Source organism: Sedimentitalea todarodis (assembly GCF_032595355.1).
Classification (GTDB): Bacteria; Pseudomonadota; Alphaproteobacteria; order Rhodobacterales; family Rhodobacteraceae; genus Sedimentitalea; species Sedimentitalea todarodis.
The window spans coordinates 55,372-112,843 of the sequence record NZ_JASMWN010000002.1; the positions used below are offsets into that span (position 1 = coordinate 55,372).

At 60.2% G+C, this 57,472-nt stretch carries 53 protein-coding genes and 1 other RNA gene (2 of these 54 running past the window's edge); 17 read left to right on the forward strand and 37 right to left on the reverse strand.

Going from position 1 to position 57,472, the window contains the following annotated elements; all coding sequences use genetic code 11:
* Positions 1-44: the 3' end of a PRC-barrel domain-containing protein gene (locus QO231_RS02995; protein WP_316773222.1), read on the forward strand. Its footprint begins 571 nt before the window's first position; 44 of the gene's 615 nt are visible here — the last part of the coding sequence; the start codon falls outside the window, past its left edge; its stop codon occupies positions 42-44.
* 164 nt (positions 45-208) lie between these two features.
* Here QO231_RS02995 and smc read toward each other — a convergent pair whose 3' ends face one another.
* The gene (gene smc, locus QO231_RS03000) at positions 209-3,664 is read right to left on the reverse strand and encodes a chromosome segregation protein SMC (RefSeq protein WP_316773224.1); all 3,456 of its coding nucleotides are present in this window, start codon (positions 3,662-3,664) and stop codon (positions 209-211) included.
* Between the two features lie 140 nt (positions 3,665-3,804).
* Positions 3,805-4,212 carry a hypothetical protein gene (locus QO231_RS03005; RefSeq protein ID WP_316773225.1) on the reverse strand — a complete coding sequence of 136 codons (408 nt, stop codon included), beginning with the start codon at positions 4,210-4,212 and terminating at the stop codon, positions 3,805-3,807.
* A gap of 160 nt (positions 4,213-4,372) precedes the next feature.
* Here QO231_RS03005 and QO231_RS03010 point away from each other — a divergent pair, with 160 nt between their 5' ends.
* Positions 4,373-5,140 carry a FadR/GntR family transcriptional regulator gene (locus QO231_RS03010; protein WP_316773227.1) on the forward strand — a complete coding sequence of 256 codons (768 nt, stop codon included), beginning with the start codon at positions 4,373-4,375 and terminating at the stop codon, positions 5,138-5,140.
* A 72-nt stretch (positions 5,141-5,212) separates the two neighbouring features.
* Here QO231_RS03010 and QO231_RS03015 read toward each other — a convergent pair whose 3' ends face one another.
* From QO231_RS03015 to QO231_RS03045, 7 genes are all read right to left on the reverse strand, one after another.
* Complete coding sequence (locus tag QO231_RS03015; RefSeq protein ID WP_316773228.1) at positions 5,213-6,748, reverse strand: FkbM family methyltransferase; 1,536 nt, start codon at positions 6,746-6,748, stop codon at positions 5,213-5,215.
* Positions 6,749-6,844: 96 nt separating this feature from the next.
* Positions 6,845-7,699: a DUF5672 family protein gene (locus QO231_RS03020; RefSeq protein ID WP_316773229.1), complete on the reverse strand. Its 855-nt coding sequence runs from the start codon at positions 7,697-7,699 to the stop codon at positions 6,845-6,847.
* A gap of 125 nt (positions 7,700-7,824) precedes the next feature.
* Positions 7,825-8,385 carry a F0F1 ATP synthase subunit B gene (locus tag QO231_RS03025; protein WP_316773231.1) on the reverse strand — a complete coding sequence of 187 codons (561 nt, stop codon included), beginning with the start codon at positions 8,383-8,385 and terminating at the stop codon, positions 7,825-7,827.
* Between the two features lie 5 nt (positions 8,386-8,390).
* Positions 8,391-8,966 (reverse strand): F0F1 ATP synthase subunit B', encoded by a 576-nt coding sequence (locus tag QO231_RS03030; RefSeq protein ID WP_316773233.1) that lies wholly within the window; start codon positions 8,964-8,966, stop codon positions 8,391-8,393.
* 83 nt (positions 8,967-9,049) lie between these two features.
* On the reverse strand, positions 9,050-9,286 hold the full coding sequence (locus tag QO231_RS03035; protein WP_085799500.1) for a F0F1 ATP synthase subunit C: 237 nt from the start codon (positions 9,284-9,286) through the stop codon (positions 9,050-9,052).
* Positions 9,287-9,350: 64 nt separating this feature from the next.
* On the reverse strand, positions 9,351-10,058 hold the full coding sequence (locus tag QO231_RS03040; protein ID WP_316773844.1) for a F0F1 ATP synthase subunit A: 708 nt from the start codon (positions 10,056-10,058) through the stop codon (positions 9,351-9,353).
* Positions 10,059-10,124: 66 nt separating this feature from the next.
* Positions 10,125-10,469: an AtpZ/AtpI family protein gene (locus QO231_RS03045; protein ID WP_316773238.1), complete on the reverse strand. Its 345-nt coding sequence runs from the start codon at positions 10,467-10,469 to the stop codon at positions 10,125-10,127.
* 370 nt (positions 10,470-10,839) lie between these two features.
* On the opposite strand from QO231_RS03045, the gene QO231_RS03050 reads away from it, so the two are divergent.
* Positions 10,840-12,105, forward strand: coding sequence for an MFS transporter (locus tag QO231_RS03050; RefSeq protein WP_316773239.1), 1,266 nt, complete (start codon positions 10,840-10,842; stop codon positions 12,103-12,105).
* 31 nt (positions 12,106-12,136) lie between these two features.
* Here the strand turns inward: QO231_RS03050 and QO231_RS03055 are convergent, their stop codons facing one another.
* From QO231_RS03055 to QO231_RS03065, 3 genes are all read right to left on the reverse strand, one after another.
* Positions 12,137-13,369 (reverse strand): HlyD family secretion protein, encoded by a 1,233-nt coding sequence (locus tag QO231_RS03055; protein WP_316773241.1) that lies wholly within the window; start codon positions 13,367-13,369, stop codon positions 12,137-12,139.
* A 3-nt stretch (positions 13,370-13,372) separates the two neighbouring features.
* On the reverse strand, positions 13,373-13,792 hold the full coding sequence (locus QO231_RS03060; protein WP_316773242.1) for a hypothetical protein: 420 nt from the start codon (positions 13,790-13,792) through the stop codon (positions 13,373-13,375).
* Between the two features lie 83 nt (positions 13,793-13,875).
* Complete coding sequence (locus QO231_RS03065; RefSeq protein ID WP_316773244.1) at positions 13,876-14,364, reverse strand: hypothetical protein; 489 nt, start codon at positions 14,362-14,364, stop codon at positions 13,876-13,878.
* 24 nt (positions 14,365-14,388) lie between these two features.
* On the opposite strand from QO231_RS03065, the gene QO231_RS03070 reads away from it, so the two are divergent.
* The 5 genes from QO231_RS03070 (at position 14,389) to QO231_RS03090 (ending at position 17,519) form a co-directional block, all read left to right on the forward strand.
* Complete coding sequence (locus QO231_RS03070; protein WP_316773246.1) at positions 14,389-14,805, forward strand: hypothetical protein; 417 nt, start codon at positions 14,389-14,391, stop codon at positions 14,803-14,805.
* Entirely contained in the window at positions 14,802-15,458 is a 657-nt protein-coding gene (locus QO231_RS03075; protein WP_316773247.1) for a DUF938 domain-containing protein, read from the forward strand. Before QO231_RS03070 ends, QO231_RS03075 begins: the two co-directional genes overlap by 4 nt.
* Positions 15,459-15,535: 77 nt before the next feature.
* A complete protein-coding gene (locus QO231_RS03080) occupies positions 15,536-15,874 on the forward strand; it encodes a carboxymuconolactone decarboxylase family protein (protein WP_316773248.1) in 339 nt (112 codons plus the stop codon).
* Positions 15,875-16,094: 220 nt separating this feature from the next.
* Positions 16,095-17,057, forward strand: coding sequence for a hypothetical protein (locus QO231_RS03085; protein ID WP_316773250.1), 963 nt, complete (start codon positions 16,095-16,097; stop codon positions 17,055-17,057).
* A gap of 45 nt (positions 17,058-17,102) precedes the next feature.
* Positions 17,103-17,519 carry a hypothetical protein gene (locus QO231_RS03090; protein WP_316773252.1) on the forward strand — a complete coding sequence of 139 codons (417 nt, stop codon included), beginning with the start codon at positions 17,103-17,105 and terminating at the stop codon, positions 17,517-17,519.
* Here QO231_RS03090 and QO231_RS03095 read toward each other — a convergent pair.
* From QO231_RS03095 to QO231_RS03120, 6 genes are all read right to left on the reverse strand, one after another.
* The gene (locus QO231_RS03095) at positions 17,480-19,969 is read right to left on the reverse strand and encodes a GcvT family protein (protein ID WP_316773253.1); all 2,490 of its coding nucleotides are present in this window, start codon (positions 19,967-19,969) and stop codon (positions 17,480-17,482) included. The genes QO231_RS03090 and QO231_RS03095 overlap by 40 nt on opposite strands.
* Before the next feature lie 181 nt (positions 19,970-20,150).
* Complete coding sequence (ccoS, locus tag QO231_RS03100; RefSeq protein ID WP_316773254.1) at positions 20,151-20,309, reverse strand: cbb3-type cytochrome oxidase assembly protein CcoS; 159 nt, start codon at positions 20,307-20,309, stop codon at positions 20,151-20,153.
* Between the two features lie 4 nt (positions 20,310-20,313).
* Positions 20,314-22,494 (reverse strand): heavy metal translocating P-type ATPase, encoded by a 2,181-nt coding sequence (locus QO231_RS03105; RefSeq protein WP_316773256.1) that lies wholly within the window; start codon positions 22,492-22,494, stop codon positions 20,314-20,316.
* 6 nt (positions 22,495-22,500) lie between these two features.
* Complete coding sequence (locus QO231_RS03110) at positions 22,501-22,959, reverse strand: FixH family protein (RefSeq protein WP_316773257.1); 459 nt, start codon at positions 22,957-22,959, stop codon at positions 22,501-22,503.
* 3 nt (positions 22,960-22,962) lie between these two features.
* Positions 22,963-24,393, reverse strand: a complete 1,431-nt coding sequence (ccoG, locus tag QO231_RS03115; protein WP_316773258.1) for a cytochrome c oxidase accessory protein CcoG — start codon at positions 24,391-24,393, stop codon at positions 22,963-22,965.
* Positions 24,394-24,594: 201 nt separating this feature from the next.
* Positions 24,595-25,461, reverse strand: a complete 867-nt coding sequence (locus tag QO231_RS03120; protein ID WP_316773260.1) for a LysR family transcriptional regulator — start codon at positions 25,459-25,461, stop codon at positions 24,595-24,597.
* 101 nt (positions 25,462-25,562) lie between these two features.
* Here QO231_RS03120 and QO231_RS03125 point away from each other — a divergent pair, with 101 nt between their 5' ends.
* Positions 25,563-25,721, forward strand: coding sequence for a hypothetical protein (locus QO231_RS03125; RefSeq protein WP_316773261.1), 159 nt, complete (start codon positions 25,563-25,565; stop codon positions 25,719-25,721).
* Between the two features lie 436 nt (positions 25,722-26,157).
* On the opposite strand, the gene QO231_RS03130 is transcribed toward QO231_RS03125, so the two are convergent.
* The 5 genes from QO231_RS03130 to ccoN form a co-directional block, all read right to left on the reverse strand.
* Positions 26,158-27,201, reverse strand: coding sequence for a fatty acid desaturase (locus QO231_RS03130; RefSeq protein WP_316773263.1), 1,044 nt, complete (start codon positions 27,199-27,201; stop codon positions 26,158-26,160).
* A gap of 255 nt (positions 27,202-27,456) precedes the next feature.
* Positions 27,457-28,326: a cytochrome-c oxidase, cbb3-type subunit III gene (ccoP, locus tag QO231_RS03135; RefSeq protein WP_316773265.1), complete on the reverse strand. Its 870-nt coding sequence runs from the start codon at positions 28,324-28,326 to the stop codon at positions 27,457-27,459.
* The gene (locus QO231_RS03140; RefSeq protein ID WP_316773267.1) at positions 28,323-28,508 is read right to left on the reverse strand and encodes a cbb3-type cytochrome c oxidase subunit 3; all 186 of its coding nucleotides are present in this window, start codon (positions 28,506-28,508) and stop codon (positions 28,323-28,325) included. Before QO231_RS03140 ends, ccoP begins: the two co-directional genes overlap by 4 nt.
* A 9-nt stretch (positions 28,509-28,517) precedes the next feature.
* Complete coding sequence (gene ccoO, locus QO231_RS03145; RefSeq protein ID WP_316773268.1) at positions 28,518-29,243, reverse strand: cytochrome-c oxidase, cbb3-type subunit II; 726 nt, start codon at positions 29,241-29,243, stop codon at positions 28,518-28,520.
* Between the two features lie 13 nt (positions 29,244-29,256).
* Entirely contained in the window at positions 29,257-30,864 is a 1,608-nt protein-coding gene (ccoN, locus tag QO231_RS03150) for a cytochrome-c oxidase, cbb3-type subunit I (protein ID WP_316773270.1), read from the reverse strand.
* Positions 30,865-31,058: 194 nt separating this feature from the next.
* On the opposite strand from ccoN, the gene QO231_RS03155 reads away from it, so the two are divergent.
* Positions 31,059-31,898 (forward strand): universal stress protein, encoded by an 840-nt coding sequence (locus QO231_RS03155; protein WP_316773272.1) that lies wholly within the window; start codon positions 31,059-31,061, stop codon positions 31,896-31,898.
* 90 nt (positions 31,899-31,988) lie between these two features.
* On the opposite strand, the gene QO231_RS03160 is transcribed toward QO231_RS03155, so the two are convergent.
* The 3 genes from QO231_RS03160 to fnrL form a co-directional block, all read right to left on the reverse strand.
* On the reverse strand, positions 31,989-32,243 hold the full coding sequence (locus QO231_RS03160) for a GlsB/YeaQ/YmgE family stress response membrane protein (RefSeq protein WP_316773274.1): 255 nt from the start codon (positions 32,241-32,243) through the stop codon (positions 31,989-31,991).
* Positions 32,244-32,314: 71 nt separating this feature from the next.
* Entirely contained in the window at positions 32,315-33,637 is a 1,323-nt protein-coding gene (locus QO231_RS03165; protein WP_316773276.1) for a serine hydroxymethyltransferase, read from the reverse strand.
* Between the two features lie 231 nt (positions 33,638-33,868).
* Positions 33,869-34,612: a transcriptional regulator FnrL gene (gene fnrL, locus QO231_RS03170; RefSeq protein ID WP_316773278.1), complete on the reverse strand. Its 744-nt coding sequence runs from the start codon at positions 34,610-34,612 to the stop codon at positions 33,869-33,871.
* Positions 34,613-34,694: 82 nt separating this feature from the next.
* Here fnrL and hemN point away from each other — a divergent pair, with 82 nt between their 5' ends.
* The gene (gene hemN / locus QO231_RS03175) at positions 34,695-36,050 is read left to right on the forward strand and encodes an oxygen-independent coproporphyrinogen III oxidase (RefSeq protein WP_316773280.1); all 1,356 of its coding nucleotides are present in this window, start codon (positions 34,695-34,697) and stop codon (positions 36,048-36,050) included.
* Positions 36,051-36,068: 18 nt separating this feature from the next.
* Here the strand turns inward: hemN and QO231_RS03180 are convergent, their stop codons facing one another.
* The 6 genes from QO231_RS03180 to QO231_RS03205 all read right to left on the reverse strand — a co-directional run bounded on the left by QO231_RS03180 (position 36,069) and on the right by QO231_RS03205 (position 44,739).
* On the reverse strand, positions 36,069-37,625 hold the full coding sequence (locus QO231_RS03180; protein ID WP_316773282.1) for a trypsin-like peptidase domain-containing protein: 1,557 nt from the start codon (positions 37,623-37,625) through the stop codon (positions 36,069-36,071).
* Between the two features lie 90 nt (positions 37,626-37,715).
* The gene (locus tag QO231_RS03185; RefSeq protein ID WP_316773283.1) at positions 37,716-39,293 is read right to left on the reverse strand and encodes an ABC transporter ATP-binding protein; all 1,578 of its coding nucleotides are present in this window, start codon (positions 39,291-39,293) and stop codon (positions 37,716-37,718) included.
* Positions 39,290-40,396, reverse strand: coding sequence for an ABC transporter permease (locus QO231_RS03190; RefSeq protein WP_316773285.1), 1,107 nt, complete (start codon positions 40,394-40,396; stop codon positions 39,290-39,292). Before QO231_RS03190 ends, QO231_RS03185 begins: the two co-directional genes overlap by 4 nt.
* Complete coding sequence (locus QO231_RS03195; RefSeq protein WP_316773286.1) at positions 40,397-41,482, reverse strand: microcin C ABC transporter permease YejB; 1,086 nt, start codon at positions 41,480-41,482, stop codon at positions 40,397-40,399. It abuts the gene before it with no gap.
* A gap of 9 nt (positions 41,483-41,491) precedes the next feature.
* A complete protein-coding gene (locus QO231_RS03200; RefSeq protein ID WP_316773288.1) occupies positions 41,492-43,396 on the reverse strand; it encodes an extracellular solute-binding protein in 1,905 nt (634 codons plus the stop codon).
* A gap of 221 nt (positions 43,397-43,617) precedes the next feature.
* Positions 43,618-44,739, reverse strand: coding sequence for a c-type cytochrome (locus tag QO231_RS03205; protein ID WP_316773290.1), 1,122 nt, complete (start codon positions 44,737-44,739; stop codon positions 43,618-43,620).
* A 117-nt stretch (positions 44,740-44,856) separates the two neighbouring features.
* On the opposite strand from QO231_RS03205, the gene QO231_RS03210 reads away from it, so the two are divergent.
* The gene (locus tag QO231_RS03210) at positions 44,857-45,690 is read left to right on the forward strand and encodes a prephenate dehydratase (RefSeq protein ID WP_316773292.1); all 834 of its coding nucleotides are present in this window, start codon (positions 44,857-44,859) and stop codon (positions 45,688-45,690) included.
* 99 nt (positions 45,691-45,789) lie between these two features.
* Here the strand turns inward: QO231_RS03210 and QO231_RS03215 are convergent, their stop codons facing one another.
* Positions 45,790-46,257, reverse strand: a complete 468-nt coding sequence (locus tag QO231_RS03215; RefSeq protein WP_316773293.1) for an SRPBCC family protein — start codon at positions 46,255-46,257, stop codon at positions 45,790-45,792.
* 38 nt (positions 46,258-46,295) lie between these two features.
* Positions 46,296-47,279, reverse strand: a complete 984-nt coding sequence (nudC, locus tag QO231_RS03220; protein ID WP_316773295.1) for an NAD(+) diphosphatase — start codon at positions 47,277-47,279, stop codon at positions 46,296-46,298.
* Between the two features lie 250 nt (positions 47,280-47,529).
* On the opposite strand from nudC, the gene QO231_RS03225 reads away from it, so the two are divergent.
* The 3 genes from QO231_RS03225 to QO231_RS03235 all read left to right on the forward strand — a co-directional run bounded on the left by QO231_RS03225 (position 47,530) and on the right by QO231_RS03235 (position 51,242).
* Positions 47,530-49,425 (forward strand): bifunctional 2',3'-cyclic-nucleotide 2'-phosphodiesterase/3'-nucleotidase, encoded by a 1,896-nt coding sequence (locus QO231_RS03225; protein ID WP_316773297.1) that lies wholly within the window; start codon positions 47,530-47,532, stop codon positions 49,423-49,425.
* A 50-nt stretch (positions 49,426-49,475) separates the two neighbouring features.
* An RNA gene (gene ffs / locus QO231_RS03230) (signal recognition particle sRNA small type) lies at positions 49,476-49,574 on the forward strand.
* Positions 49,575-49,730: 156 nt separating this feature from the next.
* Positions 49,731-51,242, forward strand: coding sequence for a YifB family Mg chelatase-like AAA ATPase (locus QO231_RS03235; protein ID WP_316773846.1), 1,512 nt, complete (start codon positions 49,731-49,733; stop codon positions 51,240-51,242).
* A gap of 3 nt (positions 51,243-51,245) precedes the next feature.
* Here QO231_RS03235 and gshB read toward each other — a convergent pair whose 3' ends face one another.
* The 3 genes from gshB to rsmI all read right to left on the reverse strand — a co-directional run bounded on the left by gshB (position 51,246) and on the right by rsmI (position 53,480).
* Positions 51,246-52,181 (reverse strand): glutathione synthase, encoded by a 936-nt coding sequence (gene gshB / locus QO231_RS03240; protein ID WP_316773299.1) that lies wholly within the window; start codon positions 52,179-52,181, stop codon positions 51,246-51,248.
* Positions 52,182-52,242: 61 nt separating this feature from the next.
* A complete protein-coding gene (locus QO231_RS03245) occupies positions 52,243-52,611 on the reverse strand; it encodes a YraN family protein (RefSeq protein ID WP_316773300.1) in 369 nt (122 codons plus the stop codon).
* Between the two features lie 11 nt (positions 52,612-52,622).
* A complete protein-coding gene (rsmI, locus tag QO231_RS03250) occupies positions 52,623-53,480 on the reverse strand; it encodes a 16S rRNA (cytidine(1402)-2'-O)-methyltransferase (protein WP_316773302.1) in 858 nt (285 codons plus the stop codon).
* Between the two features lie 85 nt (positions 53,481-53,565).
* Between rsmI and QO231_RS03255 the strand changes: the two genes are divergently transcribed.
* Together QO231_RS03255 and QO231_RS03260 are read left to right on the forward strand one after the other, a co-directional pair.
* The gene (locus QO231_RS03255) at positions 53,566-54,735 is read left to right on the forward strand and encodes a penicillin-binding protein activator (protein ID WP_316773303.1); all 1,170 of its coding nucleotides are present in this window, start codon (positions 53,566-53,568) and stop codon (positions 54,733-54,735) included.
* Positions 54,722-57,472: the 5' portion of a [protein-PII] uridylyltransferase gene (locus QO231_RS03260; protein WP_316773848.1), read on the forward strand. The gene runs 51 nt beyond the window's last position; 2,751 of the gene's 2,802 nt are visible here — the first part of the coding sequence; its start codon is at positions 54,722-54,724; its stop codon lies beyond the right edge, outside the window. The genes QO231_RS03255 and QO231_RS03260 overlap by 14 nt, the downstream gene beginning before the upstream one ends.

Sequence of the window (57,472 nt, forward strand, 5' to 3'; positions counted from 1 at the left end):
CAAGCAAGGAAGAACTTGAGCAGCTGCCGGAATACGACAGCTAAAGCGTTTCGCGTCAAACCTGAATCACCTAACGCTGCCCGAAATCTCAGATTTCAACGCGTTAGGTGATACCAGACGACCCAAGTTAAACGCGAAACGCTCCAAGAGCGACAACACCAAAGGTGCAAAAGGGCCCAACGGGGCCCTTTTCGCGTTTTCGGGTGGTTCAGGCCACCATGGATTCCGCCTTTTTCAGATCGACAGATACCAACTGCGACACGCCTTGTTCGGCCATCGTAACACCGAACAGGCGGTCCATCCTGCTCATGGTGACGGCGTGGTGCGTGATGATCAGGAACCTGGTATCGGTCTGGCGGCACATCTCGTCCAGCAGATCGCAGAACCGCGTCACGTTCGCATCATCCAGCGGCGCGTCCACTTCATCCAGAACACAGATCGGTGCCGGGTTGGCGAGGAACACCGCAAAGATCAGCGCCATAGCGGTCAGGGTCTGCTCGCCACCTGACAACAGCGACAAGGTGCTCAGCTTCTTGCCCGGCGGTTGGCACATGATTTCGAGCCCGGCCTCCAGCGGATCATCGCTTTCCACCATCACAAGATTGGCCTCGCCACCGCCGAACAAATGCTTGAATAGCAGTGAAAAATTGCTGTTCACCTGTTCAAACGCCGTCAGCAGCCGTTCGCGACCTTCACGGTTGAGACCGGCAATACCGCTGCGCAGCGTCTTGATCGCCTCTTCCAGATCGGCCTTTTCGCTCTGCAGGGTGTCGTGCTCTTGCTGCACCTCCTTGGCGTCTTCCTCGGCCCGCAGGTTCACCGCACCCAAGGCGTCGCGCTGCCGCTTGTGGCGGCTCACCTCAGCCTCGAGCGTTTCCGCATCCGGCATCTGGTCAGGGGTCACATCAAGCTGATTGAGCAACTGGCTGGGCGTCAGTTGCTGATCGTCGGCAATCCGCTCGGCCGCATGGCTCACGCTTTCGCGGGCGGCTTCCATCCGGGCCTCGGCACGGGCCCGCGCCTCGCGCGTTTCGGAGGCTGTCCGTTCGGCTTCACGTTCGGCCTGCACCGCATTTCGTTGCGCGCTTTCGCCGGTCGACAGGGCATCTGCGGCGTCAGTGCGCCGCACCTCGGCCTTGGTGATCTCAATAGAGAGTTCATCACGCTTGGCGGCGATTTCGGCAGGCACGGCGCTGGCTTCGTCCAGTTCCTGCTCTGAAACGGCCTTGCGCTCGGCCAGTTCGGAAATCCGCTTCTCCGCCGTCTCAAGCCGATGACGCCAGCCGCTCAACTCCTTGGTCACGTCCTGGCTACGGCGCGTGCGCGCATCGCCTTCACGGCGCAGCTCATCGTGGGCAGACCGGCGCGACATCATCGTGATCCGGCTGGCCTCGACGGTCATCTTGATATCATCCGCCGCCGCCCGTGCCGCATCCAGATCGCCAAGATCGTCCAGAGCCCGTTCGGCCTCGCGAAGTTGCGCGCGCGCGGACATCGCCTCTTCCTCGTGCCGGGTTACCGCGAGACCCAGCGATTCGAGCCTCCCCTTTGCAAGATTTCGATCCGCTTCGGCACGGCTCAGCGCGCGACCGGCATCTGTCACCGCCCGGTCGGCATCACGGCGTGCGATCCGTGCGCGTTGATCGGCTTCGGCCAGATCGCTCAGGGTTCTGGTCAGTGCCTCATGCGCCTGCGCGGCCCCTTCTGCCCGCGCGGTCGCTTGCACCAGGGATTGCTTGAGTTCTTCCAACCGGTTCAGTTGCTGCAATCGCAGGGCCGCCGCACTCGGCGCGTCCTCGGCCCAGGCCCGAAAACCGTCCCACCGCCACAAATCGCCGTCGAGCGACACCAGCCGCTGCCCCGGTTTCAAGTCCCCCTGCAGACGCGGCCCGTCGTCGGCTGCCACCAGACCGATTTGGCTCATGCGGCGCTGCAAGACGTCCGGGACCGACACATGGTTCGACAGCGGCGTGATCCCGCCCGGCAATCCCTGCGTTTGCGCATACGCCGACAGTACCGTCCAGCCGGATGGCCCGTCGCCTTCAACCTCTGGTGCCCGCAGATCATCGGCCAACGCCGCCCCAAGCGCCTTTTCGAATCCCTGCTCGACCTGCAACCGGTCGAGCACCTGGCCACCCTCGGCCGTGTCTCGCTCAAGAAGTTTGCTCAGCGCGGTGACTTCTGCCTGCAAGGCATTCAATTCGCCGGTTGCTTCTGACCGTTCTGCCCGCGCATCGGCCTCGCGCTCATGCGCCTCTGCCCGGTCTGCCTCGGTCTGGCTCAATGCGTCCTCGGCGTTTGCAGCCGACTCGACCGCAGCCTCTTCGGCGGCGGTCGCCATCTCCAGATCCTGCCCCGCCTTGTCCAGCGCCGCCCGTGATGCAGCCATCGCCTCGCGTGCTTTTGCCGCCTCCGCCTCGGATTTGGCTTGTGTCTTGCGGCTGTCTTCCAACAGGCGCTGCGCCGACTGATAGCGAGCGGCAAGGCGCGCAACGTCCTCGGTCTGCTGTGCCAGATCGGTTTCCCGCGCCTGCAATACAGACGCCGCCTCCGTCGCCATTTCCGCAGCTTCAACAAGCCGATCTTCGTGCCCCTCACCGGCCTTGGCAAGCTCGCACAATTCCCAGTCCAGCCGTTCGATCGTGTCATCCGCATCCCGGTTCAGACCGGTCTCCCGGTCGATGTCGCGGCCCAACTGCTCGATCCTGCCCGTCAGCGTGTCGATCGTCTGCTTGGCGCGGTTCTCCTGGTCGGTGAGCGTATCGCGCTGCACCTGCAAGCGTTGCAAGACGGCGGCGGCAATCGCCTCTTCTTCGCGCAACGGCGGCAACGCCTCTTCCAGTTCCGTCCGCAGCTTGCCTGCCTGCCGCGCCGCTGCTTCGGCCTGTGCCGCCTCGGTGGTGCGTCCGCGCAAGACGTCCTCGGCTGCGGCACGCGCGGCGTCGGCTTCCTTCCAGCGGCTATAGAGCAACATGCCCTCGGCCTGACGCAAGTGTTCGCCGATTTGACGATACCGCGCCGCCTGCCGGGCCTGCCGGGCCAGTTGCGCCAGGTGTGTCGCCAACTGTTCGATCACGTCATCCACGCGCAGGAGATTGCTTTCGGCGCCCTTGAGTTTCAGTTCCGCCTCGTGCCGTCGCTGATAGAGCCCCGAGATCCCTGCCGCCTCTTCAAGAATACGCCGCCGCGCCTTGGGTTTGGCGTTGATCAGTTCCGCGATTTGCCCCTGACGGACAAGCGCGGGTGAATGTGCGCCCGTAGAGGCATCCGCGAACAGCATCTGAACGTCTCGGGCGCGCACATCCTTGGTGTTCGCCTTGTAGGCGCTGCCCACGTCCCGCGTGATGCGCCGCACGATATCCACCGTGTCGGCCTCGTTGAAACCCGTGGGTGCCAGTCGGTCCGAATTGTCGATATGAAGGCAGACCTCGGCAAAGTTGCGTGCGGGCCGGGTTGCGGCTCCGGCAAAGATCACGTCCTCCATGCCACCGCCCCGCATCGCCGTGGGCCGGTTTTCCCCCATCACCCAACGCAATGCTTCAAGCAGGTTCGACTTGCCACAGCCATTCGGACCCACCACGCCCGTCAGACCATCCGCGATGATCAGATCGGTTGGATCAACAAAGCTCTTGAAGCCGGTCAGTCGGAGTTTGGTAAAGCGCACTGTCGGACCTGTCCTGATTCCTGCATGAGTCCGAAATGTGCCGCCTAGCCCCCCACCGAGTCAACGCGTTTACGCTCTATCTGGTCAAATAGGCGGATTTTTCCACAATATATTGATCGTTGCCATAGATTTTCCGCCGATCAATAGGGATCACAATCATAGTCATAGTACGGCGCACCCGGTTCATCATCCAACCAGGTGCTGAGTTGGACGCAGCTGTAGGACGCCCGAACCGGCTGCCGGGACCAGTCTGGCGGCCGCCCACCGCAAGAAAGTTCACCTGTCATCTGCGCCTGATCACCCAACACCCGTACAACCTCGCACCCGCTGACCTGCGCCATTGCGAAACGCGCACGCACGGGCAATGGCCCGAGCCGGGGCGCGTATTGCGGATTGACCCGAAGCGCCTCGGCCAGCTCCCCACGAACACGCACATCGAAAGCGCTGCCAGCAACGGTGACGCGGGTCGCCGGAAGATCGCGAAAATACGGCCCCGGAGTGCTACAGGCACCAAGCCATACCAGCAGGAGCAAGATCAGTCGAACCATAGGCCGCACAGTGCGCCAATGACGGTAAATGAATCGTTATGATCTGCGGGCTCACCGCGCACGTTGAAAGCCGATTTTCTACGCCATCAGCCGCCAAAAAACCGGGTTGAATCCCGCCGTTCTCTGGTCATATCATTTTACCAATCAGCGGAGCCAAGAGATGCCGTTCCAGAAAATCCAGACAGAAAAGCTGTCAACCTCGGTCGTTCGTCAGATTGAACAATTGATACTGCGTGGGATTCTTCGCCCCGGCGAACGCCTGCCTTCGGAGCGGGAACTGTCGGACCGGCTCGGCGTCTCCCGCCCCAGCCTTCGTGATGCAGTGGCAGAGCTGCAGGCCAAGGGATTGCTGTCCACGCGCGCCGGCGCTGGTGTATTTGTGGCCGAAGTGCTGGGCTCTGCCTTCTCTCCGGCCTTGACCGAATTGTTCGCGCGGCACGACGAGGCCGTGTTTGACTATCTCTCCTTCCGCCGCGACGTTGAAGCACTCGCCGCGGAACGGGCCGCGCGCCTCGGCACCGATAGTGATCTCGCGGTTGTCCAGGCCACCTTTGACCAAATGGCCAACGCCAAGCGGCGCAATGCCGAGGACGATGCGGAACTGGATGCGCAATTTCACAGTGCCATAATCGACGCCAGCCACAATGTCGTCATGCTGCACATGATGCGGTCAATGTTCGATCTGCTGCGCAGTGGCGTGTTCTATAATCGCCAGATCATCTTTGAGCAGCGCACCAGCCGTGACGCGCTGCTAGACCAGCATCGCAGCATCAACGACGCAATCCAGGCCCGAAACCCGGATGCCGCCCGCACCGCCGTAATTGCCCATCTGAACTTTGTCGAGCAGGCGCTCCGGGACCAGCACCGGTCTGAAACGAACGAGGCCATCGCGAGACAGAAACTGAGCCAGACCCACGGGCAAAAATAGCAGCCAATGGTTCTCGCAAAGGCTACAGGTGCGATAGGCGATGTTAGAGTCGTAACGCTCCAATCATGCTATTCACGCCGTCGGTTTGCGACTGGCGGCGATGACCGTGGCGTCATTTGCGCGCACTTCGAACCCGGCGTGATCCAGATTGCGAAGGAAGGAAGAGATCGTCTCTCCCTGCGCATAGAACGCGTTGGGATGAAGTTTGACGACCATCAACTGGCACTGTTTCAAACCTTCCGGATCATCTGAAATCAGATCGAACTCCGCCCCGTTGATGTCACAGATCAACGCATACGGCGCAACCATGTCTTTGCTGGCGAGCAACTGTGACAGGGTCGTCGTCGGGACCAGGATCGCGTTCGCTTGTTGCTGCGCGCGCCGATCAGCCACAACACCACCAGCACGTGCATCCGCAGGCACGTCAAATGGCACTCTGTCCACGCCGGAATAGTCGATGGCTAGATTGAGCACACACAATTCCCGATCCGCACCGCCACGCAAGGCATTGTCGCGGCAAAGGTCGAAGAGCTGCGGATTGGCCTCAACAATGACCTGCCGCTGATCTTTCCCTAGCCTGCGATTGACGAGACCCGAAATCACACCGTAGCCGCCACCCAGAACCACAACCGGCAAATCCGTTGGCATTTCGTCCCTGATCAGCCTCCACATGGGCTTCTCGTAGTACCCTTTGCGCATCGCATTATACGTCAGGTAAGGAATGTCGCCGGGATGTTCGAACCGAATGCCTTCGACATCCAGCATGTTTTTTGCGGCTCGTGTTCGAATGACCTTCTTTAACCTCTTGCTGGGTCGCACAAATTCCTGACCACCCCGCTCAACGAAGGTTTGCCGATGTCTCCGGGCGTCGCCCCGTGCGTTGCCGATGTCCAGTCGCGTGCATGTCGTAGTCACCGAACGCTCGGCAAGGGCCTTTACGTACTTCTTTTCGAACCGGTTGCAGGCGTCATAAAACACCTGATCAATCGTTCCTTTCCCAAGGTGCTCAACGCGAAAGTCAACGGCATAGGAGGAAAACCCTCGCAGCTTCGCCTGTGTGACCAGATCTGTGGCATAGAGGTGAAACCCCTCAAGATCGCAGGAAAAGCCAAGCCGCGCATCCTGTCGCAACAGGATGAAGTTCTCATCAAGAGATTCAACCTGTTCTGGTCGTTCTCGCTGGGGTGCCGCGAAAACCACTGCCTGTTCATTCAGGAACATGAACTGCTCATTCCCACGCAGCCCCGCGTTACCCAGAACCGCCCAGTGCGGATCCGCTTCGGACAGTTCACGGATAATCTCGCGAAGCCGTTCCGGCCCGTCGAGCGCGAGAACATCCTGATGACAGAACACGACGAACTCACCCCGCGCATGGTTTGCAAGCCTGTTCAGCCCACCATAGCCATCGCCCTGATTGCTGGCCGAATTGTCGATATACAGAAACTCGGCACAGCTCTCGTCAAATCCCCTATCGACCATCGACTGCACCATGGCCTGATATTGGGCGTTCTTCGTCACCAGCGAGCAAAAGGAAAACTCGATGTCATAGGTCGGATGGCCGTCAATCGCGACGGGCTTGACGGTGTTGGGGCGGTCATCCGAATTCATAAGGTGCCTCGCATGCAGATTGCTGGTCCAACGATCTTGAGGGCGACGCAGGATCATCCATGTTTGATCCGGATGTGTCAAAATCAATCAAGGGGATCAATCCTTATCGGCGTTGGCTGGCGTCAGCGCCCTGACAAGACGCACAACTTCGCTCGGTGCGTGGGCAAGCCAGAAATCCGGATCATAGCGTTCGAAAGCATGGCAGCCAAACGGCAATTGCCTCCCCGTTCGCGCGAACAGATCCGCCGGGCAGACCTCGAAGGCGAACGATGCCGCAATCTCGGGCGATGGGATCCTGTACATGGGAAAGGCGGCAGCGATGTCTCTGGTCCACAAGACATCCTCGTTCAGAACCTTGCGTCGCACGACCACCCTTTGAGTTCCGATGAGGGAAAGGGCCCAATTCACAGCAGAGATGATACCGACCTTGCCTGCCACACGGATCCCGAGAGACCGCGGCAGAAACACCGCATTTCTGAATACCGACAGGGTCGATGGAATATGGCGCAACGACAGGCCGCCATTCAGGGTCTGCAAGAATTGCAGTGGCCGCCTCGGTTCACCATATCCCTCGAACATCGGTGATCCAACAAATGCATAGCCCTTGCCCAACCACTCCCGCAGCGTGGGTTTGAGGATAATCGCATCATGCTGACAAATCAGTATGTAGTCGCTCGAAACGAACCGTTCATAGAAGTCGGGTTCAGACAGGAGACTGTTATATCCGGATACATCGCGAAAGCAGCGGTCCTCGAAGGTCTCGACAGTGATCTCGGCATCGTCGGCGGCACCGAGTGCATCGCGGAGTTCAGAGAGCAGCGCAAATTGCCCATGTCCCCCGATCAGGACCGCGGGGAAGCCCCGCAACATTCGCAGATTGTGACGTACAAGATCGAACTCTGCCGGACTGAGTGGGCGGTAGATCGGGATGATGATGCTGCAACTCGACATTCAACCGCACCCCCGGCATGGCCCGAACGGTTTGAACCCGACGCAGCGCTGACAAACAACAAAGCCCCGGCCGCCATCGGCGCCCGGGACTCGGTAGAAAAAAGTAGGGCAATGGGCGGACACGCCTAGTGCAGTTTTGCGTCCACCTCGGCAATGGCGCTCTCGATCAGCTTGTTGCCATCCGTCGCGGTCATCTGCTTGCCAATCACTTCACGCGAAGCGGCAATGGCGATCAAGATCGCCTGATCGCGCACTTCTTTCACGGCCGAGGCTTGGGCCGATGAGATCTGGTCTTCTGCGGCAGCAAGACGACGCACGATCGAAAGCTGCAGGTCTTCCTTGGCTTTCTCCGCAGCTTGCGCCGCTTCTTCGCGGGCCGTCGACACGATGCGATCTGCCTGTTCCTGAACTTCCTTCTGCTTGCGCTCGTAGGACGCCAGGATGGTCTGTGCTTCTTCGCGCAGCGCACGGGCTTCGTCGAGTTCGGACTTGATGCCCTCGGCGCGGCTATCCAGCATTCCACCCAACTTGCCGGGTACTTTCAGGTAAACCAGCACGCCGATGAACAGAAGAAACGCCAGCAGAACGATAAAGTTCGTGTTGTGCAGCGAGAAAAACGGACCGCCAGCGGCCAGCGCGGGACTGGCTGCGCCAAAGGTCAGGACAAGGGCGATGATGTTGCGCATATCTCTTATCCTTTCACACGGCTTGCAACTGCGGCTTGAACCGCATCTGCATCTGCCTTGCCGCCCAGTGCCGCAACGATCTCTGCTGCGGTGTCGGTTGCAACGGCCTTGACGCTCTCCAACGCACCAGCGCGGATTTCCGAAATGGCCTTTTCGGATTCGGCTGACTTGGCCGCAATCTCGGCATCCGCCTTTTCGATTGCGACGTCCAGATCTGCCTGAATCTCCGCCCTCGCCTTGGTGACGATGGTCTGTGCCTCGGCGCGGGCATCCGCCAGCGCCTTGTTGTACGCCTCTTCCGCCTCGACGGCCTTGGCCTTCAGATCCTCGGCAGCGGCAAGATCGCTGGTGATCGTGCCCTGACGCTCCGCAAGGATCGCGGCGATGCGCGGCAAAGCCACGCGCGACAGCACGAGAAAGATCACGACCAGCGTGACGGCCAACCAGAACATCTGATTGGGGAACCAGTCAAAACACAGCTGCGGCATGCCAATGGCACCGCCATGCGCATCCACGCATGTTCCGGCCTCTTCGAGGCTAACCGGGCTGACGTGTTCGACTGCTGTGGTTTCGGTTGCCATGTCGTTCTCCTTGGGAACTTAGCTTACGCTAGGCGGCGCATCACGTGCACCGCCCAGCCGTAAGGAATCGGGTTCCGAAGGGCTTAGACGGCAAACATCAGCAGAAGCGCGACGAGGAACGAGAAGATCCCCAGCGCTTCCGAGAATGCGATACCGATGAACATGGTCGCTGTCTGACCGCCAGCGGCCGACGGGTTGCGCAGCGCACCGGACAGGAAATTCCCGACCACGTGGCCCACACCGACAGCGGCTCCGCCCATACCGGTACAAGCCAGACCTGCGCCGATATATGCGCCCATTTGTACGACGTCACCTTCCATGATTTTTCTCCTTACGATGGAATAGGTTGAGTTCTCAGGCGACGGGAGCGTCCCGCCACACAACTTAGTGATGCGGGTGCAATGCGTCCTTGAGATACACACAAGTCAGGATTGCAAAAACGTAGGCCTGGATGAAGGACACCAGCACTTCGAGAGCATAGATCGCGGTGATCGCCAAAACCGAGACCGGCGCGATGGCGGCAACCGCGGCAAAGCCCGCGAACACTTTCATCACTGCGTGGCCGGCCATCATGTTGCCCATCAGACGAATGGAGTGGCTGACCGGGCGAACAAAGTAGGAGATGACCTCGATCAGGGCGAGGATCGGTCGCAACGGCAAAGGCGCGGCGCTGATCCAGAACAGCTTGATAAAGCTGACACCATGCAACACGAACCCCAGGATCGTCACGGTCAGGAACACGGCCATCGCCATCACAACGGTCACCGCCAGATGGCTGGTCGTGGTGAAGGACCCCGGAATCAGCCCGAGGAAGTTGGCGCAGACGATGAACATGAACAAAGTCATGATATATGGGAAATACTTGATCCCGTCCTTGCCCGTCACGTCTTCGACCATCTTGTAGACAAAGCCATAGGCCAGTTCGGCAATGGACTGGCCGCGCGACGGCACAATCGCGCGCTTGCTGGTGCTCAGCACCAGGAGGGCGATGATCGCAAGAATCGTGAGTCCCAGCCACAGGGTGACGTTGGTCGGGGTGTACCAGGCGACAGCACCATCGCCAAACAGCGGCTTGACGATGAACTGGTCCATCGGGTGGAAGACCAGCCCGCTTTCCTCAGAGACGTGTTCTACACCCAACGATTCGCTTGCCAAGGTTCAGTCCCTCTCGTTCTTTTCGGCCTCTTCGGCCATTTTCGTATTCTGGATCTCTCGCGCGCTGCGCAGCATCGTTTTGATACCTGCGGCGAGGCCCAGCAATGTAAACAGGATTAGGAAGATCGGGAGTGTCCCGAACAGGCTGTCCAGCCCGTATCCCATCCCAAAGCCGATCCCGAGACCGACCACCAATTCAATCACCATCCGCCAGGCCAGATGCGCCTGAGAGTAGTGTTCATCATTATGGGATTTCCCCGGTTCGACCTGCTTGGCCGCTTCGATCTTGGCCTCAAGCTGCGCCAAACGCCGCTTTTGGTCCTCGTCGATCACCGGGATATCCCTCATGCGTTGTCTGTTTAGGTGCTACGGAACGGGCGGGTCAGAGTCAATTGCGAGATTGTCGCGCCGAAAACGCTCTTAAGATACTGATTAAAATAAATTAAATTGAGCCTCTTGCGAGGCGCAACAAACCGTCGCAGCCGTCAACCTTTGGTTCCTGGCTTTTTCTCATATTCAACCTCTTGGTTGACTATGCCATTCTGCCGGCCTCACCCGCTGGCTGACAGTGGACAATAGCAACCTGTCGTTAGCAACCTGTCGTTATCACTGATTTCGGTCGGGCAAGACCCAAGGGCTTGAGTTGAAGCACACCCTCCACATAGACTGAACAGGACGGACGGGAACGCACCTGTCAGAACAACGCACAGGGTCTCCTATGTTCCGCCATATTCTCCCGATCAGTGCGTTGTTGCTTGGCTCCGCCCTTCTCGTGCTCGCCGGCGGCATCAATACCTTGATCCTGCCGGTCCGCGGCTCGCATGAAGGGTTCAGTTCCTTTTCCCTCGGTCTGCTGGGCACCGGATGGGCGGTTGGCTACATCGCAGGCTGCCTCCTGACTCCGAAACTGGTGGCCAAAGTCGGTCACATCCGCGCGTTTGGCGCGCTATGTTCGCTTTGCGCGGTGGCTGTTCTTGGCTCGTTGATTCTCATGTCACCCTGGACCTGGATACCGCTCCGGGGTCTGTCCGGCTTCTGCTTCGCTGGCACCGCGATGATCGTCGAAAGCTGGCTGGGCGAGCGGGCAACGGCGGCGAACCGTGGCAAGGTTTTCGGGTTTTATACGATGATCAACCTGGGTGCGACAACGGCAGGACAAATGATGCTGACGCTGGGCGACACCACCGGCTACCTGTTCTTTGTGGTTGCCGCGATGGTCTACAGCTTTGCCCTGATCCCGACCGCGATATCCTCTACAACCACGCCCAAACCACTGGTTTCCGTGCGGCTGGATATTCGTGGCCTTTGGCGCAATTCGCCGGTGGCCGTCGTTGCAGTAATGATGATCGGCGTGTCCAACAGCGCCTTTGGCACGCTGGCGGCTGTTTATGCGGATCGCATCGGATTGGTGCTTGCCACCATCGCCCTGTTCACCAGCCTTCCGATTCTGGCAGGCGCTGCGGCGCAAATTCCGGTCGGGGCGCTGTCTGACCGCATGGACCGGCGCAAAGTCCTGGTAGGAATCTCGGTCGTCGCAATCTGTGCGGATCTGGCCTTTGTCCTGCTGCACCCACAGGATGCAACGACCAACCTGATCATTGCGGCGGTACTGGGTGCCGCCATCTATGCGATGTATCCGGTGATCGTCGCCCATGCCAACGACCATGCCGCCCCGGACAGCTACATCCAGACCAGCGGCGGCTTGCTTCTCCTATACGGCGTCGGCGGGATCGTTGGGCCTTTGGTTGCTGGCTTTGGCATGACCAATCTGAATGTCAGCGCCCTCTTCATGACCACCATGCTCGCCCATACGCTGATCATCGTCTTTACGCTCTGGCGCATGACCCAGCGGCCCGAGGTGGCCATAGCCGACAAGGTGGATTTCGCCATGTCGCCTTTGGCCCGGTCCAGTACGCCGGAAACGGCAGCATTCGCCAAACCCGATGACGAAGAACGGCCCGTCACTCCCGAGTTGGGACAATAAGCCCGCAAAGTTCCTGCACGGCTGAACGCGATCAATGCCCCGAGAACACCAGCGTCGTGACCGGCAAGAGCAACATCTGAAACCGCAACATGGCTGCATGCACGACGCCAATTCCGTCGATGATGTGCAACCCGATCCGCTTGGCGGTGCTCATTTCTTCATGCTCCATCCGCTCGTGATTGCTCGTATAGGCGTTCGCAATGCAGGTGCTGCCGGGCGGCAGTGGGTCGATGCCGCCCTGATACAGCGGTTCCATAAAGGTCGTGATCGTGCCAGGGCGTTCATTGTCCTGCGGGTCGTACAACCGATCGCTTGGGCGAAACTGGCCCGAGGGGATCACATCCTGCACCGCCACGATCACCATTGGCACCACGGTAAATGGTTTGGTCAGACAGCCGATTTCCGCGATCATCCCCGGCTTGAGAACCTGCGCCGCAAGCTGGTTGAACCCCGCCTGAAACCGGATATGTCCGGACTCGGTCGGGACCAACAGCCCCGCTGGCCGCAGGAGCGGATTGACGACATCGCCGACTTCAAGTGCAAACTGTTCGATCCGACCCGATATTCCGGCAACCACCAGCGTCTTTTCCAACTGTGTCTGTGCCTGCTCAAGCGCCGCAACTGCACTGGCTTTCTGTGCCGGCAGCAATATCTCCATGTTCTGCTTGACGGCCTCCAGGTTCGCTTCGGCCGCGTGCACCTGCCCTTCGCGCTCCTTCAGACGGCTCGCCTGACGGTCGACCTCTGCCCGATTGGCCGCCGGTGATCCTTCGTCCAGCAACTTCTTGTTGCGCAAATAGTCGGCCTCGACCAGTTCATAGGCCGCCTTTGCCTGATCCAATGACGCCTGAGCCGCAGCGATTTCTGTCGGAGCAACTTCAAGCGCGGCAGTCACCTGGTCTACCTGGGTTTCTGCCGTGGCCGCTGCTGCCTCCTGGCTTGCTGAGTCAAGCCGGAACAACGGATCACCCGCCTTCACCGCCTGATTGTTGACGACATAGATTTCGGCCACGCGGCCGCCAGCCTCGGGCAGGATCGTGACAGTTCTAAAATAGGACGAAACCGCGCTGGTCGAGGGGTGAAAATAGAACAACAGCGTGATCACGGTCGTCGTCGCCATAAAGCAGGTGACCAGCCCCCACCGCAATTCATACCAGACCGAAAAGAAGTTGATTTCATGCCCGATCCGCTTGCCCTGAACATAGCGGCGAAACAGGAAGTCGGGCAGAATGGTGAACATTGCGCAGATCAGCGTTTCAAGCATGGCTCACTCCTCGCCGATGCGTTGGGGCAGTGCTTCGTTCACCGGTTCTGGCGCTGGCGCTGGTGGTTCCGGCTCCTGCCGGCGGGTCGCGGCCTCAAGCGAAGCGGCGATCGAATTGAGCGGGGTCAGGAAATCGGGCATGCGGAACGTTGCCACCAGAATGGCCACGACCCAGAACAGGTTGTTATGAGTGAAGAGCGCCAAGAGCGCGAGAATTCCCACCACCTGCATCTGCGAATGATTGCTCTCATGTGCCATCCGTTCCGGCATCGCGTGCAAAGTCAGGTAAAGAACACCAATCATCAAAACGAGTCCGATGGCAAAAACCGTCATGAAGGTAAAAAGCGGATCGCTCCCATCTGGGCCGGCTATGAAAGGTGGCAGATATGCGGGAGCCATCGGGTTCAGATCAGGAGTCGCCACGGGATAAGCTCATGTTCAGTTTCAATGCGTGCACTATGATCCACCACACTGCGCGCGGCAATATCGGAAACCACCGGCGCGGGTCAGAACGCACCTGCCGGGTCCGGAATACCTGAATGGGCCCGGTGGTGACGGGATGCTATGGTTTCAGAGCTGCCGATATTGGGCGGCATGGACTTGTTTCTTTGTGATAATTCAAAGGAGACGGACTGATGACACGTTGTGTGTTTGATACCGCTGACCTCGACGCCGAGCTGCAGGCGCTTCTCCAGATTACGGTTCTGAGCGGTTTCGCCGAAAATGGCTTTAATGACCCTAGCGTAACCCGGAGTTCCCGCAATCGGGATGATTGCGCGCGATATGCGGAAGTGAATCCGGTCGTTGATGGCGATGAGTGGGTCGGGCGCGGCCCTCGCCCAATCAGGTAGAACGCCCGGTTCTGACAAATTCTGCCCTTGCGGACGTTGCTCAAGGGGTGGTCTGCCGCGCCCGGGCCGAACGCAGGTGCCCGCCGCTGTGAAAGTGATCCAGACCGAGGATGCGTCGGCATCGCCGGCGGTGATCAATTGCACACCAACCTGCTATGGGCGGGCATCATGGCACTAGGTTGGCCAAGGCAGATGAACGCCCGCGAAAGCCGGTACGCCAGACCAGACGCGATCCTGCGGCTGGCCTGTCCCGCTGATCAGGATGCAACGCAGCCGCATGACGTCGTTGGCAACGACATAGCGCTTGCCGAGAGGCTCGTCCGTTCTGTAAAGATGGTCACCGAACTGGTTATGCGGGTCAAAATCAATCGGGCCGGGCTGCGCATCTTGTTTCGCCGATCGGGTGCTGATCTCTGGCCCCGACGCGAGGTGGCTCGATTTGATCTGGTCTGCCGGTCGGGGTGGCAATGGGAGTCTAACCGTGTCGCCACCTTGCTATTGCTCGCCAATCCGCTGACCGGCGCAGCAACCAAACCGGACGCCGATATCGTCACCAGACTAACCCCAGAAAGGCATCGCCGATGATCCGCACTGTGCCAGAAACCGCCAGCGTTGCCACACCCACCGAAGGCGGGCGGCTGTGTGCTCCGTCGGCTGAGCGGAACTGCCAGCCCCTTTGCAATCTGCTGACAAAGGTCGCGCCAGAACAGGGTGCTGCGCTGGAAATCGCCAGCGGCACCGGCCAGCACATCTTTGCATTTGCCGCCTGCCTGCCCGGTCTGACATGGCAGCCAACCGAGCCTGACCCGACCCGGCGTGCCAGCATAGATACCTATGTCGCCGAGGCCGGGCTTTCCAACCTGTCGCCAGCCCGTGATCTTGATGCCGCCGTACCCGGTTGGGGGGCCGCGCATCGCGGACAATCGCTGATCGTGCTGGTCAACTTGCTGCACCTGATCAGTACAGCCGAAGTACAAACATTGATCGACGAGGCGGCCCAGGCCCTCGGCCCCGGCGGCCGGTTCGTGATCTATGGCCCCTTCATGCGCGCGGGAGAGCTGACCAGCGAAGGCGACGAACGGTTTCATGCCAGCCTGCGCGCAATGGATCCGGAGATCGGCTATAAGGACGATTTCGATGTGCTCGATATCGCGCTCGCCGCCGGGCTGACGCCGGTGGATGTGGTCGAGATGCCCGCCAACAATCTTGCGCTGGTGCTGGAAAAGCCACCCGGCTGATTCAGATCAAGGAACGCGCCGGCCCTCTCACGCACAACGTATTCGTAAATCAATATACGATTAGCAGGAGCACGATCATGGCGTGGCAGGAAAAACTCGACAAGACCCGTGCAGGACTACGCAATCTGAACGCCGCGGTCCCCGAGACGGCACGCGGGTTTGGCGCACTCAGCAAGGCTGTGAAGCAGGATGGCACGCTGGACTACAAGACCAAGGAATTTGTCGCCCTCGGCATTTCGGTCGCGGATCGCTGTGAACCTTGCATCTCGTTGCACATCGAGACGCTGACAAAGCTGGGCGTCACCCGCGAAGAGGTTGCCGAAGTTCTGGGCATGTGCATCCAGATGGGTGGTGGCCCGTCGATGATGTACGCCGCAAAGGCGCTGGAATGCTATGACGAGCTCTGCGCGACCTGAAAAACCGCCGGCTCTCCTCGCCACCAGGATCGCTTGTAGTTCCGCATCGTTTTGGTGCGGCTGGCCCGGCGCGATCCTCTAGAGAGTTGGAATTTTCCTTTTAACAACAGCTCACTCCGCAACTGGTAGGGAAAACCTGCATCACGCCATCGCTGAATCCAGGCTAAACTGTTCGCATTCATTTTGAGTACATTATTGATTTACCGGATTGGAGACCAGCATGGGACGCAGTTGCCGTGAGGTTCAAGAAAGGATTGAAGAAGATATCGAAAAGCCCATCGAGGAGTGGGAAGAACGCCAGGAGGAACGCTGCCGCGAAGAGGAATGTAACTGGTGGCTGCTTTGTCTGAACAAGCTGTTCTGCTGGTTGGTCGTCGTTCTGGTCAAAGTCGTGCGGATCGTGATTGTCACCGTGGTCAAATGGGTGACGCGGGTTGTCTGCACAATCGTGAACGTCATCCTTGACGTGATAGGGTTTCTGATCGGCCTGATCCTGTCGATCCCCATCATCGGCGGCATCATCCGGGCGGTGCTGAACTGGGTGCTCGAGATTTTCTGGCGAATCGTCGGCGTGTTCGAGTTTCTTGGCAGCCTCGCGGGGCTGCGTCTGCGCAAGAAAATGTATTTTGGCGTCATCATCCCGGTGCGCAACGGCACGCCCCTGATGACAGAGGCCGACATTCAGCCCTGGGTCGATACAGCCATCGAAATCTATGACCGGACCTGCAATATCGACCTGCGTTTTACCGGATTTTGCCGCACCCGCATCGCCACGCCCAGCGTGCCGTTTACGGTTGATTGCGGCGCGGGTGGCTTTTTCGCCGATTTCTGGGTGGACGGATCATGGTTCGAATTCACGTCGCGCCTGTGCAAGTTCGAGAGCAACTGGCGCCGGTTCTTTGGCAAGGGCAGCGAAATCATCGTCTTCATCATCGACGGATTCACCGGCAATTCGGTTGGATGCTCGATGTCTGCCACCCATGACTATGTCACCGTGCAGGCGGCCCCCGGACCGTTCCCCGACACCGTGGCGCATGAAATAGGTCATGCCTGCCTGCTCTGGCACATGAGCACCGGTGGCACCAACCTGATGGACACGGGAGGGCGCACGACACCGCAACCGGTCCTGGACCGTCTGCAAATCGCCATGGTCCGCTCCAGCCGCCATTGCACCTATATCTAGCGAGATGCACAGACCATCCGAAACCCGAGCCATGAGGCCAAGATCATGCAGAAAGCCCGCAAACTGACCACCATCGATCACGTCCACCGTTTTCGCAGCTGGCCCTTTTCCGCCAGCAGCGTGAGGCTCGACCTGCCCGACATAGATCCGGGGTTGCAGCAAGCGGTCACCAACCGGATCAATACGCGTCTGGGCGATTGCGGCTGTGGCATTTCCGGGCTTTGCGTGCTGATCAGCCTGATCACGGTCGCCCCGCCCATGGTCTGGGCGGGTGTTGCGGGACGGATCGGCGTACTGCCAATCGCAATCACGCTCCTGGGCATCGCGGTTTTTGCCGCGTTTATCGGCAAGATGCTGGCGGCGCTGCGCCTCTGGCGATCCATCCGCCGGGATCTGGATCGCCTGACCAAGCCGTCTTCGCCTCAGCCGTCTATGCGGATGACTTCGTTGGTCGGATCATAGGGGCTGTCCTGTACAATCTCGGCATCCCAAAGCTGGTTCAACATTCTGACCTTCAGCCTGGTTCCAGGCACTGCAAGTTCGGGCTTTACGTAGCCCATGCCGATGCTCCTGCCAAAACTCACGGAATAGCCCCCCGATGTCAGCCGCCCGACCCGTGTCTCGCCATGGTACAGCGCCTCGCGCCCCCACGGATCAGCATCCGGGGGTCCGTCGATCAGGAGCGTCACGCATTTGCTGCGTATCCCCTTGGCTTCCATCGCCGCCTTGCCGTTGAACGCCTTGTTCAGATCCACAAACCGCGGCAGGTCGGCTTCAAGCGGCGTCGCATCGCGGCCCAGTTCAGTACCGAACGCACGATAGGATTTCTCTTGCCGCAACCAGTTCTGTGCACGCGCACCGACCGGCTTCAGGCCATGTTTCTCTCCGGCCGTCATCAACTGGTCCCACAGGTAGTTCTGCATTTCGATCGGGTGATGCAACTCCCAACCCAACTCACCGGTATAGGCCACCCGGATTGCCCGCACCGGGCACATGCCCAGCTCGATGTTGCGCATCGTCAGCCACGGGAACCGCTTGTTTGACAGAACCGAGACGGGATCCGCATCCTTGACGATCTCGTTCAGCACATCGCGCGTTTTGGGACCGGCAATCGCGAACACGCCCCATTGGGTCGTCACGTCCTGAATCTCGATATAGCCGAATTCTCCGGCCTTCTCAGCCGCCGATTTGCGCAGGAAATCCGCGTCGTAGGCTGTCCAGGCCCCGGCAGAGACCAGATAGTATTCATCCGGCCCCAAACGCACGATGGTGTACTCAGTGCGCGTTGTGCCATGATCGGTCAGCGCATAGGTCAGGTTGATCCGCCCCACCGCAGGCAGCTTGTTACAGGTGAACCAATCTAGAAACGCTGTCGCGCCCGGCCCCTTGACCACATGCTTGGTAAACGCGGTCGCATCGATCAGCCCGACACCTTCGCGGATCGCCTTGGCTTCCTCGACCGCATATTGCCACCAGCCGCCGCGCCGGAAGCTGCGGCTGTCATGGTCGTTGAATCCGTCGGGCGCATAGTAGTTCGGCCGCTCCCAACCGTTCACAAACCCGAATTGTGCACCCAGTGCCTTTTGCCGGTCATAGGCCGGGGCCGTTCGCAGCGGGCGGCAGGCCGGGCGTTCCTCGTCGGGATGGTGCAGGACATAGACGTGGTCGTAGCATTCCTCGTTCTTGCGCGCGGCAAACTCGGTCGTCATCCAGTCGCCGTACCGCTTTGGGTCAAGGCTTGCCATGTCGATCTCGGCCTCGCCATCGACCATCATCTGCGCCAGATAGTAGCCCGTGCCGCCCGCCGCCGTGATGCCAAAACTGAACCCTTCCGCCAGCCACATGTTGTGCAGACCCGGCGCAGGCCCCACCAGGGGGTTGCCGTCGGGCGTGTAACAGATCGGCCCGTTGAAGTCGTCCTTCAGCCCACTTTCTTCGCAGGACGGAACCCGGTGGATCATCGCCATATACTGCTCTTCGATCCGCTCCAGATCGAGCTGGAACAGATCGGCGCGGAAACTGTCGGGCACGCCATGTTCAAACCGCGCAGGGGAGTTCTTTTCGTACACCCCGAGGATCCAGCCGCCCCGCTCTTCGCGGACATAGCTTTGCGCATCGGCGTCGCGGATAACGGGGTGTTCCGGATGATCCTTGCGAAACTCCACGAGCGCCGGATCCTGCTCCATCACAATAAATTGGTGCTCCACCGGGATCGCAGGCATCTTGATGCCCAGCATTTTTGCAGTGCGCTGCGCGTGGTTGCCAGAGGCGGTCACGACATGTTCCGCCGTAATCACGACCTGCTCGTCACTCGGCACCAGGTTGCCACCCTTTTCGACCATCTTGGTCGCGGTCACTTCCCAGGCGTCCCCGGTCCAGTGAAACGCATCCGCCTGCCACTTGCGTTCGATCATCACGCCGCGCTGCCGCGCCCCCTTGGCCATCGCCATCGTCACGTCGGCCGGGTTAATGTAACCGTCGGTGTCGTGATACAGCGCACCCTTCAGATCCTCGGTGCGGATCAGGGGCCAGCGTGCCTTGATCTCGTCGGGCGTCAGGAACACGTAGGGCACACCACAGGTCTCGGCGGTACTGGCATAGAGCATGTATTCATCCATACGCTCCTGCGTCTGTGCCATCCGCAGGTTGCCGACCACGGCAAAGCCTGCGTTCAAACCGGTCTCGGCCTCAAGCGTCTTGTAGAACTCGACCGAGTACTGGTGAATATGGGTCGTGGCGAATGACATGTTGAAGAGCGGCAGCAACCCAGCCGCATGCCAGGTCGATCCGGACGTCAGCTCATCCCGCTCCAACAGCATGACATTGTCCCACCCGGCCCTTGCCAGATGATAGGCGATCGAGGTTCCGACGGCTCCGCCGCCCACGACCAAAGCTTTGACATGCGTCTTCATCGGACCTCTCCCCGGATCGAGTCTTGTTCTGATCGGTTTATGCATGTCCGCCGCGTGCCGCGCCAAGTCCATCCGACGCAAATCCGCGCAAAACCGACCTCACCCCAAAGAACCGCGTTGCAGCATGTCCATGGCAACACGCCCGGGCGGGGTTCGATGCCCCGCCCGGGCGTTTCCCCATTCAGGGTTTCGGGTGATCGTCCCATTCATCAGACAGGATTCGGCGGCTGTCTCCCTCCGGGTCGTCATACTGATTTGACCGCACCGTATAGACAAAGCCAACGAGGCCAATGGCACCCAGCGTCAGGGAAATCGGGATCAGATATGTCAGAATGGTCATCCCGTCACCTCAGCCGCAGCGCGTTCAACGACACGGTGATCGAACTGGCCGACATGGCCAGGGCCGCGATCAGCGGTGTCGCCAGCCCCGCCACCGCCAGCGGTACGGCAATCACGTTGTAGACCGTCGCAATGCGGAAATTCTCGCGGATGCGCTTCGTCGCCTTCTCTGCGACCTCACAAGCCTCCGCAATCGGTGCGAGGTCCCGCCCCAACAACACGATATCCGACGCCACCCGCGCCGCATCCAGCGCACTGGCGGGTGAGATTGACACATCCGCCGCCGCCAGAGCCGCCGTATCATTCAATCCGTCACCGACCATCAGGACCTTGTGGCCCGCCTTGCCCAGGGCCGCAATCCGGGCCGCCTTGTCCTCTGGGAGGGCCTCGGCCTCCCACGTTCCGATATGCAACGTCTCGGCCAGCCGCCTCACAGCCCCGGTCGCATCGCCGGAGATCAGCAGCACGTCCTTGCCCGCCTCCTGAAGTGCGCGCACCGCATCGGCGGCACCCGGGCGCAACGCATCTGTGAACAGGAATGCCCGCGGCACAGACGCACCGACCGACAACCAGACCGCCGTTTGTTCCCCCTGGTCTGCGCCAACCCAGCCCGCACGCCCCAACCGCACAGCTTGTCCGTGCCAGTTCCCCTCGATGCCGTATCCCGGCACCTCGGTCACATCCTGAACCTCGGCGGGTATGATCCCCGCCTCCTGCCCCGCACCTGCCAAAGAAACAGACAGCGGATGCGCCGATGCGCCCGCAAGGGCCAGTGCAATCTCCAGTTCACGACGAGAGAATTCACCGAGATTGGTCAGTTCCGGCGTGCCGGCCGTCAGTGTGCCGGTCTTGTCGAACATCACCGTATCGATCTGCGCCAGCCGCTCCAGCGCGGTCGCGTGTTTGATCAGCATACCTTTCTTGAACAACCGTCCCGACGCCGCCGTCGTCACCGCAGGAACCGCCAGTCCCAGCGCGCAAGGGCATGTGATGATCAGCACCGCAGCCGCGATGTTCAACGCCACCCGCAAATCACCGGACCAAAGATACCAGCCCACGAAGCTGAGACCCGCAAGAATATGCACGCCCGGCGCATAGAGCTTGGCCGCCGCATCCGCCAGCGACGTATAGCGTGACCGGCCCGATTCCGCGATCGCCAGGAGATCCGCCATGCGATGCAGCGACGTATCCTCACCCACCGCACTGGCGCGGATGGTCAATGGCCCGGTCAGGTTTACCTCGCCTGCACTCACCGCCAGCCCCGGTTCCGCAAAAACCGGCAAGGTCTCGCCTGTCAGCAACGATCGGTCCAGTTCGGACCGCCCGTCAACCACCGCGCCATCCGCCGGCATCCGACCGCCTGGACGTACCAGAACGAGATCGCCAACCGCCAGGTCCGCGACCGCGACTTCCTGCTCAACCCCATCGATCACCCGGACCGCGCGCGGCACTTCCAGCGCGGCAAGTTCCTGCGCCGCAGATCTCGCGATGGCCCGGGTTCGGTAGTCCAGATAGCGCCCCGCCAGCAGGAAAAACGTCAACGCCAAGGCGGCATCAAAATAGGCATGTTCACCCGACAGCGTGGTTTCCCAAAGCGACGTTGCCAGCGCCAGCACAATCGCCAGCACAATCGGCACATCCATGTTCAGGCGCCGAACCGACAGTGCCTCCCACGCATTGCGGAAAAACGGCTGTGCAGAATAGGCAATCGCCGGCAAGGTGATGACCGCCGAAATCCAGTGGAACAGGTCCCGCGTCGCATCTGTCGCCCCGGACCAGACCGAAACCGACAGAAGCATCACGTTCATCGAGGCGAAACCGGCGACCGCCAGACGGATCAGCAGGTCGCGCCCCGCCTTGTCCGATTGGGTCGCGCTCAGCGCGCCCGGATCCAGTTCGTGCGCCTCATACCCGAGGCCCGCCAGAACCGGGATCAGATCGTCCGCACTCAACCCGGCATCCGCGTCGATCATTGCGCGCTTCAGGGTCAGGTTGACCCGCGCATCTTTCACTCCGGGATGGGCGTTCAGCCCGCGCTCCACCGCCGAGATACAGGCCTGGCAATGAATGGTCGGCAACGATAACGCGATCCGCGCATCCTTTGGTCCCTCGCGCACGGCCTCTGCCGGGGCGGCAAGGCAGCCGGGGCAGGCTGCTGCGGTGGGAGGGCGCGCCTGGGCCGTCATCTCGCGCTACCCCTGAACGTGCAGGATCACACGCTGCGTGAATTCTGTTCCGTTTGCCGCCCGCGCCACCAGCCGTATGTTCCAGTTGCCCCTGGCCAGATCAACCGGTGCGACATAGGATGTCCCATCAAATTCGAACGCTGGCTCGATGTCGTCCTTGATCTGTGTCGCGCGCCCCACGATCGCCGACAGTTTTGCAACTTCGACCGGTGCGCCGTCTTCGTCTGTGATCGACAGAAACACCTGCCCGTCGCGCGCGTCCGCATAGACCGACCAACCCAGGGCCTGCTGCGCCGCCAGCCGGTTGTTGAACTGCTGGCTGGCAACATAGGAATTGCTGACTTCGAGCCCCGGAAAGGTCCGCACCGCATTCCAGGCCAGCGCCAGGTTCACGCCAATGATCACCGCAAATGCCCCGACGAACAATACGGCGGCGTGTTTTCCGGTGAACTCCCTCTGCGCCATCGCTCAGTTCTCCTTGCCGTTAAACGTGCTGTCGCGATAGGCGCGATCCCCGTTGCTCATGTCCTCGATCCAGAACCGGATGTCCGTGTGCTCGCTGTTGGACGGGCCGGACGCCTCTGGCGACACCACGTATACACGCTGAAGGAAGGCCGTGTCAGCCGGAACCAGAACCGTTTCGGTCGGTGTTCCCTCAAGTTGAACACGCAGCGTCGGATCACCGGTCACGGACACCCGGAACTCACGATCCTCGCCATTCTTGTTGCGCAGACGCACGTCATAGGTATTGCGGATCGATCCATCCGACATGGTCACATAGGTCGGGTTGCGGATTGGCGCCACTGTCATCTCGATATCCTGCCGGATGAACAACGCGAACATCAGCCCGAACCCGACCAGAGACCACAGCGCGGTGTACAAGATGGTTCGGGGCCGCAGAATGTGCTTCCAGATGTTCTTGGGCGGCTCGCCACTGCGTTCTGCCACTTCGTCCGACACAGCCATATAGTCAATCAGCCCGCGCGGTTTGCCAATCTTGGCCATGATGTCATCGCAGGCATCGATACACAGAGCGCAGGTGATGCACTCCATCTGCTGTCCGTCGCGAATATCGATGCCGACCGGACACACGTTCACGCAGGCCATACAGTCAATACAATCGCCTTGTGGTGCACCCGCCTTGGCCTCGTCCGAATTCTTGCGCGGTTCGCCCCGCCATTCCCGATAGCCGACCACCAGCGTGTCTTCGTCCATCATCGCCGCCTGAATCCGGGGCCACGGGCAGGCATAGATACAGATCTGCTCGCGGGCGAATCCTCCGAAAAAGAATGTCGTCACGGTCAGGATCCCCACGGTCGTATAGGCCACCGGATGCGCATTCAGTGTCACGAGATCGCGCAGCAGCGTTGGCGCGTCGGCAAAATAGAACACCCAGGCCCCGCCGGTCGCCAACCCGATCAGCAGCCAGACGGTCCACTTGGTCAAGCGCAGCCGGACCTTGCGAAAATCCATCTTTTTCTGGCGATGCAGCCGCAGACGGGCGTTGCGATCACCTTCAATCCATCGCTCTACCAATATGAAAAGGTCGGTCCAGACCGTTTGAGGACAGGCATACCCGCACCAGACCCGCCCCAGAGCGGACGTAAACAGGAACAGCCCCAGCCCGGCCATGATCAGCAACCCGGCGACAAAATAGAATTCATGCGGCCAGATTTCGATCCAGAAGAAATAGAACCTCCGATTCGCAAGATCCAGAAGCACCGCCTGATCCGGCAGGCTCGGGCCGCGATCCCAGCGGATCCAGGGCGTGATATAGTAGATACCGAGGGTCACCGCGAGGATGATCCACTTCAGATTACGGAACACCCCGGATACACGCTTGGGAAAAATCGGCTCCCTCGCGGCGAAAAGACTGGGTGCTGGTTCGGGTTTGCTCACGGAGTCGCTCCGATTCTGGGCCTCGTTCTCTGGCCTTGTCACAGATGCCACGCATTCAAACTTTGATGTGGGTCAAAAGCGCATCATACATTCATATTTTCTGTATAATCAGTTTTCTGCGGATTTCATATCGTGGCAGTGTGTCACTGTTCTATTCACTCCGATGACCTATTTTCTCCACCGGTTTTTCCCACGAAGCGTCTAGTTTCTTTGCCGCCGCAGCCAGCGGACAAAAGCCTTGGCATGCGGGCGCAGCACTCCGGGGCGTGTGACGATGTGATAGGCGGACGGTGCGTCCGAGAACAGTTCTACCAGCCGTCCGGCACGCAAATCCGGTTCCACAAAGTCGCGCACGACAACAGACACCCCCTGCCCGTCCCTTACCGCGTCCAGCAACAGGTTCCCCGGCATCTGTACGCGCCCCCCGACAATGCCCCGGCTGACGCCTTTGGAACGCAGCCACTGGCTCGACTCGCTGGTGCCCAATTCCTCGAGCCAGGGAAAATCCGCGAGATCGCGCGGATCCGCGATCACCTTGCCCCGCAACAGCGACGGCGCGGCAACAACAACCAGATGTGACTCCAGCAGCGGTTCTGACACCAGACCGGGCCATTCGCCCATTCCGTGCCGCAGAGCCACATCTATTCCGCCCGGCGACAGCGCCACGACGGTCGCACTTGGATCAAGCATCAGGTCGATTTCCGGATGCGCCGTGCGAAACCCGTGCAGTCGCGGCATCAGCCATTGTGCCGCGAAAGTTGGCGTAGTCGAGATATGCAGCGGGCGCACGGCATCTTCTGCGGAAAGTTCCTGCACCGCCGTGCCAATGGCCCCGAAACCAAGCGTTACAGCATCTGCCAACCTCTGTCCCTGTTCGGTCAACACCAATGCCCGTCCCGACCTGTCCAGCAGCGGGGTATCCAGATGGGCCTCTAACCCGCGCAAATGTTGGCTGATCGCGGCGTGGCTGACATTGAGTGCCGCTCCGGCCCTGGTCACGGACCCGGTCTGCGCAAAGGCTGAAAAGGCGCGCAACATCGACAGCGGAGGCATCTCAAGCCAGTTCATATGTAATCCATGCTTACAGAACGAATTTTTTCCTGAGTCGCAAATTTCGCCTCGATGGTCAAGGATCGGGACATCGCAATCATCCAATGCAGGACAGTGACATGCTCAACATCTACGCCCACAGCTTCATGACAGCTGCACGCACCGAGACCACGAAACTCTACGATGCACCCGCCAAAAAGCCCACCAAACGCCGCTGGCTCCCCGCAGGGCATTGGTGGCTGCGCCCCAGCCGCTGTGTGGACCTTGACAAGCTTTGAGGTCCGGCAAGGGTGGGCACTCCAGCACCCGCCCTTGTCCCTCAGTCATTCCGTGAACAGCAACCGAAAGACCAGCCACAACAACTGAGCGCCATTATCGAATGACTCCAGTGGAAAGATCGGGGTGCAACGAGCTGTAGGAGCTACGGTACCGCCATTGCCCCAGCTATCGGTCGCGATCGGAGAGGCACCGCAACAGTAGCGGTGGCAGGCCCGGCGTTCCCGCGCCCTGCACTCCGGTCATGCCGATGTTCATATCCAGCAAGCAACCTTGGGTGCCGCTACATCCGGACAGTCCCATCTCTTGAAAGATCTCTCGAAGTTTGAAGATGTCTGGCCGCACTCTGCGATCTGGCGACAAGACGCCTTGTTCAGAGAGGGTACCCTAGCCAGCAAAGCGCGTGGCGCGTGCGGGTCACGCTGAACGCGGAGCGTCCTAGGGGGCGCCATACCGATCTCTCGCCTGCCTGAATGACAGCAGCCGGCGGTCTTGTTCGTCCCAGAGGTGCAGCCGACTGCAGGCAAAGCTCTCAGCCAGGGTCATTCTGTTCATGCTGGTCAAAATCGTGTGATCGCGCAGCACCTCTGTCAGACGATAAAACGGGATGCGGCTATAAAGGTGATGCACATGGTGTACGCCAATATTGGCCGAGAACCAGCGCAGCACAGTGGGCAGGTCATAGAACGAACTGCCATGCAGCGCCGAATGGTGCAATTGCCAGTCTTCGTCGTCGTTCCAGTTGGTATCTTCAAACTGGTGCTGAATGTAGAACAACCAGACACCGATCGATGCGGCAATCAAGGTCGTCGGGAAGAACACAAGCAATACCGGCTCCAGCCCACCGAAATAGAAAATCACGGCAATGATTGCTGCGATTGCCAGATTGGTGCCCATGGCGCTGGTCCAGTATCGCCAGCCAGCTCCCATCAATCCGATGGGCAACCGGTTTTGCAGGAAGAAGATGTAGCTTGGTCCCAGCCCGAACAGCGTGAACGGATGTCGATACAGACGATAGTGGAATTGCCACAGTGGTGACAGCGCCTGATATTCCGCCACGGTCAGCGTATGTACATCCCCGATGCCGCGCCGCGACAGGTTCCCCGCAGCCGAATGATGCATCGAATGTGTTCGGCGCCATACATAATAGGGCGTCAATGTAAGCACACCCAGAACGCGGCCGACCCAGTCGCTGGCCATGCGGTTACTAAAAAATGCCCCATGGCCGCAATCATGCTGAATTGCAAAAAGCCGTACCAGGAACCCGGCGTTCAGAATGGAAATCGCGAGCGTCAGCCAATAGCTGACTGACAACGACCACCAGGCCAGCGCCCAAAGCAGAACAAACGGAACGAAGGTCACCGCGAGTTCGAACAGGCTACGCCACAGCTGCGGTTCACGGTATTTCGACAAGGCTTGTACCCACTCACGCGGGCTCTTGTCGGTTTGACCTTGGGGTTGGCTGGACTCGGTACTGCTCATGCGCCTGCTTTTTGTCTTTTCTCACGCACCCGGATAAAGGTTCGCAGCCACATGGCAAGAGGAATCCGCGTAGATCGTGTTCATGTAGTGGAAAACACGGGCCCCGGGCCGGTGCGGGTTCATGGATTTCCGATTGAGAGGAATCGTTTCACCCACCATAAGGGTACCGGCCTTTCAGGAAACGCGCGAACAGATCGAAAGGCCGGTACCGCGCTCCCGAGCAGCAAAGGTCGCTCGGGAGTGTCTCGTTGTCTTCTATTCGCCGCCGCCCAACTGGTGGACATAGATGGCCACGGCACGAATCTGCGCTTCGCTCAGACGGTCGGTCCAGGGGGGCATCACCCCAAAGCGGCTGTAGGTCACCGTGTCGGTCAACGAGGCGTAGTCACCGCCATAGAGCCAGATGGCATCTGTAAGGTTGGGCGCACCCTGCTCGCGATCACCGCCGCCATCTTCGCCGTGACAGGCCGCACAGTTGTCGGCAAAGACCTCTGCACCCGCCGCGACCTTGGACGCATCCTCAGGCGTGCCTGAAAGCGACATCACATAGTTCACAACCTCGTCAACCTGCGCGGGTTCGAGAATCTCGTCGCGACCAAAGGCGGGCATCTCGGAATAGCGCGCGTCCTCATCGACTTCGTTGCGAATGCCGTGCGAAATCGTGTTGTAGATCGATTCGATGTCACCGCCCCAAAGCCAGTCATCATCAAGCAGGTTGGGATAGCCTTTTGCCCCCGCCGCGCCGGAACCGTGACACTGCGCGCACCAGGTGCGGAACACGGCACCACCGGCCGAGACCGCATAGGTGTCCAGCTCCGCGTTATCGGCAATCGACGTGAGCGCAACTTCCACCAGTTGGGTGTTGATCGATGCATTGCCTTCTTCAACCTCGGCGATCTGAGCAGTCACCTCTCCTCGCGAGGACCAGCCCAGAACTCCGGCGGTCGCGCTGTTGATCATGGGCCAGGCCGGATAGGCGATCGTGTAGGCAATTGCCCAGATGATGCAGGCATAGAGTGACCAAAGCCACCATCGCGGCATCGGGTTGTCGAATTCCTCGATCCCGTCCCAGCTATGGCCGGTTGTATTCGGATCGTCGTCGAACTTCTTGGATTTCTTGGTCATTTCCGCGCCTCCTCGGATGTGGCGGGTTTGTCCTCGTTACGGAACGGAATGTTGGACGTGTCCTCGTAGGTTTTCGTGCTGCCGGGTCGGAACACCCACAGGACGATCCCGACGAAAAAGACGAACAGGAACAAGAGCATCCAACTGTCAGCGATCTGGCGCAGCAGAGTATAGATTTCCATCATCCCCTCCTAGCGGCTGGCATCTGGGGTGAAGGTCGAAAAGTCGACCAGCGTACCCAGCATCTGCAGATAGGCGATCAGCGCGTCAGCTTCGGAAATGCCGGGCTGGCCATCGAAATTGCGCACCTGCGCCCCCGGATACCGTTCCAGCATTGCATCATAGTCGCTGTCCGGATCGGCCTGCGCCCTGAAGTCGACGGCGGCGTTCTCGATCATCTCGTCGGAATATGGAACCCCAACAAGGCGATGGGTCTCGATCAGGTCCTCGATATGGGTCGGCTCGATCAACTTGCGCTCGAGAAAGCCGTACTTCGGCATGACCGATTCCGGCACCACGGCCTGCGGATCACGCAGGTGGTCTACATGCCAGTCGTCCGAATACCGGCCACCGACCCGCGCCAGATCAGGTCCGGTCCGCTTGGACCCCCACTGAAACGGATGATCATACATCGACTCTGCGGCAAGGCTGTAGTGGCCGTACCGTTCGACCTCGTCTCGCATCGCCCGGATCATCTGGCTGTGGCAGACATAACAGCCTTCGCGAATATAGACATCGCGCCCCGTCAGTTCGAGCGGCGAATAGGGCCGCATGCCTTCCACTTTCTCGATGGTGTTCTCCAGATAGAACAGAGGAACGATCTGGACGAGTCCCCCGATTGTCACGACCAGAAAGCTGAAGATCAGCAAGAGCGTCGCGTTGGTTTCAAGGAACTTGTGCTTGTCTAGAATTGCCATGCTTCTGGCCTCCTTATTCGGCCGGAATTGCTGTGGCGCCGACGGCTTCTTTGGCCGGAGCGGACCGCACAGTCATCCACAGGTTATAGCACATGATGACGGCACCGCTGAGGAACATGACCCCGCCCAGTCCACGCACCACATACATCGGGAATTTGGCGGCAACCGTGTCGGCGAACGAGTTCACGAGGAAACCGTTTGCATCCACTTCGCGCCACATCAGGCCTTCCATGATGCCGGTCACCCACATCGATGCCGCGTAAAGTACGATTCCGATAGTCGCGAGCCAGAAGTGCCAGGACACAAGGCTCAGCGAATACAACCGCTCACGCTTCCACAGCACCGGAACCAGATAGTAGAGCGCGCCAAAAGTGATCATGCCGTTCCAGCCCAAGGCGCCGGAATGCACGTGACCAATGGTCCAGTCGGTGTAATGCGACAGCGCGTTCACCGCCCGGATCGACATCATCGGCCCCTCGAAGGTGGACATGCCGTAGAAACCGACCGAAATCACCATCATCCGGATCACCGGGTCGGTGCGCAACTTGTCCCATGCGCCGGAAAGCGTCATCAGGCCATTGATCATGCCACCCCAGGACGGCATCCAGAGCACGATAGAGAATACCATGCCAAGCGTCGTCGCCCAGTCAGGCAGAGCCGTATAATGCAGGTGGTGCGGTCCGGCCCAGATATACAGGAAGATCAGCGCCCAGAAGTGGATGATCGACAGCTTGTAGGAAAACACCGGGCGTTCGGCCTGTTTCGGGATGAAATAGTACATCATGCCCAAAAAGCCTGCGGTCAGGAAAAAGCCCACGGCGTTATGGCCATACCACCACTGGGTCATGGCATCCTGAACACCCGAGAACACCTGGACAGACTTTGAGCCCCAGATCGAGACCGGGATCGACAGGTTGTTGACAATGTGCAGCATTGCCACGGTGACGATGAAGGCCAGATAAAACCAGTTGGCGACGTAGATATGCGGTTCCTTGCGCTTGACCAGCGTCCCCAGAAACACCGCCAGATAGGCCACCCAGACGACGGTCAGCCACAGGTCAACGTGCCATTCCGGCTCGGCATATTCCTTGGACTGAGTCGACCCGAGCAAATACCCGGTCGCGGCCAGCACGATGAAAAGCTGATACCCCCAGAACACGAACCAAGCGAGATTGCCGCCCCACAGCCGCGCGGCGCTGGTGCGTTGCACGACAAAGAACGAGGTTGCGATCAGGGCGTTGCCGCCAAATGCAAAAATCACCGCTGATGTGTGCAGCGGACGTAGTCTGCCGAAATTCACATAGCCCTGCGCCCAGTCAAAGTTGAGCTGCGGAAAGGCAAGCTGAAACGCGATGATCACACCAACGAGGAATCCGACAACACCCCAAAGGGCCGTGGCAACAACGCCTGCGCGAATGACCGAATCGAAATACTCAGTCTGCAGCGCGGCAGCTGGTGCAGGTTCGTCCGTGCGGCGCACAGTGTGAAGGAACAGCCCACCGGCCACGAGCATCACGATGATGCCATGGACCATGTAAGCCGCATCTCGCGCGTAGTTGGTCGCGATCATCGCTATCAGCGTGACCAGACCAAGCACGACAAGCTTGATATAGTTCGACATTTTTCGTCCCTTTGGTCATGCCCACACGATTCGCTTGCCGCGCGGACGGAATTTAGGCTGGCTGCTTGATGCAAAACGGCGCCGGGGCCCGCATTGATCTGCATCAATACAACCAGATGGGTTCTGTGACAGTGCTCAAGCTACACCATCTCGGCGGCAAGACCAGCCGCTGACATCAAAAAAACGAGGTCCAAATGGCTTATAAATCGCTGCTGACCGTTCTGACCGGTGTAGAGGATGCTGATCCGGCACTCCGACAGATCATTGCGCTGGCGGGAACGCAGGATGCACATGTCGAAGCCTTGTGCCTGGGTGTGGATCGAACGCAAACCGGATACTACTACGCGGGTGCCAATGCACTGGTTTTGCAGGAGACTTTGACCCGCGCCAACACCGAAGCCGCCGAGATTCTGGCCCACGCCAGCGATGTGCTTGGCAAGTCCGGGGTTCGTTGGTCGGCTGATGACGGGGTTGCGCAACTCGCCGATCTCGGGCGCCACGTAGCGCATCGGGCCCGGTTTTCGGATCTGGTCGTTTTGCCGCGCCCCTACGGCGACAACCACGGGGCAGAGGCGGAGCCGATTGTCGAAGCGGCTCTGTTCGAGGGACATGCACCGGTACTGGTGGTGCCGGACGATGGCGAACCCATCGCAGCGCCCAAGAACATCATGGTGGCCTGGAACCAAAGCGTGGAGGCACTTCGCGCGATCCGCCGCGCGCTGCCGTTCCTGCGCGGTGCCGACCTTGTCCGCATCGTTGTCATCGACCCACCGATACATGGCCCGGAACGCTCCGATCCCGGCGGGATGCTGGCGCAAATGCTCGCGCGCCATGGCGTCACCTGCGAAATCGACGTCCTCAGCAAGACAATGAACCGTGTGTCGGACGCCCTGAATCGCCATGCGGTTGATACCTCTTCCGACCTGATGGTGATGGGCGCCTACGGCCATTCGAGGTTTCGCGAGGCGATTCTCGGCGGAGCGACCCGCAACATGCTGGAACAGTCCAAGATCCCGGTCTTCATGGCCCATTGACCCGAAACGTGAAACTGCGAACGGGTCTGCCTGTTCCATGGAGGAACGCAGCGCCAGCGCCCCATTTTCCGGATGGGACGCTGGTCATGGTCAGGCCTTGCGTATCAGGCCGATGACAAACAGCAGGATTACCGCCCCTATGGTGGCGTGAAAGATCGAGGCAATTACACCGCCACCCACGGCAAATCCGAGTGCCGGAAAGATCAGCCCGGCGACAAACGCGCCGACGACACCAACGATGATGTTGCCGATCACGCCAAACCCCCGTCCCTTCATCAGTTTTCCGGCAATCCAACCGGCAATGGCCCCGATCAGGATCATTGCAATAATGCTGCTAAACTCCATCGTCATGTCCTCGCGTTACGTCTTGCGGATAGGTTGGCACCAAGTGCCCATCCCTGCAACCCGTGCGAGCATCAGGGGTGAACGTAACGCATGCCCTGGAACTCTGCGCGCAATTCGCGGGTGCGCACCGCGGTCGCTTGGGGATCATTCCCGATCAACCCCTCTGCAATCAACGCCGCCAGACGGGGTGCCTCCGCGGGCGTCACGCCTCTGCGCACCAGTTCCGGCGTGCCAATACGCAACCCGTTCATGTCGCCGGAAACCTCCGCAATGGGCAACCCGATGCCGCAGGCCAGGAAACCTGCCTTGCGCAGTGTCTTTGATGCGGCCTGACCACCGCCAAACCGCGCGGCCTCGACCGCAAACTGATGCGACCGCGTCGCGCCGTTGGCGGTTTCAAAAACCGGCAGGCCAAGCGCTGCCAACTCGGCCGCCAGCGTCTGCGCCAGATCGAGCATCGCTTGCGCGTAATCGGTGCCAAAATCGATCCAGTCCAGCATGGTCAAGGCCAGCGCCGCCGATTTTGCAGCGTCAAAGTTTGCCGTCATGCCCGGAAAGGCAATTGCATCCAGCCGCAGCGCGATCTCTGCATCATCGGTCACGATCAGCCCGCCAGCCGGGCCGCCAAGGCTCTTGTAGGTGCTCATCGTCATCAGATGCGCGCCTTCTTTCAACGGGTTGGACCAGACACCACCGGCAATGATCCCGCATTGATGCGCGGCGTCGAACAGGACCTTGGCGCCGACCTCATCCGCGATTGCCCGGATCTCTCGCACCGGATGCGGCAACAGGTTGAGGCTGCCACCGATGGTGATCAGCTTTGGCCGCACCTGCCGCGCCAATTCGCGCAGCGCATCCAGATCAACAGTGTATCCATCTGCATTTACCGGCGCGGGATGGGTGGTCAGCCCATACAACCCCGCGCAGCCATCCGCATGATGGGTGACATGCCCACCCACCGACGCAGGCGGCGCGATGATCGCATCCCCGGGCGAGGTCAACGCCATGAAGGCGTAGAGATTAGACTGCGCCCCGGACGCCACCCGAATCTCGGCAAAGGCCGTGTCAAACACCCGAGCCGCCAGCTCGGCGGCAATCACCTCGATCTCCTCGATCGCCTCAAGCCCCATCTCGTATTTGTCACCAGGGTAGCCCAGCGACGGGCGACTGCCGAGACCGGCGGCTAGCACCGCTTCGGCCCGTGGATTCATCACGTTGGTGGCCGGGTTCAGGTTAAAGCACTCGACATCGTGGATATGCCGGTTCTGCCTGACCAGCGTGTCGATACGGGCCGCAACCTCCGTAGCGGAGGCTTTCGTCAGGCTGAGCGCGATGTCCTGCACCCGTGTTTCACAATGGGTCGGAACCCAGGGCCGATGGGCAAGATTGGTCATCTGATGTTCCCTTTTTCTTTGCACGACCACAAACCATCGCGACAACTTGTGCGCAAATCACTATTTCAAAAAATTAGGGCTGACCCATATCCTGCGGGCCTTCCGTCACCGACCGATCAAAACGCTCCACAGACATGGCGGCGGTGCCCTGCACATGTCGAGCCTGCGACCTGCGCGCGAATCCAGCCCGGTCAGCGGTGTCGCAGACTGGCTGCGGGCCTGCGGATCAGATCAGCCGTAAAACCCGCCGTCGCTGTCATCGCCGGCGACATCCATCAATCGGCCGAGATCGGGCACGATGACATGACGTTTGCCTTTCAACTCGATGATTCCGTCCTTGCGCAACGCCGACATTTGCCGGCTCACGGTTTCCAGGGTAAGACCTAGGTAATCCGCCATTGCCTCGCGCGTCAGGGGCAGGTCAAATACCATCGAACCACTTGGCCCATCCGGCGTGAGCGATGCGTGCCGTCGCCCGATGATGCAGAGCAGGCTGGCAATCTTTTCCCGTGCAGTCTTGCGCCCCAGAACAAGCATCCACTCCCGTGCCGCGTCCAGTTCATCCAGCGTCATTTCCAGCAACCGATGCGCAATATGTGGCGTCTCGTTCATCATGGTTTCAAACGGAGTCTTGCGGAAACAGCACATCACGATATCGGTCGTCGCTACCACGTCATAAGGCGCGCCATTGCGGCCCGGACGGCCGACAAAATCCGACGGGAGCAACAGGCCAACCATTTGCGTGCGCCCGTCTTCCATCGTCTGCGTCAGGGTCGCCACACCGGATACGACCGAACCGACGAAATCCATCTTGTCACCCGACCAGATGATCGTCTGCCCCGCCTCGAAGCTGCGGTAGTACTTGATCTCTTCCAGCCGTTTGAGCTCGTCCGCCTCGCATCTTGCGCAGACGGCCTTGTGGCGTATGGGGCATTCGGCGCAATGCGGGGCAAGCTTGTGTCTTGGCACGTTCATATCATGTCTCTTGGCGTGTACTTTGCGGCCCAATTGATCTGTGTCAAGGATCAGGCCAGTAGACGCGATCTAGCGTATCCTCATGATACCGAAATCACAATTGGCCAAGCTGGGACTCTTTGACGCCAAAGTGCCCCGCTATACCAGCTACCCGACCGCGCCACAGTTCAGCAATGACGTGGGCCCGGACACGTTTGCCAGGTGGATCTCGCTGATACCTGAGGACGGCTCGATCTCGCTCTATGTGCATGTGCCGTTCTGTCGGCGACTGTGCTGGTTCTGCGCCTGCCGCACCCAGGGCACGCAAAGCGAGTCTCCCGTGCTTGCTTATCTCGAGACATTGAAATCCGAGCTTCTCCTGCTGAAACGGCATCTCCCACAGGGCGTGACGCTGTCGCGCCTGCATTGGGGCGGTGGCACGCCCACGTTGCTCAGCCCGGCGATGATCACGGACCTTGCCGGAGCCATTGCCGATGTCGCGCCGCTGGGTCCGAAGGCGGAATTCTCGGTCGAGATTGATCCCAATGAACTGGATGCGCCACGGCTGGATGCGCTTGCCGCAGCAGGAATGAACCGGGCCTCGATCGGCGTGCAGGATTTCGACGACACGATCCAGCAGACAATCGGGCGCATTCAGGGTTATGACATTACTCGCGAGGCGGTCGACATGATCCGCGATCGTGGCATTGCCAGCCTGAATGCCGATATCCTGTTCGGCCTTCCCCACCAGACGCAGGCCCGGATGACCGAGAGCGTGCAGAAGTTGCTGTCGCTCACCCCGGACAGGGTCGCGCTCTATGGGTATGCCCATGTGCCGTGGATGGCGAAACGACAGCAGTTGATCCCGTCAGACGCGCTGCCAACGCCGCAAGAGCGGCTGACACTGTTTGAGACCGCGCAAAAACTGTTCCTATGGGATCACTACGCGGAAATTGGCATCGACCATTTTGCCACCAAGGAAGATGGGTTGACCCGCGCGCAGCAACTCGGTCGGTTGCGGCGCAATTTCCAGGGCTATACCGACGATACGTCCGATGTCCTGATCGGCATCGGTGCCTCCTCGATCTCGCGCTTTCCCCAGGGGTTTGCACAGAATGCGCCGGCGACCTCGGCCCATACGGGCAAGATCCGCGCCGGATCGTTCTCGACCTCGCGTGGCCACCAGTTTTGCGACCAGGACGCCATGCGCGCCCGGATGATCGAGAGCCTGATGTGTGATTTCCGAATCGATGGCAGCGAGATCACCCGCCGCTTTGGCATCAGTCAGCGTGAGATCGGCGAGATGTTTGGCAAGGCTCAAGGCGAGTTTCCCGATATCCTGACCGTTACGGACAATTCCCTGACCATTCCTCAGGAGGCTCGCTCGCTCACCCGCATGGTCGCACGCAGCTTTGACGCCTATGACCTCAGCAAGGCAGGCCACAGCTCCGCGATCTGAAGGGCCGCGCAGGAGTCGTCACTGCCCCGGTGTCATCGTCAACTTTTGCAACAACGCGGTGATATGCCCGGCGGGCACGCCCAGGTTCGAGCCTCCAAATTCCGGAATGATGGCGGTGTTCACCGCCACAACCTTGCCATCAACGCTCAGCACCGGCCCCCCGCTGCCGCCATGTGTGGTTTCGGCATCATAGACAACGGTCGTCTCGGTCGCCTGACCGACGATCCCCCGACTGGCAAGCGGAGCGATCAGCTTTGCCGCCGCCAACCGCTCCGCCACGACCCAGAACCCGGTTTCTCCTGCTTCCTTCAGGTCTTGCACAAAGGTCGATCCGGATTGCGCCAGCATCGACATCAGCCCGGTGGGATAGCCCATCACGATCACCTCGTCCCCCGGCGCGGGGGTCTCGGCTGCCAGTTCAAGGCCGGGCACACCGGCACTCCGATCCATCGCCAGGACTGCCAGATCCATACTGTCGCTCAGCGCTAACAGGGACAGCGTGACTGGCGTCGGCTGGGACGGGAAATAGGCTATGAATCGCGTCGTCACGGGTTCCATCCCGTCGCCGCCTGCACGTGCGCCGGATCCCCAAGGCTCGGCGACATGGCGGTTGGTTATCAGGAGATCGCGCCCGGCCAGAACGAACCCCGTTCCGTTGAACTGCACCTCGGCAACATCACCAGTGCCCGACAGGGACAGATAGGGCTGGCCGTTGGGCAGATGCACGGGCATCCCGCCCTGCCCCAGCACGTGGCGCAGCATCGCGCCGGTTTCCTTGTGACGCAGGCTGTATCCGCCCTGTAGAAACGCCACCGAAGATGCCGCCGTGGAGATCACCCGCCGACTGGCCCCGCTTTGGGCTTCAAGTGCACGCAATCGTTCGGCATTGGTTGTCAGCCGCTCGCCCAATTCACTCTGCAGGGCGGCAAGATCGCCCGGCCGGATGCTTTCCCGCCGTGCCTCGGCCAGCGCTGTAGCCACGGCATCGATCTGAACCGTTCCTGATTCGAGTTGTGCGCGAATAGTCTGATCGGCGCGATGTTGCAGAAAGAGCGCATAAGCCAGCACCCCCAGACTCAGAACCACAAGCGCGCGAAAGACGATCGAGGTATCCCGTGCCAGCCGGCGCACCAGATCGGCAGCGGCAAAGCCAAGCCTGCGATGCAGCGGGCGGCGGCTGGTCCGGACATAGCACAGGACGTCATCGAATATCTCGCCCACGGTCAGACCCGGTCCGTGGCTGTCGTCATACAGGCGAAAGCGCGACAGCGGCCCGGTTTCGCCAAACTCGATCACGTCGCCATACCGCAGGGCGGCCGATTGCACCGGCTGCCCGTTCACCCAGAGCTGCGGTGTTCCGACCGCTTCGATTTCATAGGTGCTGCCGACGCGCCTGAAACGAGCAATCGCATTGGGGTCGCTCTGATCCGGATCGGTTTCGACAAAAACCAGCCGGTTGTCGGACAACAGGCAGGCATCCACGGCCCGCGCCGTGACCCACGAGAGCTTTCCACGCCTCGGCCCGGTCAGATGCTCCAACGCGGCGGCATTCCAATGTTCCGGATCGGGTGACATGGCAGCAGCCTAGCACGATACACGCCAAAATTCACCGCAACCATTGTCACGGACAGAGGATTTTCTGTTACAAAGCAGTCAGATGGCCAGTCAGCCCGCCGCCTTGATCAAAGCACGTGTATATTCGGTCTGGGGGCGATCAAACAGGTCTTCTGCCGTACCGTACTCCACGACATCGCCCTGTTTCATCACGATTACCTTGTGACTCATTGCGCGCACGACCTTGAGGTCATGGGAAATGAACAGATAGGCGAGTCCGTATTTACGTTGCAGATCGCGCAGCAAATCCACGATCTGCACCTGCACCGTCATATCCAGTGCGCTGGTCGGTTCGTCCAGAACCAGCAATCTAGGCCGCAGCACCATCGCCCGCGCAATCGCGATCCTCTGACGCTGCCCGCCCGAGAATTCATGTGGATAGCGGTCCATCGTCGCCGGGTCCAAGCCGGTCTCGACCATCGCCTCGGCGACCAATTCCCGCTTGTTGCGTGTCGGGTCCACCTTGTGGATGTTCAGCCCCTCGGAAATGATTTGCTGACAGGTCATGCGCGGCGACAGGGATCCAAACGGATCCTGAAACACGATCTGCATCTCGGCCCGCAGTCGGCGCAATTCCCGCGTCGACCATTTCCGAACGTCCTGCCCGCGAAAGGTGATGGCCCCCTGAGACATGATCAGGCGCATCATGGCGAGCGCCAGCGTGGTCTTGCCAGAACCGGATTCGCCCACGATCCCCACGGTCTCGCCCGCGCGCACCGAGAGCGAGGCATCATTCACGGCTTTCACGTGACCGACGGTCTTTCTCATGAACCCTTTCTGGATCGGAAACCAGACCTTTAGATGATCGGTACTGGCCACCGGCTCGGCATCGGCTGCAACCGGGTCCGGGCGACCTGCAGGCTCTGCCGCCAACAGCTTTTGCGTATAGGGATGCCGTGGATTGGCGAATATCTCGGCCGTCGGGCCGGTCTCGACGATCTCCCCACCCTTCATCACACATACACGGTCCGCCACCCGCCGCACGATACCGAGATCATGGGTGATGAACAGCAGCCCCATGTTTTCCTGCGCCTTGAGATCAGCCAGAAGTTCGAGAATCTGCGCCTGAATGGTCACGTCGAGCGCTGTGGTCGGCTCGTCCGCGATCAGGATGTCGGGTTTGTTGGCCAGCGCCATGGCGATCATGACCCTCTGCCGCTGCCCGCCCGAAATCTGGTGCGGATAGGCACCCAGCCGGGTTTCGGGGTCTCGGATCCCGACCTGTGTCAGCAGCCCGATAATCCGCTCCCGCGCGGTCGCGCCGGTCAATCCCTGATGCAATTCGAGCGATTCCGACACCTGCCGCTCGATCGTGTGCAGCGGGTTCAGCGAGGTCATCGGCTCCTGAAAGATGAAACTGATGTCGTTGCCCCGCACCTTGCGCAACAGCTTTTCCGGAGCACCGATCATCTGCTGACCGTCATAGGTCACGCTGCCCTCAACCCGCGCGCTGTCTCCCAGCAACGACACCGTAGACAGCGCCGTCACCGACTTGCCCGATCCGGATTCACCGACCAGTGCAACTGTTTCGCCCCGGTCCACGGTGAAAGAAACACCGCGCACCGCCGGCGTGCTCTGGCCGTCCTGCGAGAATGCCACGCTCAGGTTTTCAACCGTCAGAAGGCTCATGAAAACGTCTTTCTCGGGTCGAATGCATCCCGGACACCTTCGAAAATGAAGACCAGCAGCGACAGCATGATGGCAAAGGTGAAGAAGGCCGTGAAAGCCAGCCACGGCGCCTGCAGGTTCTGTTTGGCCTGCAGGGTCAGTTCACCCAGCGACGGGGCAGAGGACGGCAACCCGAACCCGAGGAAATCAAGCGAGGCCAGTGCCGCGATGGTGCCGGTCACGATGAAGGGCAACATGGTCAGCGTCGCCACCATCGCGTTGGGCAGCATGTGGCGGAACATGATGGTCAGGTTTCCGACCCCCAATGCCTTGGCCGCGCGCACGTATTCGAGGTTGCGGGCGCGCAGGAACTCGGCCCGTACCACGCCCACCAGTGACATCCAGCCGAAGGCGATCATCAGAAACACCAGCAGCCAGAAACTGCGCCCGAGAATCGCGAACATGATGATGATCACGTAGAGCTGCGGCGTGCCCGACCAAATCTCGATCACCCGCTGAAAGATCAGATCCAGCCAACCACCGACATATCCCTGCACGGCACCGGCCGCGATGCCGATCAGGCTCGATACCGTGGTGACGATCAGGGTGAACAGGATCGACAGGCGAAAACCATAGATCACCCGCGCCAGCACGTCGCGTTTCGTATCGTCGGTGCCCAGCAGGTTCTGGCGATTGGGCGGCAAGGGCGCGGCACCGGGCCGATCCACGGTGGTGTTGAACGAATAGCGGATTGGCGGCCACAACGCCCAGCCCTGTTCGATCGGCTCCCCCTCCAGCATCCCGGATCGGGCGGCTTTCATCGTGGCCTCGGGATCTTGGAAACACAGCGACGAGCCCCCGGACCGGATCAGGCATTCCACTTCGGGATCGCGATAGATCGCCTCTGTCTGAAAATCGCCGCCGAACGCGGTTTCGGGATAGAAATTGAAGATCGGGGTAAAGTAATCGCCGCGGTAGTTCACCAGAATCGGTTTGTCGTTGGCGATGAATTCTGCAAACAGCGACAGGCCAAACAGGATACTGAACAGGATCAGCGACCAGAACGCCCGGCCATTGCGGCGGAAATTGCGCCAACGGCGCTGGTTGAGCGGAGACAGCGTCACTTACCCCTCCCGCCGTTCAAAATCGATACGCGGGTCGACCAGCACATACATCAGATCCGACAGGATTCCCGTCAGCAGCCCGATCAGCCCGAACATGTAGAGCGTACCGAACACCACCGGATAATCCCGCGCCACCGCCGCCTCGTACCCAAGCCGGCCCAATCCATCTAGCGAAAAGATCGTTTCGATGATGACCGAGCCGCCAAAGAACACCCCGATGAACACCGCCGGAAAGCCCGCGATCACGATCAGCATGGCGTTGCGGAACACATGGCCATAGAGCACCTTGCGCTCGCTCAACCCTTTTGCGCGGGCGGTCATGACATAGTGTTTCTTGATTTCGTCCAGAAAGCTGTTCTTGGTGAGCAGTGTCAGCGTCGCAAAGGCCGAAATCGTCGAAGCCAGAACCGGCAGTGTGATGTGCCAGAAGTAGTCACCGATCTTGCCAAGCAGGCTCAGTTGATCCCAATTGTCCGACGTCAGGCCGCGCAGCGGGAACACCTGCCAGTATGAGCCACCCGCAAACAGCACCAGAAGCAGGATCGCAAAAAGAAAGCCGGGAATCGCATAGGCCATGATGATGATGCCACTGGTCCAGGTATCAAACGATGACCCGTCCCTGACCGCCTTGCGGATGCCCAGGGGGATCGAAATCACATAGGCAATCAGCGTCGACCACAGGCCCAGCGTGATTGACACCGGCATCTTTTCGAGAATCAGGTCGATCACGCTGGTCGAGCGGAAATAGCTCTCACCGAAATCGAACCGGGCGTAATCCCAGAGCATCTTGAAGAACCGCTCCAGCGGCGGCTTGTCCAACCCGTATTGCCGTTCCAGTTCCTCGATGAATTCCGGCGGCAATCCGCGCCCACCGACATAACGGTCATTGGCGCCGGTTGTCTGAATCTCGACATCGGAGCCGCCGCCAGCGATGTTTTCAAACACATCCCCGCCGCCCTCCATCTGGGCGATGATCTGCTCCACCGGCCCGCCCGGCACGAACTGTACCAGCACAAAGTTGATGATCAGGATGCCCAGAAGCGTCGGAATAACCAACAGCAGGCGTCTGGCGATATAGGCTCCCATCGGGTCTGGTTACCTCAGCGCGCCAGAAGATTTCAGCGCCGCGGCCTTCTCGGCATTGATCCACCAAAGATCTTCGATACCAAGCGCATAAGGCGGCAGATTCTCGGGGTATTCATACTTGTCCCAATAGGCGACCCAATGCTTGCCCAGATACCATGTGGGCACCATGAAGCGTTTGGAGCGCAACACCCGGTCCAGCGCACGCACATTGGCAGTCAGTTCTTCGGCCTCGGTGGCCGATACGATATTGTCGATCAGCACTTCGATATCCGGCCCGTGAATGCCCGACGGATTGAAAACCGAAAACGCCGCAGCCTCGGTTCCGTATTGCTGGTAGAGCCCCGTCGAAGGTTGAAGTGATGTCCGGTAGCCGCCGGAAATCATGTCAAAATCCCGCTCTCTCCGGCGCAGGGTGAACTGCGCGTTGTCGATCCGGTTGTAGGCGGCATCGATCCCCATTGCCTTCAGATTCTCGACAAACGGCATGATGATGCGATCCAGCACCGGATCGTCGGAAAGGAACTCGATCTTCAGGGTCTGGCCCTCGGCATTTCGGCGCACCCCATCATCCCCGACCATCCAGCCCGCGTCGTCCAGCAATCCCATCGCGCTGCGCAGGTTGCGGCGATCATTTGGGCGTTCCGGCTTGCTGCTATGGGCGCTGACAGGCTCTGCGGTCAAAAGTTCGGGATCGATATCGTCACCCAGCGATTGCAGGACCTCCAATTCGCGCCCTTCCGGTTCGCCTTTGGCCTCCAGATGGGTGCCTTCCCAGAACGAATGGCGCTGCTGGAACAGCCCATATTGCAGGCTCTCGTTGGTCCATTCAAAATTGAAGGCAAGCTGTACTGCGGCCCGCACCCGTGGATCCTGAAACTGTGGCCGATCCATGTTCATCACGAATCCTGTGGCCGAGGGCACCTCGCCATCCGCCAATTCCTCTTTCAGGACATAGCCTTTGTCGATGGCGGGAAAATCATAGGCCGTCGCCCAACTCTTGGAGTTGTTTTCCTGTCGGAGGGTAAATTCGCCCGCCTTGAACGCCTCCATCGCGGCGATCGAGTCGCTGAAATACTCGATCCGTATGGTGTCGTAATTGTTGCGTCCCACGTTCACATTGACATGGTCACCCCAGTAATCGGGGTTGCGCTTGTAAACGATGCGCCGGTTGATGTCATAGCTGTCAAGCACATAGGGGGCCGAGCCGATGCCCGGCTCCATCCGGGGCTTGTCCAGCCGACGGTTTTCAGGATCGGCCTCGAACCAGGCCTTGGAAAAGATCGGCGTGCCGCCAACCTGCGTGATCATGGAGCGGCGCGAAAAGCCTTCGGCAAAATAGAACTTTACGCGATGCGGCCCCAGAACTTCGGCCTTGGGAATGCGCTTGCGCACGGCTTCGGCATAGGATTGCAAACCCTGATCCAGCAGCAGGTTGTGGGAAAACACCACATCCTCTGCCGTCACCGGGGTACCATCGGAAAACCGCGCTTCGGGACGCATGTTGAAGATCACCCAGTCCTGACTCTCCGGGTATTCAAGGCTTTCGGCAACCAGACCGTAGTAGGAGGCCGGTTCGTCATACGAGGGGAACAGCAACGATTCGTACTGATCCGCCGACCGTGCGCCGGCGCGGCCCTGCCGGTTGAATGGGTTAAAGCTGTCAAAGGTCCCTTGCGATGCATAGGACAGCTCCCCACCTTTGGGCGCATCCGGGTTCACATAATCAAAATGCGCGAATCCCTCCGGATATTTGAGATCACCGAATTCAGAGAACCCGTGCCGCTTGATGATCGAGTCCTCGGCCAGTGCAAGTGTTGCGAACCCCAGCAGCATCAGCAGCGCCAAACCCACGACCCCGACCTGTCTTTTCGGCGAAAAGGCGCGGGTGGCGGGCACGGCGGGGTCGTGGTTCATCTTGCTCTTCCTCTGTGAAACGGCACGTCTGGGCACTCTTACACTTGCCGATGTAAGCTAATGGAGGGGCGTGCCAAGATACAAGTTGCGAAAATGTGAGAAACCGACAATCGCCCTGCAATTCGACCGGTATTGGTTCCGTGCGGAATTCGAAAGATTGCACCGCCGACAAAAAAAACCGCTGCAGATCGCAGCGGCTTTGCGTGAAACGGTGTTTGCCGCTAGTTGCCGATCGTGTTCAGATAGGCGATCACGTTCTGGCGGTCTTCTTCCTTGCGCAGACCGGCAAAGCTCATCTTGGTGCCGGGCGCGAAATCGCGGGGCTTTTCCAGGAATTCCGCGAGCCGATCAGCAGTCCACTCGCCCCCCAGACCGGCCAGCGTGTCGGAATACTTGAATCCATCGACATTCGCGATCGGGCGATCGACCACTCCGAAGAGATGCGGGCCAACCGTGTTCTTGCCATCTTCGAGCTTGTGGCAGGCGGCGCATTTCTTGAAGACTTTCGCCCCGGCTTCCGGGTCTCCCGCAATCGCGGCGGTTGCCGTTGCGGTCTCCTCGGACGCGGCAGAGCTTTCCTCGGCTGGCGCCTCTTCCGTCGTCGATGCCTCTTCCTCCGTCGGTGCCTCTTCCTCGGTCGCAGGCGCTTCCTCCGTCGCAGACGTTTCGTCTGTCGCGGCCTCTGCGTCGGCGTTTGCCTCTTCGGCAGCGGCGCCGTCTTCTGCGGCCTTGGCTTCGTCTTCGCCTTCTTCGCCCGCCGCTTCTTCCGCGGCAGCGTCCTCGGTGGACACTTCTTCAGCTTCAGTTGTTTCGGCGGCCGCTTCGATCACAAAGGGTGAATCCGAGTTGGAATTGAGATAGGCGATCAGGTTCACCCGGTCATCGATCTTCTTCAGACCTGCAAAGCTCATCGTGGTGCCCGGCACAGCATCGCTCGGCTTAGTCAGAAACTCGTTCAGATGATCCGGTGTCCAGTCGCCGCCAGCAGCAGCCATAGCGTCAGAATAGCCAAAGCCTGAAACCGAAGCGACGGGCCGGCCCACGACGCCATAGAGATATGGGCCGGTGCTGTTCGCGCCATCTTCAAGCTTGTGGCAGGCCGAGCATTTCTTGAACACCTTGGCGCCCTTGTCGACATCCGCAGCCATCATCATCTCGTCAAAGCTGACTTCGGCGGTTTCTTCAGCCGCTTCGCCTTCATCTACCTCGATCACGTACGCGGCCTCTGCGTCACCATGCCCGCCTACGTGATACAAACCCCCGGCAGCCCAGTTGGCGAGGAGGAGAACCAGGAGTGCACCGAGGAACCCGGCCGCTGCTTTGGTGTAGGTCATCGTATCCATGTGGTCGCGTATCCATTTGATCCGTTTTGCCGATGTCTAAGCCTTTCCCTTGGCTTGGGCAAGGTATAGACACCGCGACGAAACGCCCGATTAGATCATGTTGCACGGAAAACCCCGATGACCAACCGAATTGCATTTCAGGGAGAGCCCGGTGCCTACAGCCACGAGGCCTGCCGCAACGCCCGCCCGAATATGGAGGCATTGCCCTGCCGTACGTTCGAAGACACGATCGAAGCCGTGCGCGCCGGTGAGGCGGACCTTGCGATGCTGCCGGTCGAAAACTCGACCTACGGGCGGGTCGCAGACATTCATTCGCTGTTGCCGAAATCCGGACTGCACATCATCGAAGAGGCGTTTGTGCGGGTTCACATCAATCTGCTGGGTCTGCCGGGCACCAAGGTCACCGACATCCAGCACGCGATGAGCCACACGGTGCTGCTTGGCCAATGCAAGAGTTTCCTGCAAAAACATGGCATTCACCGCATCACCGGCGCCGATACCGCCGGATCAGCGCGCCATGTGTCCCAAGCGGCCGACCGGTCATTGGCGGCACTGGCGAGCCCGTTGGCGGGCGAGATCTACGGCCTCAATCTATTGGCTGAACATATCGAGGACAATTCGAACAACACCACGCGGTTTCTGATAATGTCACCGGAGTCCGATACCTCGCGTCGCGGTGCGGACGGCATGATCACGACGTTCGTGTTCCAGGTGCGCAACATTCCCGCAGCACTATATAAGGCAATGGGCGGGTTCGCGACCAACGGCGTCAACATGACCAAGCTGGAAAGCTATATGGTCGACGGTTCGTTCACCGCCACTCAGTTTTACGCCGATATCGAGGGCCACCCGGACGATCCCAACGTCGAACTTGCGCTGGATGAACTCAATTATTTCACCACCAACGTCGAAATCCTCGGCGTTTACCCGGCGGATCCTGGACGGAAATGAAGATCCGCGCCGGTCTGGTTGGTGTACCGTGTCATGGCCCTATCGGCGACCGAAACGACCCGCCAGATTCGGAATCGCAAAGGTCGGTCCGATTGAGTTTCATGCAAGCCTTCGGTGCCGGTCCTCAAGTCCCTTCGCATAATCCGCCACTTTCAACTTGAACCGCTTGGTCAGATTGGCCTTGGCCAGCTTCAGCGACTGGATCAGGAGACGCCCGGGCAACGTGCGCGGCTTGAGGTTCAGCACGACCGCCATGCGTGTACGGCGCGGTGACAGGGGGACAAGTTCCAGTTCCAGAAATCCATCCAGCCCCTGCGATACCGTAGCAAAGCGCAAGGCGTTGGGCGGATCATAGGTTTCGAGCGTGATCTGCGCATCGCGCGGCTTTCCTCGCAGCACAAAGAGCGCGCGCCAGGCCATGCCGACAACCGGACAATTGCTGTCCTGCAGACGTTCCACCTCGATCCCGCGCCGAATGGCCGATCGCTCAAAGCCCTCGAATTCGCACAGCATGGCAAAAACCTCGGCTGCGGGGGCATCAATGTCTTCTTTGCTCGAAAATTGCATATGTCGTCCGTGCGTTCCTGTGCTGACAAAGTGTCGGCTCAATCCAGTGTATCCGCAAGCCAGTTTTGCAGAAGGAAATGGGCGATTGCTCCTCGGCGCGCAGGCTTCAGCACCGGGTGCTCTCCGGCAAAGGCGGTCATCATGTCGTCGCGCGTGACCCAGATGGCATCCTCGATCTCGACCGGATCAATCGTGATATCACGCCCTAGGGCCACCCCGGCACAGCCAAACATCAGGGATGCCGGGAATGGCCATGGCTGGCTGGACAGGTAGCTGACGTCGCCCACCTCGATCCCCGCCTCTTCGAACACCTCGCGCCGCACGGCTGCTTCGAGCGTCTCTCCCGGTTCGACAAAGCCGGCCAGCAAAGAATACATGCCCTCGGGCCAGCCCGGAGACCGCCCCATCAGTACCGAGTTTCCGTGGGTGATCAGCATGATCACCACCGGGTCGGTCCGCGGAAAGTGATGCGCCTTGCAGGACGGGCAGACCCGCTGCCAACCGGCCTCGCTCACCTCGCTCGGCGCACCGCATTTTGCGCAAAAGCGGTGGCTGTCATGCCAGCCGATGATCGCCTTGGCCGTCGCCGCCAACTCTGAGTCGCGCCGATTGAGCCGGGTCATCAGGCGACGCAGTTCTGCAAACACATGGTCTTTGGGGAATTCCGGGTGGGTCTGTTCGGACGGGACAAGAAACATGCCCAGGGCCGCCAGATCCTGATCCTTGGGTTCCCAAGATGAAATATCGCAGGCAAAGCGCGGTGCGTCAGTGTCGTCGCAGCCCAGAAAAACCGGCTCGGGAACAGCATCCGCATATCCGGCCTGAAGGACCGGATGATCCAGCGGAATCGTCGCCAGTTGATCGAGCCCCTCGCCCCGCACCAGCGGCTTGCCGCGCCACATCACGACGGCGGCGGCGTTGCGATGTGCCAGGGCCGATCTGAGCGCCGCTTCGTCGCTTCGGATATGTGCGGCCCTATCGAGGCCGGAACCGCCGAAAGTCACCTGTTCCGCCAGTTTCATCGCCTTGCTCCATACCCGCCTTGATGGCCGTTGTTCCTGCATCGCAGAAATCGCGACCCGAATTCAATTGCAAAGCGCCGACCGCCCTGATGCCAAGTAGAGTCACTCTCGTCACAAAGTCAGACACAAGAACAGGTTTCTCGACGCGAGGGTTACATGCTTTCATACACTTACCGGGAATTGAGCCCGGAAGTCCGGGCCCAGGCGCACCCATGAGAACTGCTTTTCTTACCCAGAAGGGTACAATATTGTGACAGATCGGCGTCGCGTGCTGACCGGCACCAAGGCGCGTTTGCGCCTGTTGGCGACCACCGATCTTCACATGAACCTGATGAGCCATGATTACTATGCCGATCTGCCGGACCCGTTTGTCGGGCTGACGCGCACTGCATCGCTGATTCACGCGGCGCGCGCCGAAGCCGAGGCCGATGACAGGCTGGTCCTACTCTTTGACAATGGCGATGCCTTTCAGGGCGCCCCGATGAGCGATGTCTCGGCGAACGATCCCGACCAGTCACACCCGTTGATGCGGGCCTTTGCTTACCTGCGTTATGATGCGATCGGGCTTGGCAATCATGATTTCAACTTTGGCCTCAAACCGCTGAACCTGGCATTGCAACAGTCTCCCTGCCCGGTGCTCTGCTCCAACATGCAACGGATCCGCCGGACAAAATCGACCGGGTTTGAACCCTTTGCGATCCTGGACCGGTTGCTGCGCTGCGGTGAAGATGAATGGCCGATCCGAATCGGGGTTCTGTCCTTTCTGCCCCCTCAAACGATACAATGGGACGCGCATCATCTGCGAGGGCAGATGCAGACCAGCGGGATCGTCGAAACGGCCCGGCGTTGGTTGCCCGACCTCAAGGCTGCGGGATGCGATCTGGTTGTTGCATTGGCGCACACCGGACTCAGTAACACGCCGGATCACACAGAGCTCGAGAACGCGGCGCGCCCCTTGGCTGAACTTGACGGGATCGATGCGGTGATTTCGGGCCACACCCATCTGCGCCTGCCGGGTCCGGATCATTGTGGCATCAACAACGTCGATACCCGAACCGGGTCTGTCCACGGAACGCCGGTGGTCATGGCGGGCACTTCCGGATCACATCTCGGGGTGATCGATCTGGATCTGGTTGCCGATGCGCAGCACAAATGGAAGCGCGCCGGTTTCCAGTGTAGTCTCCGCCCGATTGCCTTGCGGACGGACACGGGAAAACCGGCATCGGTCGTCCCCGAAGACCCCGCCCTGGTCGCGCTGCTGTCAGAAGACCATGCGCAGACCCGCGAATTGATGAGGCAACCGGTGGGGAGCAGCGCGGTTTCCCTGCACAGCTACTTTTCATTTTTCGCACCGGATCGCGCGCTGGCATTGGTGGCGGCAGCACAAGCGGCTGCGGTGCGCCCTCATCTGGCGGGAACCGAGGCGGAGGGCCTGCCCCTGATTTCCGCCACCGCACCGGGAAAGTTCGGAGGCCGGGCCGGGCCAAACTACTACACCGATATTCCTGCCGGTCCCCTTTCCTATCGGCATATTGCCGACTTGCATGTGTTTCCGAACGAACTTCGCGCGGCAATCGTCAGCGGTGCCCAGTTACTCGAATGGCTGGAGGTCTCGGCACGGCTGTTCAATCATATCGAGCCGGGGGGAACCGGACAGATGTTGGTCGACGATTCGGTGCCCGGGCACGATTTCGACGTGCTGCACGGCCTGACCTATGAGATCGACCTGTCCGCGCCCTCCAGCGCTCTTGCCAATGGCAAGTTGCATGGCCGCAACTGCCGGCGCATCGTCGGCGTCAGATACGCCGGTAGACCCGTGGAACCCGACGCCCGGTTTGTGGTGGTCATGAACAGCTATCGCGCCAGTGGCAGCGGGCCGTTTGCGCTTTTGTCAGACGTGCCGATGATCAAAGTCCCGGCAGTGATGCTGCGCGAGGTGATCGGGAGCTACCTGAGCGGCCAGTTGTCCGTCGATCCATTGCAGGATGCGCCGGCACCTTGGCGGTTTGCACCCATGCCCGACACGCGCGTGACCGCGCTGACCGGACCGGGCGCCCGGCGCCATATGGCCGAACTGGATGATCGTGACGTAGATATCCGCCGGATTACGCCCGAGGGGTTTCTCCAACTGGACATTGCGGTCTGACGCGCCCCCGACCGGTTGCGAATCTCTTGCCACGTGCCTATATGCAGGATCGAGAGGTTGGCGCGGGCGAGCGCCTCGCCAACCTGGTCAGATCCGGAAGGAAGCAGCCACAACGAGTCCCGCTTGGGTCGATGTCCAGCCTCTCACCACATGAAATCTCGAGATTGCAAGGATCGCTGGGCGGCGGCGCTCCGGTGTGTGCCCTGCACAAGGCACGCAAGTCACCTTCACCCCGCAATAATTAACCATTCTTAAACCACGTGTCCGATAGCGGTTAACGGATCGTTTCAAGGATCGGGGATTTGATGGTTTCGCGTGCCTATACTGTTGCCTTTCAGGGGGTTGATGCCCGACTGGTCGAGGTACAATGCGCGGTCAGCCCCGGTCTGCCTGCCTTTTCGATCGTGGGGCTACCGGACAAGGCCGTGTCCGAGGCACGTGATCGCGTGCGCACGGCGCTCGGATCCATGGCCATCGCCCTGCCCTCCAAACGCATCACCATCAACCTTTCGCCTGCGGATCTGCCGAAGGAAGGCAGCCATTTCGATTTGCCCATCGCGCTGGCGCTATTGGCGTCCTTGGAGATTGTGCCTGCCGACGCCATCGAAGGGATGGTTGCCCTGGGGGAACTGTCGCTGGATGGCTCGCTTGTGCCTGTATTGGGGGCGTTGCCCGCCGCCATGGCCGCAGCTCAGGAGGAGCGCGGGCTGCTGTGCCCGCAGGCTTCGGGCGCAGAAGCCGCCTGGGTCGGGGCCACCCAGGTGATCGGAGCCGCCAGCCTGGGCGATGTGGTCCGTCACTTTACCGGGCAGTCCCCGATCCCGGCAGCGGAACCGGGTGAAGTCACCACGCCCCCAACCGACCGCGACCTGCGCGATGTCAAAGGTCAGGAACGCGCCAAACGCGCGTTGGAGATTGCCGCCGCCGGACGGCATCATGTCATGCTCGTCGGCTCTCCCGGCTCGGGGAAATCAATGCTGGCCGCGCGCATTCCGGGAATTCTGCCCCCGCTTACCGCCGCCGAAGCGCTTGATACGTCGATGATCCAGTCGCTGTGCGGTCTGCTGGACGAAGGCGGAATCAACCGCGCACGGCCGTTTCGCGAGCCCCATCACACCGCGTCGATGGCTGCCATCGTCGGAGGTGGGCGCAATGCAAAGCCCGGAGAAATCAGCCTCGCTCACAACGGTGTTCTGTTCATGGATGAGTTCCCGGAGTTCACACGCGCCGTCTTGGAAACGCTGCGACAGCCCCTCGAAACCGGAGAAGTGATGATTGCGCGTGCCAACGCCCACGTGAAATACCCCTGCAAATTCATGCTGGTGGCCGCAGCGAACCCTTGCAAATGCGGGTATCTCACGGACCCGTCGCGCGCCTGTGCCCGCGTCCCGGCCTGTGGCGAGGACTACATGGGCCGCATCTCGGGGCCATTGATGGACCGCTTCGATCTGCGGCTGGAGGTCCCGCCTGTGGCGTTCACCGATCTTGATCTGCCAGCCTCGGGAGACAGTTCCGCGGAAGTTGCCAGCCGGGTTGCGGCAGCGCGTCAGGTTCAGGCCGCGCGCTTTGGCGATGCGTCGGGCTCACGGCAGAATGCCGATGCGGAAGGTGCCCTGTTGGAAGAGATCGCCACACCCGATGAAGACGGTCGCGCGCTATTGAGCCGCGTGGCGGAACGATTCGGCCTGTCTGCGCGGGGATACCACCGCGTCTTGCGCGTTGCCCGTACAATTGCCGATCTCGACCACAGCGATACGGTCTGTCGGCCACATGTTGCCGAGGCACTCAGCTTTCGGGTTACAACCGCCGCTGCCTGAACTTCAAGTAACCTTGGCTTCGATTGCCTGCCAGATCTTCTCGGCAATGTTGACACCATCAAAGCGTTCCAGTTCCTGAATTCCGGTTGGTGACGTCACATTGATTTCCGTAAGATAGTCGCCGATTACATCAATCCCGACAAAGACCTGCCCCTTTTCGCGCAGCAACGGCCCGATGGCGGCACAGATCTCCTTGTCGCGCGCCGTCAGGCCAATCTGTTCCGGCCGCCCGCCCACATGCATGTTTGAGCGGGTTTCGCCTTCGGCGGGCACACGGTTGATCGCCCCGACGGGATCACCATCAACCAGAATGATCCGCTTGTCGCCATTGCGCACATCCGGCAGGAATTTCTGAACGATCAGGGGCTCGCGTGAAAACCCGGTAAAGAGTTCATGGAGCGACGTCAGGTTGCGATCCTGCTCGTCCAGCCGGAACACACCGGCACCGCCATTGCCGTACAGAGGTTTCAGAATGATATCGCGATGCTCGGCTTTGAACGCCTTGATCGTGGCAAGATCGCGGGCAACCGTCGTGGGCGGTGTCAGGTCGGGGAAATCGAGAACCAACAGCTTTTCTGGGTAGTTGCGCACCCAGAAGGGATCGTTCACCACCACCGCCTGTCCCTTCAGCCGGTCAAGCAGATGGGTCGATGTGATGTAGTGCATATCAAAGGGCGGGTCTTGACGCAGCCACACCACGTCGAAGTCCGCGAGGTCAACTTCGCGCATTTCGCCAAGAACAGCAGGCTGATCTGCGACGCGCTGTACGGTCATGTCCTGTCCGCGCGCCGTGATGCGACCTTGCTGATAGGCCAGATGATCCGGGCCATAGTAGAAAAGCTCATGCCCGCGCGCCTGCGCCTCTTCGGCCAGACGAAAACTGCTGTCGGCATTGATGTCGACGTTCTCGATCGGGTCCATCTGAAAGGCAATCTTCATGGCGCGTCCCCCTGTGGTGCGCCCGATACATGGCGCAGCGCGCCCAGAGGTTCAATCCCGATCAGTCGTGGCCAAAGGCGTTTTCCAGAATCTCGAAGGTGCCCAATTCGTCTACCAGCGCGGCGTCGATCCGGACATCGATCAGCTGACTGTCAGGCTCACGCGCAAGGAATTCCTCTGCCGAGGCAAGAATCCGCGCGATCTGGCGGCGGCTGATCCGTTCTGCGGCGCGCGCAATGCTCCGGCTTTTCTTGACCTCGACAAACACCAGGATTTCCGGGTTCCGCACGATCAGGTCGATTTCGCCTCCGGCCCCGCGCCATCGCCGGTACAGGATTTTGAAACCGAGCCGCTCATAGTGCAGCGCGATCTGCCGTTCCGCAGCCTCACCCGCATGATGTGCAACCTGTCCTCGGATCTCTGCCTGCATCGCACCTCGTTTCAGGTCTTTGTCAGTTTCAGCGCCATCTGGTACACCTGCCTGCGCGGAATACCGTGGGTCCGCGACACCAGATCGGCCGCATCCTTGACCGAATGTTCCGTCAACACCGCCCGCAGATCCTCTTCTACCTCGGACTCGTTAACGGCTTCTGAACCGGCGCGGTCTACCACCAGCACGATCTCGCCTTTGACCCTGTCAGCCTGAAGTTGCGCTGCCAGTTCTCCAAGCGTGCCGCGCCGCACCTCTTCGAATTTCTTGGTCAATTCCCGACAGAGCGCCACCGCGCGATCCGCCCCGAGGACCGAGGCCATATCCGCAAGGCTTGCCGCCACCCGTTTGGGCGATTCGAAAAAGACAAGCGTACCCGGCACCGAACACAGTTCCTCGAGCCGCGTACGGCGAGCACCCGTCGCGTTTGGAAGAAAACCGGCGAAAAAGAACGCATCGGTCGGCAGTCCAGCCAGCGTCAGTGCGGTCAGCACCGCCGACGCCCCCGGTGCCGCCGTGACGAGGTATCCCGCCTCGCCTGCCGCGCGGCTCAGATCATATCCGGGATCGGAGATCAGCGGCATCCCGGCCTCGGAGGCATAGGCAACGGATCGGCCCTCCTCCAGCGCACCGAGCAGGCGTTTGCGGGCCTCTTCGCCACTGTGATCATGGTACGACAGGATCCGGCGGCCATCCAGAGGAACACCATGGATTTCCATCAGCCGCCGCAGGCTGCGAGTGTCTTCGGCGGCGATGATATCAGCCGAGGCCAGCACATCGAGCGCGCGCAGTGTAATATCGCGCGCCGTCCCGATGGGTGTTGCGACAAAATACAGCCCAGGGGCCAATCGGATCTTTTGGTGATTCAACGCTGGACCCTCTCCCGCTGACGTCTATTATCCCGAACTTACAGATCGGCGGTGCCTGGCCGCCGCATGAGGGAGTTGCCGAACCATGTTTGCCGTTTTCGCCGTGCCCCGCAAGGTGGTGTTGTTCTGTCTGGCCCTGCTGTCTCTCGCGGTGTTGTCCGCCTGTGACGCGGTACCCGGTGGTGGACCAACCATCAATACCGATAAACCTGTTCCTGTCGCACTGCTGCTGCCGCGCAGCTCGGCGCAATCCGGCGATGCGGTTCTGTCGCGAAGTCTGGAAAACGCGGCGCGGCTGGCGATGGGCGACCTGAACGGTGTGCAAATCGATCTGCGGGTCTACGACACCGGCGGCAACGCGGCAACGGCCGCGGCGCAGGCAACAAAGGCCGTCAATGAAGGCGCACGGATCATCCTGGGCCCGGTCTATGCCGAATCGACCAACGCCGTCGGGCTGGCTGTGCGCGGACAGAACATCAACGTCCTGTCCTTTTCCAACAATCCCACCATCGCAGGTGGAAACGTCTTTATTCTCGGGCCGACATTCTTCAATACGGCCAATCGCCTGGCCCGATACTCCGCAGGTCGGGGCAAGGGCAACTTTGTGGTTGTTCATGGCACGGACCTCGCGGGTCAACTGGGCCGCGACGCGATCCAGCAAGCCATCAGAGGCAGCAGTGCGCGTCTGGCCGGAACTGTCCCCTATGATTTGTCACAGCAATCCGTCATCGTCACGGTGCCACGGGTCAAGGCGATGGTCGACAGCACCGGTGCTGATTCGATCTTTCTGGCGGCCACAACCGCAGGTGCTCTGCCGTTGTTCACACAATTGCTGCCCGAAGCCGGAGTCGGCCCTGCAACCACCCAGTATGTCGGTCTGACCCGCTGGGACATCCCATCGCAAACCCTGGCATTGCCCGGCGTGCAGGGTGGCTGGTTCGCGCTGCCCGATCCTGGCAAGACCCAGCAATTCAACGCTCGCTATGCCGCCGCCTATGGCGGTTCCCCCCATCCGATCGGTGGTTTGGCCTATGACGGTATTGCCGCAATCGGCGCGCTGGTCGGGGCGGGTAAGTCCAATGCCCTCACTGGCGGCGCACTTACCCAGGGTGCCGGCTTTCAGGGTGTCGGCGGCATCTTTCGACTGCGGCCCGACGGCACGAATGAACGCGGGCTTGCAGTGGCGATGATTCAGAACAAACAGGTGGTTGTGATTGACCCTGCACCAGCAAGTTTCTCCGGTGCCGGGTTCTGATCCGACACCACCGGATCGTTACCATCCCGTCGCATCCGGTCCTCTGATTTGCGATGAAGCCGATGTTTTCGATGCGGTTGCGGTGCATGCACAGATCGCGACCGCCGCGCAGGGCGCGACAGATAACGCGGCGTTGCGTTCCGAGACCGTACGCATTTTGCGCGAGGCGCAGAAAAGCGGGCGTGCCAACATTGCCCAAGCGTTTGCCGAGACCCCCTTTGCCGCACGCCCGCTCACTCGATCCTATACATATCTGACCGACGGACTGGTGATGAGCACGCTGATGGCCGCTCAAACCTTCCTGCATCCACGCCCCAATCCCACATCCGGGGAACGGATCGCGGTGATCGCGGTGGGCGGATACGGGCGTGGCGAAATGGCCCCGTTCTCGGATGTCGACGTGCTGTTTCTGACGCCCTACAAGATCACGCCCTGGGCCGAGAGCGTCATTGAATCCATGCTCTACATCCTGTGGGATATCCGGCTGAAAGTTGGCCATGCCAGCCGCACGATCAAGGATTGCATCCGTCTCGGTCTGGAGGATTTCACCATCCGCACCGCCCTGCTTGAGCATCGTTTTGTCGCCGGACATGCACCGCTCGCCAAGAAGCTGGATGCCCGTCTTGCAGCCGATCTTTTTGCCGGCAATGGGCAGGATTTCATCGAGGCCAAACTGACCGAACGCGACGCGCGGCACCTGAAACAGGGCGAGCGCTACATGGTTGAACCCAACGTCAAGGAGGGAAAGGGCGGGCTGCGCGACCTGCAATCCCTGTTCTGGATCGCCAAGTATATTCACGGTGTTCAGGACACAGCCGAACTTGTGCCGCTCGGTGTCTTTCAGGCCGAGGAATTCACCACCTTCGCGAAAGCCGAAGATTTCCTGTGGGCAGTGCGTTCACACCTGCATCTGATCGCGGGGCGCCCTACCGAAAAGCTGACGTTCGACATGCAGGTCGCTGTCGCCGACGCAATGGGCTACAAGGATCTGGCCGGGCGGCGCGGTGTCGAAATCTTCATGCAGAGCTACTTTCGTCACGCCACCGCCGTCGGTGACCTGACCCGCATCTTTCTGACCAAGCTCGAAGCGATCAATGCCAAGTCGAAACCCTTGCTGGAGCGGATTTTCCGTCGCAAACCCAAGATTAAGCCGGGGTACGAAGTCATCAACAATCGTCTCGCGGTGGTCGACCCGGACGAATTTCTCAAAGACAACCTGAACCTGTTGCGCCTGTTCGAAGAGGCGCTGCGTACCGGCATGCTCATTCATCCGGACGCGATGCGCCTTGTTGCCTCAAACCTGAAGCTGATCGACAACGACATGCGAAACAGCCGCGAGGCACGCCGCATCTTTCTCGACCTGATGCTGAAACATGGCAACCCGGAACGGGCCCTTCGACGCATGAACGAGTTGGGCGTGTTGTCGGCCTTCGTTCCCGAATTCGAGCCTATCGTGGCGATGATGCAGTTCAACATGTACCATAGCTACACTGTGGACGAGCACATCATCCAGTGCATCGCCAATCTGACACAGATCGAGAGAGGCGAACTGATCGAGTCCCTGCCGGTCGCCTCCAGCATTCTCAAGGAGGGCGTGAATCGCAAGGTTCTCTATGTCGCGATGCTGCTGCACGACATCGGCAAAGGACGGCCCGAAGACCATTCCATTCTGGGAGCCCAGATCGCCCGCAAGGTCGCGCCCCGGCTTGGGCTGAACAAGGCGGATAGCGAAACCGTTGAATGGCTCGTCCGGTATCATCTGCTGATGTCTGACATGGCGCAAAAACGCGATATCGCCGATCCGCGAACCGTTCGCGATTTTGCCAAGGCAGTCCAGACGGTCAAGCGGCTCGACCTGCTGACGGTGCTGACGGTCTGCGACATTCGTGGCGTCGGGCCCAATGTCTGGAACAACTGGAAAGCCGCGCTGATCCGCGCGCTCTATCGCCAGACCCGGCGCGCGCTCGAGACCGGTATGGAGGATCTGAACCGCGAAAATCGCGGAGCCAGTGCCAAGAAGGCGCTGCGCGAGGCATTGCCCGACTGGACAAAATCCGCGCTCGCCGCCGAAACCAAACGCCATTATCCCCCTTACTGGCAGGGGCTGCATGTCACTGCGCATGTGGATTTCGCACGGATGCTGCGGGCGCTCGAAGAAACGGGCGATCCAAGCGAAGTCATGATCCACCTGCATCCGGATGGCGACCGTGATGCCACGCGCGCCTGTTTCGTGATGGCCGATCATCCGGGCATCTTTGCCCGCCTCGCCGGGGCGCTGGCCCTCGTCGGCGCCAATGTGGTGGATGCCCGCAGCTACACGACCAAGGATGGCTACATTACTGATGCGTTCTGGATCCAGGACGGCGATGGGCACCCCTACGAGGCCGACCGCTTGCCACGCCTGACCAAGATGATCCACAAGACGCTCAGGGGCGAGTTCGTCGCCAGCGACGCCTTCAAGAGCCGCGACAAGATCAAGAAGCGTCTCAAGGCATTCAACGTCCCGACCCATATCAGCTTTGACAACGAAGGCTCCGATATCTACACAATCATCGAAGTCGACACCCGTGACCGGCCCGGCCTGCTCTACGATCTGGCCCGTACACTGGCCAATGCGAACATCTATATCGCCAATGCGGTCATCGCCACCTACGGCGAACAGGCGGTCGACTCATTCTACATCAAGGACATGTTCGGGCTGAAGTACTACTCCGAGGCCAAGCAAAGGTCACTCGAA

What these genes read in the sequence shown, in the direction of transcription:
- QO231_RS03005 (WP_316773225.1), bottom strand. Translation starts at nt 4,212, where the DNA reads ATGGTTCGACTGATCTTGCTCCTGCTGGTATGGCTTGGTGCCTGTAGC.
- QO231_RS03010 (WP_316773227.1), top strand. Translation starts at nt 4,373, where the DNA reads ATGCCGTTCCAGAAAATCCAGACAGAAAAGCTGTCAACCTCGGTCGTT.
- QO231_RS03015 (WP_316773228.1), bottom strand. Translation starts at nt 6,748, where the DNA reads ATGAATTCGGATGACCGCCCCAACACCGTCAAGCCCGTCGCGATTGAC.
- QO231_RS03020 (WP_316773229.1), bottom strand. Translation starts at nt 7,699, where the DNA reads ATGTCGAGTTGCAGCATCATCATCCCGATCTACCGCCCACTCAGTCCG.
- QO231_RS03025 (WP_316773231.1), bottom strand. Translation starts at nt 8,385, where the DNA reads ATGCGCAACATCATCGCCCTTGTCCTGACCTTTGGCGCAGCCAGTCCC.
- QO231_RS03030 (WP_316773233.1), bottom strand. Translation starts at nt 8,966, where the DNA reads ATGGCAACCGAAACCACAGCAGTCGAACACGTCAGCCCGGTTAGCCTC.
- QO231_RS03035 (WP_085799500.1), bottom strand. Translation starts at nt 9,286, where the DNA reads ATGGAAGGTGACGTCGTACAAATGGGCGCATATATCGGCGCAGGTCTG.
- QO231_RS03040 (WP_316773844.1), bottom strand. Translation starts at nt 10,058, where the DNA reads ATGGACCAGTTCATCGTCAAGCCGCTGTTTGGCGATGGTGCTGTCGCC.
- QO231_RS03045 (WP_316773238.1), bottom strand. Translation starts at nt 10,469, where the DNA reads ATGAGGGATATCCCGGTGATCGACGAGGACCAAAAGCGGCGTTTGGCG.
- QO231_RS03050 (WP_316773239.1), top strand. Translation starts at nt 10,840, where the DNA reads ATGTTCCGCCATATTCTCCCGATCAGTGCGTTGTTGCTTGGCTCCGCC.
- QO231_RS03055 (WP_316773241.1), bottom strand. Translation starts at nt 13,369, where the DNA reads ATGCTTGAAACGCTGATCTGCGCAATGTTCACCATTCTGCCCGACTTC.
- QO231_RS03070 (WP_316773246.1), top strand. Translation starts at nt 14,389, where the DNA reads ATGGCACTAGGTTGGCCAAGGCAGATGAACGCCCGCGAAAGCCGGTAC.
- QO231_RS03075 (WP_316773247.1), top strand. Translation starts at nt 14,802, where the DNA reads ATGATCCGCACTGTGCCAGAAACCGCCAGCGTTGCCACACCCACCGAA.
- QO231_RS03080 (WP_316773248.1), top strand. Translation starts at nt 15,536, where the DNA reads ATGGCGTGGCAGGAAAAACTCGACAAGACCCGTGCAGGACTACGCAAT.
- QO231_RS03085 (WP_316773250.1), top strand. Translation starts at nt 16,095, where the DNA reads ATGGGACGCAGTTGCCGTGAGGTTCAAGAAAGGATTGAAGAAGATATC.
- QO231_RS03090 (WP_316773252.1), top strand. Translation starts at nt 17,103, where the DNA reads ATGCAGAAAGCCCGCAAACTGACCACCATCGATCACGTCCACCGTTTT.
- QO231_RS03095 (WP_316773253.1), bottom strand. Translation starts at nt 19,969, where the DNA reads ATGAAGACGCATGTCAAAGCTTTGGTCGTGGGCGGCGGAGCCGTCGGA.
- ccoS (WP_316773254.1), bottom strand. Translation starts at nt 20,309, where the DNA reads ATGACCATTCTGACATATCTGATCCCGATTTCCCTGACGCTGGGTGCC.
- QO231_RS03105 (WP_316773256.1), bottom strand. Translation starts at nt 22,494, where the DNA reads ATGACGGCCCAGGCGCGCCCTCCCACCGCAGCAGCCTGCCCCGGCTGC.
- QO231_RS03110 (WP_316773257.1), bottom strand. Translation starts at nt 22,959, where the DNA reads ATGGCGCAGAGGGAGTTCACCGGAAAACACGCCGCCGTATTGTTCGTC.
- QO231_RS03120 (WP_316773260.1), bottom strand. Translation starts at nt 25,461, where the DNA reads ATGAACTGGCTTGAGATGCCTCCGCTGTCGATGTTGCGCGCCTTTTCA.
- QO231_RS03125 (WP_316773261.1), top strand. Translation starts at nt 25,563, where the DNA reads ATGCTCAACATCTACGCCCACAGCTTCATGACAGCTGCACGCACCGAG.
- QO231_RS03130 (WP_316773263.1), bottom strand. Translation starts at nt 27,201, where the DNA reads ATGAGCAGTACCGAGTCCAGCCAACCCCAAGGTCAAACCGACAAGAGC.
- ccoP (WP_316773265.1), bottom strand. Translation starts at nt 28,326, where the DNA reads ATGACCAAGAAATCCAAGAAGTTCGACGACGATCCGAATACAACCGGC.
- QO231_RS03140 (WP_316773267.1), bottom strand. Translation starts at nt 28,508, where the DNA reads ATGGAAATCTATACTCTGCTGCGCCAGATCGCTGACAGTTGGATGCTC.
- ccoO (WP_316773268.1), bottom strand. Translation starts at nt 29,243, where the DNA reads ATGGCAATTCTAGACAAGCACAAGTTCCTTGAAACCAACGCGACGCTC.
- ccoN (WP_316773270.1), bottom strand. Translation starts at nt 30,864, where the DNA reads ATGTCGAACTATATCAAGCTTGTCGTGCTTGGTCTGGTCACGCTGATA.
- QO231_RS03155 (WP_316773272.1), top strand. Translation starts at nt 31,059, where the DNA reads ATGGCTTATAAATCGCTGCTGACCGTTCTGACCGGTGTAGAGGATGCT.
- QO231_RS03160 (WP_316773274.1), bottom strand. Translation starts at nt 32,243, where the DNA reads ATGGAGTTTAGCAGCATTATTGCAATGATCCTGATCGGGGCCATTGCC.
- QO231_RS03165 (WP_316773276.1), bottom strand. Translation starts at nt 33,637, where the DNA reads ATGACCAATCTTGCCCATCGGCCCTGGGTTCCGACCCATTGTGAAACA.
- fnrL (WP_316773278.1), bottom strand. Translation starts at nt 34,612, where the DNA reads ATGAACGTGCCAAGACACAAGCTTGCCCCGCATTGCGCCGAATGCCCC.
- hemN (WP_316773280.1), top strand. Translation starts at nt 34,695, where the DNA reads ATGATACCGAAATCACAATTGGCCAAGCTGGGACTCTTTGACGCCAAA.
- QO231_RS03180 (WP_316773282.1), bottom strand. Translation starts at nt 37,625, where the DNA reads ATGTCACCCGATCCGGAACATTGGAATGCCGCCGCGTTGGAGCATCTG.
- QO231_RS03185 (WP_316773283.1), bottom strand. Translation starts at nt 39,293, where the DNA reads ATGAGCCTTCTGACGGTTGAAAACCTGAGCGTGGCATTCTCGCAGGAC.
- QO231_RS03195 (WP_316773286.1), bottom strand. Translation starts at nt 41,482, where the DNA reads ATGGGAGCCTATATCGCCAGACGCCTGCTGTTGGTTATTCCGACGCTT.
- QO231_RS03200 (WP_316773288.1), bottom strand. Translation starts at nt 43,396, where the DNA reads ATGAACCACGACCCCGCCGTGCCCGCCACCCGCGCCTTTTCGCCGAAA.
- QO231_RS03205 (WP_316773290.1), bottom strand. Translation starts at nt 44,739, where the DNA reads ATGGATACGATGACCTACACCAAAGCAGCGGCCGGGTTCCTCGGTGCA.
- QO231_RS03210 (WP_316773292.1), top strand. Translation starts at nt 44,857, where the DNA reads ATGACCAACCGAATTGCATTTCAGGGAGAGCCCGGTGCCTACAGCCAC.
- QO231_RS03215 (WP_316773293.1), bottom strand. Translation starts at nt 46,257, where the DNA reads ATGCAATTTTCGAGCAAAGAAGACATTGATGCCCCCGCAGCCGAGGTT.
- nudC (WP_316773295.1), bottom strand. Translation starts at nt 47,279, where the DNA reads ATGAAACTGGCGGAACAGGTGACTTTCGGCGGTTCCGGCCTCGATAGG.
- QO231_RS03235 (WP_316773846.1), top strand. Translation starts at nt 49,731, where the DNA reads ATGGTTTCGCGTGCCTATACTGTTGCCTTTCAGGGGGTTGATGCCCGA.
- gshB (WP_316773299.1), bottom strand. Translation starts at nt 52,181, where the DNA reads ATGAAGATTGCCTTTCAGATGGACCCGATCGAGAACGTCGACATCAAT.
- QO231_RS03245 (WP_316773300.1), bottom strand. Translation starts at nt 52,611, where the DNA reads ATGCAGGCAGAGATCCGAGGACAGGTTGCACATCATGCGGGTGAGGCT.
- QO231_RS03255 (WP_316773303.1), top strand. Translation starts at nt 53,566, where the DNA reads ATGTTTGCCGTTTTCGCCGTGCCCCGCAAGGTGGTGTTGTTCTGTCTG.